This window comes from Georgenia satyanarayanai, from assembly GCF_009193135.1.
GTDB classification, from domain to species: Bacteria; Actinomycetota; Actinomycetes; order Actinomycetales; family Actinomycetaceae; genus Oceanitalea; species Oceanitalea satyanarayanai.
Genome location: NZ_VUKC01000010.1, coordinates 55,991 through 112,201, shown reverse-complemented (window position 1 = coordinate 112,201; position 56,211 = coordinate 55,991). Strand labels below are relative to the sequence as shown.

Sequence of the window (56,211 nt, the reverse complement as noted above, 5' to 3'; positions counted from 1 at the left end):
CCGCCCACACCCCCCCCGCGCCGACCGCCGACGTACCCACACCCCACCCTCCCCGCCGACAGCCGACTTACCCACACCCACCCCGCCGACAGCCGACTTACCCACCCCCCACCCCGCCGACAGCCGACTTACCGACGGCGACGCGGCGCCGGTAAGTCGGCTCTCGCCGATAAGTCGGCTCTCGCCGGTAAGTCGGCTCTCGCCGGTAAGTCGGCTCTCGGCGGTAAGTCGGCTGTCGGCGGGGAGGGTGGGGCCCAGGGGTCAGATGACTGGCGGGCCCTCCTCGAGGACCTCGGTGACGAGTGCGGCGATCGCCGAGCGCTCGGAGCGGGTGAGGGTGACGTGCGCGAACAGCGGGTTGCCCTTGAGCATCTCGACGACGGCCGCGACGCCGTCGTGCCGCCCCACCCGGAGGTTGTCACGCTGGGCGACGTCGTGGGTGAGGACCACCTTGGAGTTCTGCCCGATGCGGGAGAGCACCGTGAGGAGGACATTGCGCTCCAGGGACTGGGCCTCGTCGACGATGACGAAGGCGTCGTGCAGCGAGCGTCCGCGGATGTGGGTGAGCGGGAGCACCTCGAGCATCCCGCGGCCGAGCACCTCCTCGAGGACGTTGCGGTCCACCAGCGCGCCGAGGGTGTCGAACACGGCCTCGGCCCACGGCCCCATCTTCTCGGCCTCGGTGCCGGGCAGGTAGCCGAGCTCCTGCCCGCCGACCGCGTAGAGCGGGCGGAAGACGACGACCCTGCGGTGCTCGCGCCGCTCGAGCACCGCCTCGAGGCCGGCGCACAGGGCGAGGGCGGACTTGCCGGTGCCCGCGCGACCACCGAGGGAGACGATCCCGACGTCCGGGTCGGTGAGCAGGTCGATCGCGACACGCTGCTCGGCGCTGCGGCCGTGGACCCCGAAGACCTCCCGGTCCCCGCGGACGAGACGCAGGCGCCCGTCCGCCGTCACCCGGCCCAGCGCCGAGCCGCGGCCGGAGTGGAGGACGACGCCCGTGTGGCACAGCTCCTCGGTGAGCTGCCCCGCCATGGCGAGCCCGGAGGTGTCCAGCTGCTCCTCCCCCCACAGGGTGGCCATCTCCTCGTCGGTGAGGTCCGCCGTCGTCATCCCGGTCCACCCCGAGGCGGCGACCTGCTGGGCCCGGTACTCCTGGGCCGGGATTCCCAGCGCGGAGGCCTTCACCCGCATCGGCAGGTCCTTGGACACGACGGCGACCTCGTGCCCCTCGGCGGCGAGGCTGGCCGCGACCGACAGGATACGGGTGTCGTTGTCGCCCAGGCGCAGGCCCGAGGGCAGCACCTCGGGGTCGGAGTGGTTGAGCTCGACGCGCAGCGTGCCGCCGGAGGTGCCGACGGCGACGGGGACGTCGAGGCGGCCGTGGCGCACCCGCAGGTCGTCGAGGATGCGCAGCGCGGTGCGCGCGAAGTAGCCCAGCTCCGGGTGGTGCCGCTTGCCCTCGAGCTCGGTGACGACGACGACCGGGAGCACGACGTCGTGCTCGGCGAACCGCCCGATCGCGTGCGGGTCGGAGAGCAGGACGGAGGTGTCGAGCACGTAGGTGAGGCGCACGGCGGTGTCGGACAGCTGCGCCTGGGCGAGGTCGGCGAGCGGGTCCGGGTGGGTCAGGGTCATGACGGTTCCCTCCGGCGCACCGGCGGTGACCGTGCCGGGCGCGGTGAGTAGGGCGAGCGGCCTGCCGGCGGGGCCGGCGGCCCCTGCGAACGTCGCGTCCATCGGTGGCCTCCCGGAGGGCAGCGGGTGTGCCGCCCGTCACACCAGACGCTAGGCCCGCCGGCCCCCGAACGAGCGGCGACACACCCCAGAGCAGCAAGTGTTCACCCGAACGTCACCCACCCCATCCCCGCCCCGCCCCGTCCGCCACCGTCCGCCAACGTTCGCCAACGTCGCAATTGGTCACCTCGACGACGGCAGCAACCGTTTACCGCGTCACCCGACCGACCAATTGCGACGTTGGCGGACGGGGGTCAGCGGCCGAGGCGGCGTTCGCGCTGGGTGTAGTCGCGCAGGCCGCGCAGGAAGTCGACGCGGCGGAAGTCGGGCCAGTAGGCCTCGCAGAAGTAGTACTCGCTGTGCACGCTCTGCCACAGGAGGAAGCCGCCCAGCCGCTGCTCGCCGGAGGTCCGGATGACGAGCTCGGGGTCGGGCTGGCCCTTGGTGTACAGGTGCTCGGCGATGCCCTCGACGCTCAGCGCCTCGGCGGCCTCCTCGAGGCTGAGCCCCTGCTCGGCGTAGGAGTGGAGCAGCGAGCGCACGGCGGCGGTGATCTCGTACCGCCCCCCGTAGCCGACGGCGACGTTGACGTGCATCCCCGTGACGTGGGCGGTGCGGTCGACGGCGCGGGCCAGTCGCTCGGCGACGGCCTGGGGCAGCAGCTCGAGCGCCCCCACGACGCGCAGCCGCCAGCGGCCGGAGTCGGCGAGCGTGTCGACGGCGGAGGCGATGATCTCGAGCAGCTCGGCGACCTCGTCGGCGTCGCGCTGGAGGTTGTCCGTGGACAGCATCCACAGGGTGACGATCTGCACCCCGGCGTCCTCCGACCAGCCGAGCACCTCGGTGATCTTGTCGGCGCCCCTGCGGTGGCCGTGGGAGGCGGGGTTGCCCAGCGCGCGGGCCCAGCGGCGGTTGCCGTCGAGGATCACCCCGACGTGCCGCGGGGTGGCGGACCGGTCGAGGCGACGGGCGAGACGGCGCTCGTACAGTCCGTACAGCAGGCGGTGGGGCCGCATGTCCTGGGGCACTCCTGACGACGGGGTGGGACGACGGGGTCAGGCTACTCCGACGGCGGGTCCTGCACGGTGGTCCCGTCCATTACGCTGGCGTAAGTTACGGCAGCGTAGGTTGTCGCTCCGTCCCATCGGAAGGAGGTGCCGGTTGGCACCCGACACTCCCCCCGCCCGGCGCGCCGCCGAGGGCGTCGCGAACGCGGCCGAGTCGGTCGCCGAGGCCGTCAAGCCGCGGCTGCGTGGCTGGATCCACGCCGGCACGGCGCCGCTGGCCCTCGCGGCGAGCGTCCTCCTCGTCGCACTCGCACCCGCCGGCGCGGCCACCGTCTCGACGGCGGTGTTCGGCGTCTCCGCCGTCCTCCTCTTCGGCACGAGCGCGATCTACCACCGCGGCACCTGGTCCCCGCGCGCCGCCGCGCTGCTGCGGCGCCTGGACCACTCGAACATCTTCCTGCTCATCGCCGGCACCTACACCCCGCTGGCGGTCCTCCTGCTGCCGTCCACCACCGCGCGGGTACTCCTCACGGTCGTGTGGGTGGGCGCCGTCGCGGGCATCCTCATGAGGGTGCTGTGGCTCGGCGCCCCGCGCTGGCTGTACGTGCCGATCTACGTCGCCCTCGGCTGGGTGGCCGTGTGGTTCCTGCCCGACTTCTCCCGCGCGGGCAGCCCGACGATCATGTGGCTCGTCATCGCCGGCGGCGCCTGCTACACCCTCGGCGCCGTCGTCTACGGCACCAAGCGGCCCAACCCGAGCCCGCGCTGGTTCGGTTTCCACGAGATCTTCCACGTCGGCACGGTGGGCGGCTACTGGTGCCACTACGCCGCCGTCGCGCTCGCCGTCGCCGCGGTCGGCTGAGTCAGCGACCCGGGCCGGCCCCCGGCCCCTCGACGTCACTCTCCTCACGGCGCCGGCGCTCGTGCTCGACCTTGCGCACGTGCCTGGTGAGCGAGCGGAAGAGCAGCCACCCGATGAGGGCGAGCACGAAGAAGGCGATGAACCCGGCGATGCCCGGCGTGACGGTGTAGATCGTCATCTCCGGGTCGGGGGCGGGCGGCGTCGGGGTCTGCGCGCGGAGCGCGACGAGCGGCGCGAGGAGGGCGGGGGTCACGCGCTCAGCCTACGCAGCCCCGCGAAGAGGTCGTCCTCGGGAATGTCGACCGGCACACGGGACTCCGCCAGCTCGAACTGCTCCACCGGCCAGACCTCCCGCTCCACGTCCCGTGGCACCTCGAAGAAGAAGCCGTCCGGGTCGATCTGCGTCGCGTGCGCCCGCAGGGCCTCGTCGCGGCGGTCGAAGTACTCCTCGCAGCGCACCCGGGTGGTGACGGTGCGCTGGGGGCGGGTGGCCGCACGCTCGAGCCAGTCCTCGAACGGCGAGACGAGCCCGCGCTCGTGCATGGCCTCGGAGATCGCCTTGATCCGGTCGAGGGAGAAGCCGACGTCGTAGTAGAGCTTGGACACCTCCCACGCGGGGCCGGCGTCGGGGAACTGCTCGGGGTCGGCCGCCGCGCGGAAGGCCGCGACGGAGATCTCGTGGGTACGGATGTGGTCCGGGTGGGGGTAGCCCCCCTCCTCGTTGTACGTCGTCATGACGTGGGGGCGGAACGTGCGGATCTCCCGCACGAGCGCCGCGACCGGCACCTCCAGCGGCTCGAGCGCGAAGCAGCCCTCGGGCAGCGGCGGCAGCGGGTCGCCCTCGGGCAGCCCGGAGTCGACGAAGCCGAGCCACACGTGCTCGATCCCCAGCGCCTCGGCGGCCGCCGCCATCTCCCGACGGCGGTAGGCGGGCATGTCCGCGAGGATCGTCGAGTCGTGGGCGAGCTTGGGGTTGAGGATGTCGCCGCGCTCACCCCCGGTGCACGTCACCACCCGCACCCGGTGGCCCTCGGCCACGTACCGCGCCATCGTCGCGGCACCCTTGCTCGACTCGTCGTCGGGGTGCGCGTGCACCGCCATGAGCCGCAGCTGCTCGCTCACTGTGTTCCTCCTGATCGCAGGCCGGCATCGATTCTCGCCCGCCGCGGCACCCCGGGGCAACGCAGGTGACGTGCGCCATGGACGACAATGGGACCGTGAGCACCCCTGACGACGAGCAGCGCGCCGCCCTCGAGGAGCGGTACGGGACGGCGCCCGACGCCGTGACGCGCCGCCGCCGTCGGGTCCTGCTCGCGGTCGTCGGCGTCCTCGCGGTCGTCGCCTTCGTCGTCCTCGCCGTCGTCTCCACCGACGAGGCGGTGCGCACCGAGGAGGCCGCCTTCGCGGTCATCGACGACTCCGCCGTCGAGGTCACCTTCGTCGCCCACGCGGCTCCCGGCACGACGGCGGAGTGCACGGTCCTCGCCCTCAACGCGTCCTTCGCGCAGGTCGGGGTGGCACGCGTGCCGGTCGGCCCCTCGGAGGAGCGCACGACGATCGTCACCGCCCGCGTCGCCACGACCGAGCCGGCGACCGGCGCGCGTGTGTCCGGCTGCCGCGAGACGAGCCCCTGAGCCGCGAGATCGCGCACCTCCGGTGTCCATCTGGGGGTTTTGCTATCCTGGGGACATCGCCCCGCGCGGCGAGCAGCGCAGCGTCGCCCGTCGCGGCGTGCGCGCGCACCCGAAAGCCTCGGCCCGACCAGCGGCCGGGGCTCATGATTTTTTGTGTTGGATGAAGGAGGAGACGTGGCCGAGACAGCGACCACCTGGCTGACCGCCGAGGCGTACAACCGCCTCAAGGCAGAGCTCGAGCACCTCACGGGGCCCGGCCGCGCCGAGATCACCGAGCGCATCGAGGCGGCCCGCGCCGAGGGTGACCTCAAGGAGAACGGCGGGTACCACGCCGCTCGCGAGGAGCAGGGCAAGATGGAGGGCCGGATCGTCCAGCTCACCGAGCTGCTGCGCAACGCGCAGGTCGGGGAGGCCCCGGCCGACGACGGTGTCGTCGAGTCCGGCATGGTCGTGACCGCCAAGGTCGCCGGTGAGCAGGAGGTCTTCCTCCTCGGCTCCCGCGAGGCGGCCCAGGACGTCGACGTCGAGGTGCTCTCCGAGCACTCCCCGCTCGGGGCGGCGATCGTCGGCAAGAAGGCCGGCGACTCGGTCTCCTACACGGCGCCGAACGGCAAGTCGATCGCCGTCGAGATCGTCGAGGTCAAGCCCTTCACCGGCTGACCGACGCCAGGGAGCGGGGTGCGGGTGGCTGCGGCCACCGGCACCCCGCTCCCGCGTCTACTCGGCGGACCGGACCAGGACGCCGTAGCCCGCCTCTTGCAGGGCCGTGACGACCTCGTGGCAGTGCGCCGTGCCCTTCGTCTCGACCTCGACGCCGATCCGCACCTCGGCCACACCGAGGTCGGCGGCCGTGCGGTCGTGCCGGATGCTCACGACGTTGCTGCCCGTGGCGGCGAGGACCCCGAGGAGGCCGGCGAGGGAGCCGGGCTGGTCGGGGACGCGGACCTCCATCTGGAGGTACCGCCCGGCGGCCACGAGACCGTGCCGCAGGATGCGGTGGAGCACGAGGGTGTCGACGTTCCCGCCGGACAGGACGACGACCACGGGCCCCTCGAGGCCGGTGGGCCCGTCGAGCAGGGCGGCGACCCCCACCGCTCCGGACGGCTCGACGACGAGCTTGGCGCGCTCGCTGAGCAGGAGCAGCGCCCGCGAGATCGACTCCTCGCTCACGGTCCGCACGTCCGCGAGGTGACGGCGCACGATCCCCAGCGTGAGCTCGCTGGGGAGCGGGACGGCGATGCCGTCGGCGATCGTGCTCATCCGCTCGAGCGGCACCGGCCGGCCGGCGACGAGCGAGGCGGGGAACGCCGCGGCCTCGGCCGCCTGGACCCCGACGACCCGCACGTCCGCGCCGCGCGCGTGGACGGCGGCAACGATCCCGGCGAGCAGGCCCCCTCCCCCGGTCGGCACGAGAATCGTGCGGACGTCCGGCACCTGGTCGAGGACCTCCAGGCCGATCGTCGCCTGCCCCAGGACGACGTCGCGGTGGTCGAAGGGCGGGATGAAGACCCGCCCGGTCGCTGCCGCCTCCCGCTGGGCGGCGGCGAGCGCGCCGGTGATGTCGGCCCCCTCCTGGCGCACCTCGGCGCCGTAGCCGCGGGTGGCGGCGAGCTTGGGCAGGGCGGCGCCGCGCGGCATGTAGACGACGGCGGAGATGCCGAGCTCACGGGCGGCGAGCGCCACACCCTGCGCGTGGTTGCCGGCACTGGCGGCGACGACGCCGCGGGCCCGCTCCTCCGCCGTGAGCCGGGAGAGCCGGACGTAGGCGCCGCGCAGCTTGAACGAGCCCGTGCGCTGCAGGTTCTCGCACTTGAGGAGCACCGGCGTCCCGGCCAGGCCACTGAGCGCGCCGCTCCTCTCCACGGGGGTGCGGGTGGTGACGCCGCTGAGCAGCGCGGCGGCGTCCTCGACGTCGGCGAGGCTGATCTCGCTCACGGCGACGGCGGACCTGTCGGACGCTCGTCGTCGTCCTCGGGGTCCCCGACGTGGACGGAGGCGGTGGCGGTGGCCTCGTCGTCCTCCTCCTCGTCCTCCTCGGGGGCGAAGGAGTCGGCGATCGACCGGAACAGCGTCCCCGGCGGACCGCCGGGGCGGTGCCAGTCGGTGGCAGCCCTCGGGTGCTTGTCGTGGCCGTGGAAGTACAGGACGACGGTGTTGATGACGGCCGCGACCGGGACGGCGAGCAGGGCGCCGAGGATGCCGGCCACGCCGGTGCCCGCGGTGACGGCGAGCAGCACGGCCACGGGGTGGAGGGAGACGGCGTTGCCCATGAGCCAGGGCTGCAGGACGTTGCCCTCGATCTGCTGCACGAGCAGCACGATGGCCAGCATGATGACGGCGGTCTGGACGTCCTGGTCGACGAGGGCGACGAGCACCGCGACCGACCCGGTGACCAGGGCACCGACGATCGGGATGAAGGAGCCGAGGAAGACGAGGATCGCCAGCGGCAGGACGAGCGGCAGGCCGAGGATCGCGGCGCCGATGCCGATGCCGACGGCGTCGACGAGGGCGACGAGGATCTGGGTGCGGGCGTAGCCCCCCAGGGTGATCCATCCCCGGATCCCGGCCTCGTTGACCCGGTTGCGTGCGCGCGCCGGCGCGAGGCGGACGAACCACTGCCAGATGCGTCGCCCCTCCCTGAGGAAGAAGAAGAGGCAGAAGAGGGAGATGACCGCACCCGCCGCGACCTGGGTCACCGAGGTCGTCGCGGCCAGTGCCCCGGACACGAGCGCGCTCGAGTTGGACTCCAGCGCCGCCATCCCCTCGTCGAGCCAGGCCTGCAGCTGGGCCTCGTCGATGCCGAGCGGGCCGTCGGAGAGCCAGCTCACGAGCTCCCCGAAGCCCTGGGTCGCCTGGTCGGCGAGGTCGGCGAACCCGGCGATGACCGAGCGGCCGGCCAGGGTGAGCAGGCCGACGACGAGGACGAGCGTGCCGAGCAGGGTGACCATCGAGGCGAGCGTGCGCGGGAAGCGCAGCCGCTTGCGCAGCCACGCCGAGACCGGGTCGAGGAGCACCGCGAGCAGGATCGCGACGACGAACGCGACGACGACCGTCTTGAACACGATGACGAGATAGCCGAGGAGCGCGGTCGCGGCAGCGATCGCGAGGAGGCGCCAGGACCAGGCGGCGGCGGCGCGGACGGGCAGCGGGACGGCGAGCTCGGCGGAGTCGTCCTCACCGAGGCGCGACTCGTGGACGACGCGCGCGACGACCTGCTCACGAGGGTCGCTGCGCCGGGCGGGGATCAGGCGGGTGAGCCACCCGGGCGGCGTGTTCTCGGACATGTGCCCCGCAATCGACGTGGTGGACGAGCCGAGCACAGCCTAGAGGACCAGTAGCGGGCTCCCAGGGAATACCCAGGGTGCCGTGGTGTTGTAGATGGGCGCCGGCTGCCGTCCCCCCGCGGCAGTCGGCGTCCCTCACCGCTGGAGGTCACATGTTCTTCCGTCCCGAGCCCCGCATGGTCACCGCCGAGGAGGCGCTGCCCGGGCGTCAGGTCCCCGGCTACACGGTGCCCGAGCGCCACGGGGTCCTCGGCACGCCGCTGCGTGGCCCCTGGCCGGAGGGCACCGAGGTCCTCTACGTCGCCATGGGCTGCTTCTGGGGCGCCGAACGGATCTTCTGGAAGCTCGACGGTGTCGTGACGACGGCGGCCGGGTACATGGGCGGCTTCACGCCCTACCCGACCTACGAGGAGGTGTGCACGGGGCGCACCGGCCACACCGAGGCCGTGCTCGTCGCCTACGACCCGGCGCGCACCGACCCCGAGCTCCTCCTCAAGGCGTTCTGGGAGAACCACGACCCCACGACCCCGAACCGGCAGGGCAACGACGTCGGCACCCAGTACCGCTCGGCGATCTACTGGACGACGCCGGAGCAGCAGCGCGCCGCCGAGCTCACCACGGAGGCCTTCGGGCAGGTCCTGGCCGCCGCCGGCCACCGCCCCATCGCCACCGAGCTCGCGCCCGCCGGTACGTTCTACTACGCCGAGGACTACCACCAGCAGTACCTGCACAAGAACCCGGGCGGGTACTGCAACCACGGCCCCAACGGCTACAGCTGCCCCGTCGGCCTCGTGCGCCAGGACGAGGTGCCGGCCCAGCAGGACGTCCTGCCCCCGGCCTGATCCGGGCGCCCGGGCGCCCGGCCCGGCCCCAACGCACTGTGCGCCCGCTGGGGCACCGTGCTCCCGGTCTACCGGGCGCACGGTGCACCCAGCGGGCGCACAGTCGCGGGAACGAGCCGGGCGGCTACTCCACGCCGACGATGTCGACGACGAACACGAGGGTGTCCTCACCGCCGATGCCCGCCTGCGGGACGCCGCGCGAGCCGTAGCCGTGCTCCGGCGGGATCGACAGCAGGACGCGCGAGCCGATCGCCTTGCCGACGAGGCCGTCGTCCCAGCCGCCGATGACCATGCCCATCCCGATGGGGAAGGAGATGGTCGAGCCGCGGGAGAAGGAGCTGTCGAAGACCTTGCCGTCCCAGACCTGGCCGTGGTAGTTGACGACGATGGTGTCGCCCGCCTCGACGGCGGTGCCGTCACCGGCCTCGAGGACCGCGACCTGCAGGCCGTCGGGTGCCGGGGTGCCCGGGAAGCTGAGAGTGGGGTCGTCGCCGAAGGAGCCGGACGCGATGGGGAGGTTTGCGCTCATCGCACCAGCCTACGGGGCGAGCGGCGGCCCGGCCGCGCAGCCGTCCGGCAGGCACCCGCCATCGCGGGCCACCTTCGCCTCCACCGCCGCCCACATGGCTGACAGGCCACGGGCGAGGGCACGCAGGTCCTCCGGGTCCATGGTCTGGAGGATCTCCATCCCCACCCGCCACCCGGCGGCGTCGTGCTCGGCGATGAAGGCCTCGCCCGCCGGGCTCAGCGCGGTCAGCCGCACCCGTCGGTCGCGCGGGTCCGCCCGGCGCTCGACCATGCCCCGCTCGACGAGCCGGTCGACGAGGCCGGAGACCGTCGGCATCGAGACGTCGAGGTGGCGGGCCAGGTCGTGCCCCCCGAGGGGCCCGTGCGTGGCGAGCAGGGCCACGAGCTTGAGCTGCTGCATCGTCAGCGTCGAGCCGAGGATCGGGCCGAGCTGCTCGTGCACGAAGAACTTCGCGACCATCTCCCCGACCGTCCTCACCTCGTCGATGAGGCGGTCGTGCTCGCTCGGGCGGTGCTCGCTCACGCGTGTTACCTTACTTCGGGTTTGCCTAAGTATCTCGCCTGCCCGTCACTCTACTCCACGCCGTCAGACGGAGACCCCGTGTCGTCACTCGCCCGGTTCAGCCTCGCCAACCGCGCCCTCGTCGCCCTCGCCACGGTCCTCGCCGTCCTCGGTGGCCTGTGGGCGACGACGACGCTCAAGCAGGAGCTCATCCCGCCGCTCGACCTGCCGATCGTCGGTGCGGTCACCACCTACCCGGGCGCCTCGCCCGAGGTCGTCGAGCAGCAGGTGAGCGACGTCGTCGAGCAGGCCGCAGGCGTCGTCGCTGGCCTGGAGGGCACGACGTCGACGTCGAGCTCCGGCTCCTCCGTCGTCCTCCTCGAGCTCGCCTACGGCACGGACGTCACCAACGCCCAGCAGGAGCTGCAGGCGGCGATCACGCGGCTGGATCCCGTGCTGCCCGAGTCCGCCGACACCCAGGTCATCAGCGGCGGCATCGACGACCTGCCGGTCATCCAGCTCGCGGCCGCGACGAGCGGGGACCAGGAGCAGGCCGCCGAGGTGCTCCGCACCGTCGTCGTGCCCGAGCTCGAGCGGCTCGAGGGCGTGCGGGACGTCCAGCTCAGCGGCGTCCAGGACCGCCTTGTCCGCATCGACGTCGACCTCGCCGCCCTCGCCGAGGCGGGTGTGGACCCCACCGCGATCGCCGACACGCTGCGCGCCAACGGCGCCGTCGTGCCGGGCGGCACGATCACCGAGGAGGACCGGACGCTGTCGGTGGAGACCGGCACCCGGCTCACCTCCGCCCAGGACGTCGCCGCGCTGCCCGTCGCGACCGAGGCCGGACCGGTCGCCGTCGGCGACGTGGCCGAGGTCAGCGACGAGCGGGCCGAGGCGACCTCCTTCAACCGCACCGACGGCAATCCGAGCTTCGGCCTGGCGGTCACCAAGACGCCCGACGGGAACACGGTCGACGTCTCCCAGGAGGTCCAGGACCTCCTCCCCGAGTTCGAGACGGCCCTGGGCGACGGCGCCGAGATCACCGTCGTCTTCGACCAGGCGCCCTTCATCCAGGACTCGATCAAGGACCTCGCGACGGAGGGCCTGCTCGGTCTGGTCTTCGCCGTCGTCGTCATCCTGCTCTTCCTGCGCAAGTGGCGCCCCACCGGCGTGACCGCGCTGTCCATCCCGCTGTCCCTCATCGTCGCCCTCATCGGCCTGCGGACGGTGGGCTACACCCTCAACCTCTTCACGCTCGCCGCCCTCACGGTGTCGGTCGGGCGCGTCGTCGACGACTCCATCGTCGTCATCGAGAACATCAACCGGCACCTGTCCTACGGCAAGGACCGCCGGACCGCGATCCTCGACGCGGTGCGCGAGGTGGCCGGGGCCATCACGTCCGCGACCATCGCGACCGCGGCGGTCTTCGTGCCGATCGGTCTCGTGGGGGGCATGGTCGGTGAGCTCTTCCGGCCCTTCGCCTTCACCGCCGCGCTCGCGCTCCTCGCCTCGCTCTTCGTCGCGCTGACGATCGTGCCGGTGCTCGCGTACTGGTTCGTCCGCGGGCCCAGGCCCGGGGAGGACGCCGCCGCCGTCCGCGCGGCCGCCGAGGCCAAGGAGCGCTCCGGCGCCCTCCAGCGGACCTACGTCCGCACCCTGCGCAGCGCGCTCGCCCGGCCGTGGGCCGCGGTGCTCCTCGCCGTCGCCGTCCTCGGCGGCACGGTGGGCCTGGCCACGCAGCTGGAGACGCAGTTCATCGGCGACACCGGCCAGAACACGCTGTCGGTCACCCAGGCGCTCCCGCCGGGCACCTCGCTCGAGGCCGCCGACGCGGCCGCGCAGGACGTCGAGGCCGTCGTCACCGGGCTCGACGGCGTCGACACCTACCAGGTGACGGGCGGGTCCGGTGACTCGGCCATGGCCTTCTTCGGCTCGGGCGGGGAGACGACCTTCTCGATCACCCTCGACCTCGACGCCGACGCCGTGGCCGCCGAGGAGGAGCTGCGCTCCCGCCTCGCCGAGCTCGACACCGCCGGTCAGCTCACCGTCGCCACCGGCATGGCCGGCTTCTCCGGCAGCCTCGAGGTCGTCGTCAGCGGCGCCGACGGCGAGGACGTGGAGTCCGCCGCCGCCGACGTGCTCGCCGCGGTCCAGGACATCGACGGGACGGCCGACGTCGCCTCCAACCTCGCCGCCGAGCTGCCCACGCTGCTCGTCGAGGTGGACCGCGAGGCCGCCGCCGCGCTCGGGCTCAGCGAGGCCCAGGTCGGGCAGACGGTGTCGACCGCCCTCCAGGGCACCACGGTCGCGTCGATCAACACCGAGTACGGGCGCAGCGACGTCGTCATGGATGTCGGGGAGACGCCGAGCACCCGCGAGGAGCTCCAGACCCTGCCGCTCACCACGCCGCTCGGCCCGGTGCCGCTCTCGGAGGTGGCCGAGGTCCGCGAGGTCGAGCAGCCGGTCTCCATCACCCGCGCCGACGGGCTGCGCAGCGCGACGATCACCGCGACGTCCACCGCCTCCGACCTCGGGAGCGTGACGAGCGAGCTGCGGTCCGCCGTCGACTCCCTCGACCTGCCCGACGGCGTGGTCGCCGAGGTCGCCGGAGTGAGCGCCGAGCAGGAGGAGGCCTTCGCCAACCTCGGGCTCGCCCTGGCGCTGTCGATCGCCATCGTCTACCTCGTGATGGTCGCGACCTTCAACTCCCTCGTGCAGCCGCTCATCCTCCTCGTGTCGGTGCCCTTCGCGGCCACCGGCGCCGTCGGGATGCTCGTCGTCACCGGCAGCCAGCTCGACGTGCCGGGCCTCATCGGGGCGCTCATGCTCGTCGGTGTGGTCGTCACGAACGCGATCGTCCTCATCGACCTCACCAACCAGTACCGCAAGCAGGGCATGGGGCTCGTGGAGGGGATCGTCGAGGGTGGTCGTCACCGTCTCGCGCCGATCCTCATGACGGCGGCGGCGACGATCGCCGCGCTCGTCCCCATGGCGATCGGCATCACCGGCGGGAGCGCCTTCGTCTCCCAGCCGCTCGCGCTCGTCGTCATCGGCGGCCTCATCACCTCGACGGCGCTCACGCTCCTGCTCGTCCCGGTGCTCTACCTGCTCGTCGAGCGGCGCCTGGAGAAGCAGCGGGCGAGGCGGGCCGAGAAGCAGCCGGACCTCGTGGCGCCCGTGGGCGCCTGACCCCCGCGAGAGCCGGGCACCGCACAGGTGCCCGGCTCTCGCCGTCCTCAGCCGAGACGCTCGGCGAGCCAGCCGAGCTGACGCTCGCGCTGGAACTCGGTGCCGCCCTCGTGCTCGTTGAACGGGTAGACCTCGATGTCGACGTCCCCTCCCCACCGGTTCGCCGCGGCATAGACCGTGGACGGCGGGCAGACCGGGTCCATGAGGGCGACGGAGAAGAGAGCGGGGGCCTGGGCCCGCGTGGCGAAGTTGGCGCCGTCGACGTAGGACAGCGTGCCGAAGGCGTCCTCCACCCGGTCCCGGTGCGCCGACAGGTAGGTGCGCACCTCGGCGAAGGGACCGGCGGGTGCGGTCTCGACGCCGCGGCGGATGTGGGACAGCCACGGCACGTCGGGCATCGCGGCGGCGACGTCGATGAGGCCGGCGACGGCGGTGGTGATCGCCCCGCCCTGGCTCACCCCGGTGACGGCCACCCGGGCGGGGTCGACGCCGGGCAGCTCGCGCACTGCCTCGACGGCGCGCACGCCGTCGGTGTAGACGCGCCGGTAGTAGTGGTCGTGGGGGTCCTCGATGCCGCGGGTGAGCGTGCCGGGCGCGGCGACGCCGGCGCCCACCGGGTCGGGGGTGGCACCGAAGCCGTTCGTCGGCGCGGTGCCCTGCCCACGGGTGTCCATGACGACGTACGCGTAGCCGGCGGCGGCCCAGGTGAGGCGGGTGTGGGCGAAGCCGCGTCCGCCCCCGTAGCCGAGGTACTCGACGACGGCGGGCAGCTCCTCGTCGGCGCGTCCGGCGGGCCGCAGGTACCAGCCCTTGACGCGGTGGCCCGCGAAGCCGGAGAAGGTGAGGTCGTGGGCCTCGATCACGGTGAGGTGGGCGTCCACGGGCGTGACCTCGACGGCGAGGTCGTGGCCGCGGGTCTCGGCCAGGGTCCGGGCCCAGAAGGCGTCGAAGTCGGCCGGCTCGGCGACCTCCGGGCGGTAGTGGGGCAGCTCGGCGGCGTCGATGTCGAAGAGGGGCACGACCCGCAGCCTAGCCCCGCCCCCGGCACCCGCTCGCCAGCCCCCACCCCCTCGCACAGACGCCGAGAGCCGGATCCCTCGGGGAGGAATCCGGCTCTCGGCGGGTGGCAGGTGCTCAGTCGCCGCCGCGGAGGATCGCGAGCAGGCGGAGGAACTCGAGGTAGAGCCACACGAGCGTGACGAGGAGGCCGAAGGCGGCCGACCACGCGAAGCGCGAGGGGATCCCGCCCTCGACGCCCCGCTTGATGGCGTCGAAGTCCATGATGAGGCAGATGGCGGCCAGGCCGACGGCGAAGACGCCGACGATGACGCCCAGCGGGATGCCCATGATCTCGACGCTCGTGCGCAGACCGAAGGCGGCGTCACCGGAGCCGAACAGCATGATGCCGAGGTTGACCAGGGAGAACAGCGCGTAGCCGACCAGCGCGATGAGGACGAAGCGGGTGAGCTTCGGGGTCACGCGGACCGCGCCGCTCGAGAAGAGCAGGAGGGTCGCGACGAAGGTGGCGCCGGTCGCGAGGACCGCCTGGAGCACGATGCCCGGGTAGAGGGACTCGAAGACCATCGAGATGCCACCGAGGAACAGGCCCTCGGCGGCGGCGTAGCCGACGATGAGCGCCGGGCTGGGCTCCCGCTTGAACGCGTTGACCAGACCGAGGACGAGGCCGACGGCGAGGCCGCCGAACGTCGCCAGCGGGTGGCCGCCGAGGACGAACCAGTTGAGGGCGCCCATGGCCACGACGAGCGCGAGCAGGCCACCCGTCTTGATGATGACGTCGTCGTAGGTCATCCGGCCGGTCTGCGCCGGGCCGGCGGACGGCTGCTGGTAGGCCTGCTCGAGGTGCTGCACCTGGTCCACCGCCGGCGCCTGCTGGTAGGTGGTTCCCGCCTGCGGCGCGTAGCCAGGGTGGGAGGGGTAGCCGTTCGGGGTCGTCGCCCGCTGCTGCCGGCGCTCGCCGAAGTACGGGCTGTTCTCGAAGACTGGATTGCTCACTCAGTGCCTCCTGGTCGCAGCGCGGGCCGGGGCCGACGCCATGGTCTGTCGCGGCCCATCCTACGGGGGTGCCGTGGAACGGCCCGCACCTGCACAACGCGCCCCTGCCCCGCCGTGTTCCCGCCTCGTGCGCGGGGCGGAGGCCGCTCTCCCCCGCGAGCGGGAACCCCCGCGCCGCGCTTTCCGCCCTCGGGTCGTCGCGGCGGACCCCTGCCGGCCTCTACGGTGGGAGCCGACAAGGAGGCACACATGATCGAAGCCCACGAGCTCACCAAGCGGTACGGGGCCAAGACCGCCGTCGACCGGGTGACCTTCACCGTGCGGCCGGGCACCGTCACCGGCTTCCTCGGCCCCAACGGCGCCGGGAAGTCGACGACCATGCGCATGGTCGTCGGACTCGACCGCCCGACGTCGGGCACGGTGACCGTCAACGGTCGCCCCTACGCCGAGCACCGCACCCCGCTGCGAGAGGTCGGCGTGCTCCTGGACGCCAAGGCCGTCCACACCGGCCGTTCGGCCTACCAGCACCTGCGCGCCCTCGCCGCCACGCACGGCATCCCGACGGCCCGCGTGCACGAGGTCATCGAGATGACCGGCCTGCAGGCGGTCGCCCGCAAGCGGGTCGGCGGCTTCTCCCTCGGCATGGGGCAGCGCCTGGGGATCGCCGCCGCCATGCTCGGTGACCCGCGGACCCTCATCCTCGACGAGCCCGTCAACGGCCTGGACCCCGAGGGCGTCAAGTGGGTGCGCACGATGGTGCGTCAGCTCGCCGCCGAGGGCCGCACGGTCTTCCTCTCCTCCCACCTCATGAGCGAGATGGCCCAGACGGCCGACCAGCTCCTCGTCATCGGGCGCGGCCGCATCATCGCGGCCGGGCCGGTGCAGGAGATCATCGACGCCACCCGGGGTGTCACCGTCCGGGTCCGCTCGCCGCGTGCGGGCGAGCTCGGTGACCTCCTCACCCGCGCGGGCGCCTCCCTGCGGCCCGTCGAGCCGGGCCTCGTGGAGGTCAACGGCCGCACCGCCGAGGAGATCGGCGACCTCGCCGCGGCGTCCGGCATCCCCCTGCACGAGCTCACGCCGGTCCGTGCCTCCCTCGAGGACGCGTACATGACCCTCACCCAGGACGAGGTCGAGTACCGCTCCGAGCCCCAGCACGGCAACGGCACCTCCACCCGTACCGAAGGAGCCGCGCGATGAGCGCCACCACGTCCACCGCCGCGCCCACCGTCCCCGTCCGGCCGGTGGGCCTGGGCCGCGTCCTGCGCTCGGAGTGGGTCAAGCTCTGGTCGCTGCGCTCGACCTACTGGACCATCGCCCTGACGCTGCTCGCGATGCTCATGCTCGCGGTCCTCATGGCCTTCGCCGCCGGCGCCGTGGCGTCGGAGGGCTTCACCCCCGACGAGGTCGGCCTGGACGGGCTCACCGTGCTCGGGACGGCCTACGGGATGGCGCAGCTCGTCATCGCCGTCCTCGGCGTCCTCGTCGTCACCGGCGAGTACTCCACCGGGATGATCCGTTCCTCGCTCACCGCGGTGCCCACCCGGCTCCCGGTGCTCGTCGCCAAGGCGGTCCTCGTCGCGGTCGTGTCCTTCGTCGTCGGCGTCGTCGGGATCGCGCTCGCGTACGTCGCCACGATGCCCATGCTCGCCGACGCCGGCGGCCCTGCGGACCTCGGCGACCCCGACACCCTGCGGATGTTCTGGGGCACCGGGCTCTACCTCGCCGCCGTCGGGCTCTTCGGCCTGGCGATCGGGACGCTCGTGCGCCACTCGGCGGGAGCGATCGCCGTCGTCGTCGGCGTCCTGCTCATCCTGCCGACGGTCCTGCAGCTCGCGATGAACGGACTGGACTGGCTCCGCGACATCTACCCCTACCTGCCGACGACGGCCGGGGACCGGATCATCACCGCCGGCGGACCCGGCGAGGCCATGTCGGGGATGCCGGGCCTGCCGGAGCTGCTCGACCCGTGGGTCGGCTACGGCGTCTTCATGATCTACGTCGTCGTCGCCCTGCTGGCCGCGGCGGTGCTCCTGCGTCGCCGGGACGCCTGAGCACCGCGGCCGCCCGGCCGGCCACCTCGGCGGTCCTCGCTGCTGAAACGGAACTGCGCGCCTGATAGATCAGGCGCGCAGTTCCGTTTCAGCAGCGGGGTCCGAGGAGGGTCACTCCTTCGCCGCGGAGGGCGACGGCTGCTTCTTCTGGTTGCCCGTGGCCGCAGCGACGAAGGACGCGCGCGGGCTCTGCAGGGAGCCCAGCGCGACGAGCTCGCGGCGGAAGAAGAGCGCGGTGGTCCAGTCGAGGACGATGCGCACCTTGCGGTTGAAGGTCGGCATCGCCCACATGTGGTAGCTGCGGTGCATGAACCAGGCGATCGGGCCGCGGAGCTTGAGCCCGCCGACGTTCGCCACGCCCTTGCCCAGCCCGAGGGACGCGACGGTCCCGATGTTCTTGTGCTTGTAGTCCTCGAGCGGCTCCCCGCGCAGGGCCCGCACGAGGTTCTGCGCCAGGTGCTTGGCCTGGCGCACGGCGTGCTGAGCGGTGGGGCCGGTCGTGGCGCCGTGCTCGCCGGTGAGGTCAGGCACGGCGGCGCAGTCGCCCGCGACCCACGCACCCTCGACCACGCCGTCGTCGTCGACCACCTGGAGGGTGGGCAGCGCACGCACGCGGCCGCGCTCGTCGAGCGGGAGGTCGGAGCTGCCCAGGACGGGGTTGGCCTTGACGCCGGCGGTCCACACGACGGTGTCCGCCTCGAACTCCTCGCCTGTCGACAGGACGATGTTCCCGTCGACGCAGGAGTTGAGGAAGGTGTTGAGGTGGATCTCGATGCCGCGGGCCCGCAGCTGCTCGAGGGCGTAGCCGCCGAGCTCCTCGCCCACCTCGGGCAGGATGCGGCCGGCGCCCTCGACGAGGACGAAGCGCATGTCCTCGCGGCGGATGCCGTCGAAGTTCTTGGCGGCGGCGCGGGCCATGTCCTCGATCTCCCCCAGCGCCTCGACACCGGCGAAGCCGCCGCCGACGAAGACGAAGGTGAGCTTGCGGCGGCGCATCGCGGGATCCCAGGTGGACGAGGCGACGTCCATCTTGCCGAGCACCTGGTTGCGCAGCGCCGTGGCCTCCTCGACCCACTTGAACCCGACGGCGAAGTCCGCAAGGCCGGGGATCGGCAGGGTGCGGGCCACGGCGCCGAGACCGACGACGAGCTCGTCGTAGGACAGCTCGTAGGGCTCGCCCTCCTCGACCGGCTCGACGACGACGCGGCGCTCGGCGTGCCGGATCTCCGAGACGCTGCCCGTGACGAGCGTGCAGCCGCGCAGCACCCGGCGCAGCGGCGCGACGACGTGGCGCGGCTCGAGGGCACCGGCGGCGGCCTCCGGCAGGAACGGCTGGTAGGTCATGTAGGAGCGCGGGTCGACGATCGCGATCTCGACCTCGTCGCGGCTCATCCGCTTCCGCAGGCCGAGCGCGGTGTACAGGCCGATGTACCCGCCGCCGAGAATGAGGATCCGCTTGGTGCGGCGCGGGCGCGGCGTGCTGGCAGGGGCCGTTCCGGTCGAGGCAGTCATACGTCGATCGTAGGTCGCCGATGTCCGCTTCGCGCGATGCGGGCGCGTATTGTCCCGCATCTCACGCTCTCGGCTAGATGAACTCCTCGACGCCGTCGTCGTGGCGCCAGATGGTAGGACGGACGTCGTTGTCCGTGCCGTCCTGCTCCTCCTGCAGGGTGCCGTCGAGCACCGCTGTCACGTCCATCGTGCGCTCCGTTCCTCGAGCCGCCCGCCCGAGCTGGTGCACCCAGTCTCCGCCAGTCCCCCCGCACGGGCATCCGCCGCGAGAACGGCTCCGCGTGGACCAAAGGACGACTCCGTCCCGCCACCGGTGCCCCCAGCGGGACTCGAACCCGCACTGAGCCGATTTTAAGTCGGCTGCCTCTGCCGATTGGGCTATGGGGGCGACGCCCGAACATCCTAGGCGGGCGCCGGCCTCACGCCGTCGCGCGGCAACGGGCCAGGACGTCGTCGAGCATGGCCTCGGTCAGCCGGCCGGTGAAGGTGTTCTGCTGGGACACGTGGTAGGAGCCGACGAGCCGGACGGTCCGCCCCTCCGGGGAGGTCACGTCCGCCTCGGCGCCGTGCCCGAAGGCGGGCCGCGGCCGCGGGACCCGCCAGCCGAGCGCGACGAGCGCCGAGAGCGTGGCCTGCCAGGCGATGGCGCCCAGGGCGAGCACCGCCGTCGTCGTCGGCTCGAGGAGGGTGATCTCCCGGTGCAGCCAGCCGGCGCAGGCGGCCCGCTCGTCCGGGGTGGGGCGGTTGTCGGGCGGGGCGCAGCGCACGGCGGGGACGATGCGCGCGCCGGTGAGCTCCAGGCCGTCGTCGGCAGCGACGGAGGTGGCCTGGTTGGCGTAGCCGGCGCGGTGGAGCGCCGCGAAGATCCAGTCCCCGGAGCGGTCCCCGGTGAAGAGCCGGCCGGTGCGGTTGGCCCCGTGCGCGGCGGGTGCGAGCCCGACGACGAGCAGGTGCGCGGCCGGGTCCCCGAAGCCTGCCGCCGGCCGGCCCCAGTAGGTCTCCTCGGCGAAGGCCCGGCGCTTGACGTCGGCGACGTGCTCACGCCACTCGACCAGCCGCGGGCAGGCGCGGCAGACGGTGGAACGGGCGTCGAGGGTGAGGAGGTCCCGGCTGCCCGCGGCGAGCCGGCGCACCCCTGCTGCGGACCGCGCCACGGGCGTCTGCGGCGTGGCCCGGTCGCCGGGCCAGCCGCTTCCCGGTGGGACATGGCTCATGGCGTCATCATGGCCGATCCGGCGGGGCGGGGTCAGCGGAGGCTGAGCGCGATCCCGTCGAGGATGTCGTGCTCGCTCGTGCGGACCGTCGGCAGGTGGCCGGTGGCACGTTGGACCGCTCCGACGACCTCGGCCCAGATGAGCGCGCCGGCGCCGATGACGTCGACCCGCCCCGGGTGCATGAACCCCATCGCCGCCCGCTCCGCGCGGGTGGCCTGGAGGAGCGCCTCGCAGGAGGCCAGCACGGCGGGGGTCGGCAGCTCGGCGCCGTCGATGCGGGCGCGGTCGTACTCGGGCAGGCCCAGGGCGTGGGCGGTGACGGTCGTGACGGAGCCGGCGACGCCGACGACGGTGCGCACCTCACCGAGCGGGACCTCCGCGGCAGCCTCGGCGAGTGCGTCCCGGACGTCCTGGCGGGCCGCCTTCACCTGCTTGCCGGTGGGCGGGTCGGCGCGCAGGTGCCGCTCGGTGAGGCGGACGCTGCCCATGTCGAGGGAGATCCCGGCGCGGGGCACGTCGTCCCCGACGACGAGCTCGGTCGACCCGCCGCCGATGTCGACGACGAGGAGCGGGCGCGGCTGCTCGGCGCCGATGACGCTCGCGGCACCCGCGAAGGACAGCGCGGCCTCCTCCTGCCCGCTGACGACCTCGGGCTCGACGCCGAGGAGCGTGCGGACGCCGTCGACGAAGGTGTGGCGGTTGCCGGCGTCGCGCGTGGCGGACGTGGCGACGAAGCGGGTCGCCTCGACGCGGTGCTCGGCACAGATCTCGGCGTAGCGACGCACCGCGGTGAGGGTGCGCTCGAGCGCGGCGGGGTCGAGCATGCCGGTGCGGTCCACGCCCTGCCCGAGGCGCACGACCTCCATCCGTCGCGTCACCTCGACGAGCGGGCCGCGGCGCGAGACGTCGGCGATGAGGAGGCGGATGGAGTTCGTCCCGCAGTCGATGGCGGCGACGCGCGTCATCGCTCGCTCCCCTCGGTGCAGCTGCACCGGTCGGCCCGCCAGCGGGGACGGATGAGCTCCAGCGCCTCGTCCCCGAGCGGGTTGACGCCGGGTCCGGCGGCGAGGGCGTGACCGACGAGGACGTGCAGGCACTTGACCCGGGTGGGCATCCCACCGGCGGAGACGCCGGCGATCTCGGGGACCTCGCCCAGCTCGGCGCGGCGCGCGAGGTAGTCCTCGTGGGCCGCGGCGTAGGCGGCGGCGAGCTCCTCGTCCTGCGCCAGGCGCTCGGTCATCTCCCGCATGACACCCTCGGCCTCGAGGGTGCTCACGGCGCGCACGGCACCGGGGGCGGTGAGGTAGAAGGTCGTGGGGAAGGGCGTGCCGTCGTCCAGCCGCGGCGCGGTGCGCACGACGAGCGGGCGCCCGCACACGCACCTGGCGGCGATGTCGACGACGCCGCGGGGGAGCCGGCCGAGCTGCTCGGCGAGGACGTCGAGGTCCTCGGGCGTCACGGTCGGGGAGACGGGGTGCGCGTCGGTCACCGGGCGATTGTCCCCTACCGACCCGTGGGCGGCGAAACCCTCAGCCCTCCGGCGGCGGCTTCTCCCCGGGGACCGCCTGGCCCGCCATCGAGACCGACTCCCACAGCGCGAGGTACCACGGCGCGTCCGCCATCCCCGGCACGCCCGAGTCCTCGGGCTCGGCCTCGGCGTCCTCCCCGAGGACCGTCTCCGGGTCCACGACCCGGAAGGTCTGCTCCCCCGGCATGACGTAGCCCAGGCGGTCCCGGGCCTGCGCCTGGACGAAGGTCTCGTCCTGCCACTGCTCGAGCTCGAGCTCGAGGGCGGAGTTGCGCTTCTCGGCGGTGACGATGTCCGCGCTCAGCTGGCGCAGCTGCTCCTGCTGCTCCACCGCGTGCCGCAGGGTGGGGGCCAGGACGATGAACGCGACGAGCACGACGACGAAGAGCCCGAGGCCTCGCAGGGTGATGGTGGGGCTCGTCGCCTCCTCGCCCGGGTCCTGCTGGGCGGACCGCGCGGCAGGGGCGGCCGGGGAGGGCCTGCTGGAGCCCGTGGCGCGGCTGGGGCCGGTCGGGCGGCTGGGGGCAGCCGGGCGTGCGGGGTCCGCCGGCCCGCCGCGTCGCGCGCCCGAGGGCCGCACGGAGGAGGGCCGCGCGGCGCCACCGGTACCGCGACGACCGGTGGGGCGGCGCGCTGTCATGCCCTCATCGTCCCTCACGCTCGGCCCGACGCCCGGTAGCCCGCACACGTGAGTCGGCCGGCCCGGCCCCCGTGAGGGGACCGGGCCGGCCGGGGTGCGCGGGTGCTCAGGCGCGCGGGAAGGCGGAACGCCCGGCGTAGACGCCGGCCTCGTCGAGCTCCTCCTCGATGCGCAGGAGCTGGTTGTACTTGTTGATGCGCTCGCCGCGGGCGGGCGCACCGGTCTTGATCTGGCCGGCGTTGACGGCCACGGACAGGTCCGCGATCGTCGTGTCCTCGGTCTCACCGGAGCGGTGGGAGACCATGGCGGTGAAGCCGTTGCGCTGCGCGAGGGAGACGGCGTCCAGGGTCTCGGTCAGCGTGCCGATCTGGTTGAGCTTGACCAGCAGGGAGTTGGCCGAGCGGAGCTCGATGCCCTTGGCGAGGCGCTCGGGGTTGGTGACGAACAAGTCGTCCCCGACGATCTGGGTGCGGGTGCCGATGGAGGCGACGAGGTCGGACCAGGTGCCCCACTCGTCCTCGCTCAGCGGGTCCTCGATGGACACGAGCGGGTAGTCCGCGACGAGCTGGGTGTAGTACGCGACCATCTGCTCGGGCGTGGTGGCCGTGCCCTCGAACTGGTAGGCGCCGTCCTTGAAGAACTCGGTGGCGGCGACGTCCAGGGCCAGGGCGATGTCCTCGCCCGGGGTGAAGCCGGCCTTCTCGATGGCCTCGAGGATGAGGTCGAGGGCCGCGCGGTTGCTCTCGAGGTTGGGGGCGAAGCCACCCTCGTCACCCAGGCCGGTGGCCAGGCCGCGGCTCTTGAGCACGGACTTGAGGGAGTGGTAGGTCTCCGCTCCCCAGCGCAGCGCCTCCTTGAAGGTGGCGGCGCCGACCGGCGCGACCATGAACTCCTGGATGTCGACGTTGGAGTCCGCGTGGGAGCCGCCGTTGAGGATGTTCATCATCGGGACGGGCAGCACGTGGGCGTTGGGGCCGCCGACGTAGCGGAAGAGGGACAGGCCGGCGCTCTCGGCGGCGGCCCGTGCCACGGCGAGGGAGACGCCGAGGATGGCGTTGGCGCCGAGCTTGCCCTTGTTGGCGGTGCCGTCGAGCTCGATGAGCGTCTGGTCGATGATGCGCTGCTCGCTGGCCTCGAGTCCGAGGACCTCGGGGGCGATGTCGTCGACGACGGCGTTCACGGCGTCCTGGACGCCCTTGCCGAGGTAGCGACCCTTGTCGCCGTCACGGCGCTCGACGGCCTCGAACGCGCCGGTCGAGGCGCCGGAGGGCACCTCCGCGCGCGCGACGGTGCCGTCGTCCAGTGCGACCTCGACCTCCACGGTGGGGTTGCCACGCGAGTCGAGGATCTCGCGTGCTCCTACGGCCTCGATGCTGGCCACGGATGTCTCCTTACATAGTCGACGTCTGTCTTGTCGCGGTCCACGATAGTCGCGCTGCCGCGCAGGGCATCGGGACCTCCGTCAGATGGGACCCTGCCGGCGGGCGTCCTCGAGCCGGCGCAGGTGCGCACGCAGGGCGGCCTCGGCGTCGACGCCGGCGGCCTCGGCGCGCAGCACCAGGCCCATGAGCTCACGTCCCAGCGCGCCCTCCGCACCGTCGGCGGGAGGCGGACCGTCCTCGCCGAGCAGCGCGTCCTGCACCACACCCTCGCGGCGCAGGCGGCGGGCCACCTTCTGCGCTCGCGCCAGGGCGGGCAGCGCGAGGGGGATGCCCGCGAGGACGTCCTCGCCCGACCGCTCGCGCTTCTTGATCTCGTGCCAGGCGACCTCGACGTCGGCCGCGGACCGCACCCCGTCCGTCTCGGCGAAGACGTGCGGGTGGCGCCGGACGAGCTTGTCGAGCAGGACCTGGGCGACGTCCTCGAGGTCGAAGGGGTCGCTCGGGTGCTCCTCGGCGACGCGCGCGTGGAAGAGCACCTGGAGGAGGAGGTCGCCGAGCTCGCCGCGCAGCGCCGCACGGTCGTCGGACTCCGCCGCCTCGGCGAGCTCGAAGGCCTCCTCGACGGCGTAGGGCGCCAGCGAACGGTGGGTCTGCTCCGCGTCCCAGGGGCAGCCCCCGGGCGAGCGCAGCCGGTCCATCGCCGCGACGACGGCGGCCATGGCCTCCCCCTGACGGGTCACCCGACGGGGGTGGCCGGCGGGGTGGTCGTGGCGATCCAGGGCAGCGACTGCGGGACGATCTGCCCGCTCGGGTCGAACTCCCCGTAGCGGGGGCTGACCTCGACCTCGGCCTGGCTGATGCGCTCGGTGATGGCCTGCGCGGCGGCCGCACCCTCGGGGGCGGCCGCGAGGCGCTGGTTGACGAGGGTCATCTGCGCGACGTCGATGACCCCGCTGCCGTAGCCACCCTCCGGCGCGGTGAGCCCCGCGGCCTCGGCCTGCTGGTCGAGGAGGGCGACGGCCTCGTCCTCGGAGGCGCCGACCCCGTGCTCGGAGCCGACCTCGAGGAGGGCGGGAGCGACGACGAGGGTGCCGAGCATGGCGACCGGGTCGACCTGCTGGCCGGTGACGGCGGCGAAGTCGGAGACCGCGCGCGAGAGCTCGGCCTCGGTGATGCGCTCGCCGTCCACGACCGCGGCGGCGCCGGGGTGCGCGGAGCAGCCTCCGAGCGCGAGCGCGGTCAGCAGAGCAGCTGCGGCGGTGCCGCGGCTCAGCCTCGTCGATGTCACCGTGTTACCTCCCTCGTCCGGCCGGCGGCGCACCGGCCCCCACCATCGTACGGGAGCCGAGGAGCGCTCCTGCCCGGTCACGACGGGGCAGGAGCGGCTCGTCAGAGGAGGTCGTGGTCGGTGGAGCCGCAGCACTCGCAGAAGTAGTGGCGGGTGCGGGTGGCTCCGCGGGCCTCGGGGCAGTACACCTCGATGCCGTCACGGTCGATGTCCTCGGCCGTGTGCGTGCTGCGGGTGCGCTCTGCAGTGGCAGTGGTCATGTCCTCTCCTTCCGTCACTCCCACTGTCACACCGACCACTGACATCGCCCCGGCCGCCACGCCGTCGCCGCCCCTCACGCACCCCCGGCGCAAGGCGCGCCCCCGTGCGCCGGGTGGCGTGGGGTCAGGTCGTGGAGGTGGCGACCTGGGCGGCGGCCGCGACCGAGGGGGTGAGCACGGCCTCGATGAGCTCGCCCGCCCAGACGAGCAGGGCGGCGTCGTTCAGCGGCTTGCCCGCCACCTTCGCGGTCATCGGGAACGGGACGAGGATCGTGCGGACCGCCGGCTTGAGCACGGTGCCCGGGTAGAGGCGCTTGAGGCGCAGCTGGGCCGACTCCGGCAGCTCGACCGGTGCGAAGCGCACGTACTTGCCCTGTGCGGTGATGTCGCTCAGACCGACCGCACGGGCCCGCATGCGCAGGGCCGCGACCGCGAAGAGCCGCTCGACCTGCTCCGGGACAGGCCCGTAGCGGTCGGCGAGCTCGGTGCGCACGGCGTCGATCGCGGCGTCGTCGTCGGCGGCGGAGATCTTCGCGTAGGCCTCCAGGCGCAGCCGCTCGTGCTCGATGTACTCGTGGGGCACGTGCGCGTCGACCGGCAGCTCGATCCGGACGTCGGCCTTCTCCTGCTCCTTCTCCCCGCGGAACTCCGCGACGGCGTCGGCCACCATCCGGATGTACAGGTCGAAGCCGACCCCGGCGATGTGGCCCGACTGCTCACCGCCGAGCAGGTTGCCCGCCCCGCGGATCTCGAGGTCCTTCATCGCCACCTGGATACCGGCACCCAGCTCGGTGTGCGAGGCGATGGTCGCGAGGCGGTCGTGCGCCGTCTCGGTGAGCGGCTTCTCCGGCGGGTAGAGGAAGTAGGCGTAGGCACGGTCACGGCCGCGGCCCACCCGCCCGCGCAGCTGGTGGAGCTGGGACAGGCCGAAGGTGTCGGCGCGGTCGACGAGGAGGGTGTTGGCGTTGGAGATGTCCAGGCCGGTCTCGACGATCGTCGTGCAGACGAGGACGTCGAACTCCTTGTTCCAGAAGTCCTGGATGACCTTCTCCAGCTGGTGCTCGCCCATCTGCCCGTGGGCGACGGCCACCCGGGCCTCCGGCACGAGCTCGGAGATGCGCGAGGCGGCCCGCTGGATCGAGGAGACCCGGTTGTGGACGAAGAAGACCTGCCCCTCACGCAGCATCTCGCGCCGGATGGCGGCGGCCACCTGCTTCTCCTCGTAGGGCCCGACGTAGGTGAGGATCGGGTGCCGTTCCTCCGGCGGGGTCGCGAGCGTCGACATCTCCCGGATGCCGGTGATCGCCATCTCCAGGGTGCGCGGGATCGGCGTCGCGCTCATCGCGAGCACGTCGACGTCGGTGCGCAGCTGCTTGAGCGTCTCCTTGTGCTCGACGCCGAAGCGCTGCTCCTCGTCGATGACCACCAGGCCGAGGTCCTTGAAGCGGATCTCGCCGGTGAGGAGGCGGTGGGTGCCGATGACGACGTCGACCTTGCCCGAGCTCAGGCCCTCGCGGGTCTCGGCCGCCTCGGAGGCGGTCTGGAAGCGGGACAGGGCGCGCACCTCGACCGGGAAGCCGGCGTACCGCTCGGAGAAGGTGTCGAAGTGCTGCTGGACGAGCAGGGTCGTGGGGACGAGCACGGCCACCTGCTTGCCGTCCTGGACGGCCTTGAAGGCCGCGCGGACGGCGATCTCGGTCTTGCCGTAGCCGACGTCACCGGACAGGAGCCGGTCCATGGGCATCTGCCGCTCCATGTCCCTCTTCACCTCGTCGATGGTCACGAGCTGGTCGGGCGTCTCGACGTAGGGGAAGGCGTCCTCGAGCTCGCGCTGCCACGGGGTGTCGGGGCCGAAGGCGTGGCCCTTGGTCGAGGCGCGTGCGGCGTAGAGGCGGATGAGCTCGGCGGCGATCTCGCGGACGGCCTTGCGGGCACGGCTCTTGGTCTTCGCCCAGTCCCCGCCGCCCATCTTGTTGACGCTCGGGGCCTCCCCGCCGGAGTACTTCGTCACCTGGTCCAGGGAGTCGGTGGGCACGAAGAGCCGGTCCCCGGGCTGGCCGCGCTTGGAGGAGGCGTACTCGATGACGAGGTACTCGCGGGTGGTCGCGTCCTTGCCGCGGCCCACGGTGCGCTGGATGAGCTCGATGAACCGCCCGACACCGTGCTGCTCGTGGACGACGTAGTCGCCGGGCCGCAGAGCGAGGGGGTCGACGACGCCGCGCCGCCGCGAGGGCATCTTGCGCATGTCGCGGGTCGAGGTCCCCGCCCGGCCGGTGAGGTCGGACTCGGTGACGACCGCGAGCCGCAGCCCGGGAGCGACGAAACCGCGCGGGACGGCCGCCGTCGTCACGAGGACGACGGAGGCGGGCGGCTCCTCGACGACGTCCTCCACCTGCCGGGCCGGCACGTCGGCGTCGGCGAGCTGCTCGACCATGCGGCGCGCCGGGCCCGGGCCCTGGGTGGTGACGAGCAGTCGCCACCCGTCCTGGGTGAGGGCGCGCAGGTCCGCCAGGGCACGCGGGAGGTCGCCGCGGTAGGGCTCGACGTCGCGGGCGGCGACGGCGGCGGTGTCCTCCGCTGCGCCGTCGTCGTCGGGGGCGTCGGGCATCTCGGCGGAGAGGCTGGTGAGGTCCCACCAGCCCAGCCCGCGCCCGCGGGCGAGGTCGTGGGTGTCCTCGAGCGTCGCGAAGGAGGCGCTGCGCAGCTCGACCGGCGTCGTGCCGCCCGCCGCGGCGGAGGCCCAGGCGGCGGCGAGGAACTCCTCGGTGGTCGCGACGAGGTCGTGGGCGCGACGGCGGATGCGCTCGGGCTCGGACATGAGGACGAGCGCGTCGTCGGGCACGAGGTCGAGGACGGGCTGGAGACCGTCGACGAGGAGCGGGGCGAGGGACTCCATGCCCTCGACGGCGATGCCCTCGCTCAGCCGCTCGAGCATGTCCGCGGCGCCGGGCATCTCGGCGACGAGCGCCTTGGCGCGCGCGCGGACGGCGCCGGTGAGGAGCATCTCGCGGGCCGGGGGCGCCCACAGGCCGTGGTCGGCGACGTCGAGGCTGCGCTGGTCCCCGACGGAGAACCAGCGGATCTCCTCGACGGTGTCACCCCAGAACTCGACACGCATCGGGTGGTCCTCGGCGGGCGGGAAGACGTCGAGGATGCCGCCGCGGACGGCGAACTGGCCGCGCGACTCGACCATGTCGACGCGCGAGTAGGCGGCCGCGGACAGCCCGGCGGCCACCTCCTCGAGGGGGCGCTCGTCACCGACCTCGAGCTCGACCGGCTCGAGCTCGCCCAGGCCCGTGATGACCGGCTGGAGCAGCGCCCGCACCGGCATGACGAGGACGCGGATCGGACCCGTCCGCCCGGAGCCTGGGTGGGCCAGGCGGCGGAAGACCGCGATGCGTCGGGCGACGGTGTCGCTGCGCGGGGAGAGCCGCTCGTGCGGGAGCGTCTCCCACGAGGGCAGCACCGCGACGTCGTCGGCGGGAAGGAAGTTGCGGACGGCGGCCGCGGCGTCGTCGGCCTCACGGCCGGTGGCGGTGACGACGACGATCGGCCTGTCCGTCCGCCCCTCACGCTCGGTGATCGCGGAGACGAGGGCGGCACGCACGCCGAGCGGGATGCTCACGGTCCGCTGGCCACCCTGCGCGGCCGCGGCGACCGTCTGGGCGAAGGCGGGGTCGGCGAGGAGCGGAGGGATGAGTCCGGTGAGTCGCATGGGTCCTTCGCGGGTGGGCAGCACAGGCGCCCCGCGTCCTGGACAGGGGCGGGGGAACCCCCCGATCCTACGGCGACTCGCGGCTCATCTCCCGGCGAGGGCGTGCCGTCCCGCTGCCGCCCGCGGCGACCTTTGGCACACTGGGCCGATGGCGCGCTACGTCGAGCTCCACCCCCAGGACCCCCAGCCACGCCGCCTCGCGCAGGTCACCGAGGTGCTGCGGGACGGGGGTCTCATCGCCTACCCGACCGACTCCGGGTACGCGCTCGGCGCCCGGCTGGGCAGCAAGGAGGCCCTCGACCGGATCCGCACGATCCGGCGGCTGGACGACAAGCACCACTTCACGCTCATGTGCGCGACCCTCGCGCAGGCGGGCACGTTCGTCATCCTCGACAACGCGGGCTTCCGGCTGGTGAAGTCGCTGACGCCCGGGCCCTACACGTTCATCGTCAAGGCGACGAAGGAGGTGCCGCGGATGATGCTCCAGCCGAAGAAGCTCACCGTCGGGGTCCGTGTGCCCGACCACCGGGTGGCCCTCGCGATCCTGCACGAGCTCGGGGAGCCGATGCTCACGTCCTCGCTCATCATGCCGGGCAGCCAGGAGACGATGGCGGAGGGGTGGGTCGTCAACGACGAGCTCGGGCACCTCGTCGACGTCGTCGTCGACGCGCCGGTGACGTCGGTCGAGCCGACGACCGTCGTCGACCTCACGAGCGGCACTCCCGAGGTCGCGCGTGCCGGGGCGGGTGACACGTCCCGGTTCGAGTGAGCCTCAGGCCGTGTGGAGGCGCAGCTGCGCCTTCTCCAGCCCCTCGGTGACGACCTGCTCGACGGCGTCGGCCGCCTCCTCCAGGGTGACGAGCAGCTCGGGCCGCTCGGCCGGGGAGAAGTCGCGCAGGACGAAGTCCGCGGCGTCCATCCGGCCCGGCGGGCGCCCGATGCCCACACGCAGGCGCACGTAGTCCTTGGTGCCGGTCGAGGCGGAGATGGAGCGCAGTCCGTTGTGACCACCCTCGCCGCCGCCGCGCTTGAGGCGCAGGGTGCTCGGGGGCAGGTCGAGCTCGTCGTGGACGACGAGGAGCCGCTCCGGGGGGATGTCGTAGAAGCGCAGCAGAGCGCTGACCGGCTCGCCGGAGACGTTCATGTAGGTGCCGGGGATCGCGAGGACCACCCGCGGGCCGGGCGCGCCGCCGGGCAGCACGCCGAGGCGCGCGTCGGCGACGTGCGCGCGCGCCTTGTGGGTGGTGAGCGAGCTGCCGGCGCGGCGCGCGAGGACGTCGATGACCATCCGCCCGACGTTGTGCCGGTTGCCCGCGTACTTCGGGCCGGGGTTGCCGAGCCCGGCGACGAGCCAGGTGTCGTTCATGTCTCTCCCTGCACAGACGTGAGCCCACGTCACGCCCGGGGGCGTGACGTGGGCTCAGCGCATCAGTCCTCGGTGGAGTCCGCGCCGGCGGAGGCGCCGGCCTCGGCGGACGCCTCGTCGGCGGCGAGGTCGTCGGCCGACACCCGCGGCGTGGAGACGATGACGACCTCGTGCTCGGGGTCGACGTCGATCGTCGCGCCCTCGGGGCGCGGGATGTCGCTGACGCGGAGGATCGCACCGTCCTCGAGGCCCTCGATGGAGACCTCGACGACCTCGGGGATGCTCGTCGCGGGGACGGTCACCGTGAGGTGCTGCAGCTCGACCTGGTGGATCGTGCCCGGGGCCGACTCACCGACGACGTGGACCGGGACCTCGACGGTGACCTTCTCGCCCTTGCGGACGATGACGAGATCGACGTGGTCGATGGTGCGGCGGACCGGGTCGCGCTGGATGTCCTTGGCGAGGGCGGTCTGCTCCTTGCCGTCGATGACGAGGGTGAGCAGCGCGTTCGGGTTGTCCTTGAGCGCGAGGAAGGTCGCGTGGGACTCGAGCGCGAGGTGCTGGGGGGCCTCGCCGTGCCCGTAGAGGACGGCCGGGATGAGGTTCGCGCGGCGCGTGCGGCGGGCGGCGCCCTTGCCGAACTCGGTGCGGGTCGTTGCGGTGAGGGTCTGGTTGTCGGCCACGAGGGTCTCCATGTCTGGCGTCGGACGGCGGCAGCACCTGGGCGCGGGAGGACACGCGGCACCCGGAGGCGCCACCGCGTCGATCACGGAGCCGGTGTCCGAACTCCCTCGCCGAGGCAACCTGTGAATGATACCCGACGCACAACCACCCGATCGAGCGCAGGTGAACGTGACGACCGCTACCCGCACGGCCGGCGCGCTCGGCGGCTTCACCTGCGGTCGCTGCCCGGGACGAGGCCGACGCATGCCATCAGGCGCGCGAACGTCTCGAGGCGATAGGCCTCGTCCCAGGTCCAGCGCGCCATGTCGTTCCCCGCCCGGCGCAACCGGTCCTCGCGCTGCTTCTCCTTCCAGAGGGCTTCGCGCGCATCCTCGTCGGAGCCCAGAAGCTCGCGTCCGAACTTCACGAAGCCGTCGAACTCTCCGCAGAGGCCGAGCTCCGGCCACCAGAAGTCGGTCCGTCCGATGAAGCCGTTCTCGTCGAAGAACTCCTCCTGCAGCACCGGTAGGGGCACCGCCAAGGTGATCATCTGCGCGCGGCTCAGTGACTCACCGACGGACTCTGCGCGTCCGTCCGCGTGCTCGACGACAGCACGGGCACGCTGGATGCCCCGTGTCCCGGCGAGCCGCTCAACCTCGGCCTCAAGCTCCGCGGGCGTCACGAGGCCGTGCCTCACAGCGTGATCGGCGCTCGCCAGTCCGGAGGCGAAGCTCCGCACCCGTGCCAGGTCCACGACGGTGCGCGGTGCCGATGTCACGGCGATGCCGTCGACGAGGATGACCTCGGGCACGTACCGCGTCCCGTGGCGCGCCACGTGGGCGCTGCCACGACCTCCGGACCCCGCCTCCTCGACGACATGGGTGACCGTCGGCCACCCACCGACGATGGGAAGCCCGAGCAGGACCGCTGCAGACTCGCGGGCCAGGGGCGCCGAGACCTTCAGGGACTCGACAGTCGCCCGGACGTAGAGCTCGTACCGACGTTCCTTCCCGGCGGCTTCCCACTCCGTACGTGGCAGATAGGTCCCGTGCCGGACCTTGACGTACTGGGAGGCGTTCCTCCTGGGGTCGACACCTCGCGAGACAGCCTGGCGCGTTCGGATCAGAGTGGGAGGCGGCTGGTTCATCGAGCCAGAGTCGGGCACCTCCCACCCACCCGACGCGGAGGGGGCGCGGTCCTGTGGAGCCCTGGTCACTCTCCGTCGCTGTGGATCACCCCGGTCGGTCGTCGCCCCCGGCCAGCGACCGCAGGCCCTCCCCACCCGCGAGCGCAGGCGAAAGTGACGGCCGCGGGTGTCGCGAGACCCGCGGCCGTCACTTTCGCGTGCGCTCGATCGGAGGAGGACGGCAACCCTTCGACGGGCGGCGGTCTCTCGGAAATGGTCCGGGCGGGCTGGGGACGCCGGAAACCCTACGCGTTGCCGTCGAAGAGGCTGGTCACCGAGCCGTCGTCGAAGACGGCGCGGATGGCGCGCGCCAGGAGCGGGGCGATGGGCAGCACCGTGAGCTGGGGGAAGTGCTTGCTCGCGTCCAGCGGGAGGGTGTCGGTGATGATGACCTCCCGCGCGCCGCACTCGCTCAGCCGCTGCGCGGCCGGGTCGGAGAGCACGCCGTGGGTGGCGGCGACGATGACGTCCCGCGCCCCGGCCTGCTTGACCACCTTGACGGCCTCGGCGATCGTGCCGCCGGTGTCGATGAGGTCGTCGACGAGCACACAGGTGCGCCCCTCGACCTCGCCGACGACCCGGTTCGCCACCGACTGGTTGGGCCGGGTGATGTCCCGGGTCTTGTGGACGAAGGCGAGCGGTCCACCGCCGAGCTTCTCGGCCCACTTCTCGGCCACGCGGATGCGTCCGGCGTCCGGGGAGACGACGGTGACGTTGCTCGTGTCGACCCGCGAGCGCACGTAGTCGGTGAGGATGGGCATCGCCCACAGGTGGTCGACGGGCCCGTCGAAGAAGCCCTGCACCTGGGCCGCGTGGAGGTCCACCGACATGAGGCGGTCCGCGCCGGCGGTCCTGAACATGTCGGCGATGAAGCGCGCGGAGATCGGCTCGCGGCCCTTGTGCTTCTTGTCCTGCCGGGCGTACGGGTAGAACGGCGCGATGACCGTGATGCGCTTGGCCGAGGCGCGCTTGAGCGCGTCGACCATGAGCAGCTGCTCCATGAGCCACTGGTTGATCGGCGCCGTGTGCGACTGGAGCACGAAGGCGTCCGAGCCACGAACGCTCTCCTCGAAGCGGACGTAGATCTCACCGTTGGCGAAGTCGTAGGCGGTGGTGGGGACGAGCTCGGTACCGAGCTCGCGCGCCACCGCGTTCGCCAGGGCCGGGTGCGCCCGTCCGGACACAAGGACGAGTCGCTTCTCGCCGCGTGAGGTGATGCCTGTCATCGCTCGGTGCTGCTCCCGGTCGTGTCGGAGGGTGCGTGTCCGTCGCGAGGGACGGCCGCGCCGTGGTTGCCGCGGGCCAGCTCGGCCCGTGCCTGGGGGGACAGCTCCCGCTCCTCGTCGGCCCCGAGCGCCTTGCTCGCGGCCTCCGCGGAGGGCGTGCCGGGCCGGCGCCGCAGCACCCAGCCCTCGATGTTGCGCTGGGTCATGGAGTTGACGGCCAGTGCGCCGGGCGGGACGTCCTTGAGCAGGACGGTGCCGGCGCCGGTGTAGGCGCCGTCACCGACGGTCACCGGCGCGACGAACATGTTGTCGGAGCCGGTGCGCGCCCCGTTGCCGACCTTGGAGCGGTGCTTCTTGACGCCGTCGTAGTTGACGAAGACGGAAGCGGCGCCGATGTTCGTGCCCTCCCCGATCTCCGCATCCCCCACGTAGGACAGGTGCGGGACCTTGGAACCGGCGCCGATCTGCGCGTCCTTGGTCTCGACGAAGGTACCGATCTTGCCGCCCTCGCCCAGGACCGTGTCCTGGCGCAGGTAGGCGAAGGGCCCCACGGTGGCCCGCGGGCCGATGGTGGCGCTGAAGCCGTGGGTCCGCACGACCGTGGCCTCGGCACCGACGACGACGTCGCGCAGCGTGGTGTCGGGGCCGATCTCCGCACCGTCGTCGACGCTCGTGGCGCCGTGCAGCTGGGTGCCGGGGTGGATGGTGACGTCGCGGCCCAGGCGGACCTCGACGTCGATCCACGTGGTGGCGGGGTCGACGACGGTGACGCCGGCCCGCATCCACTCGCCGACGATGCGGCGGTTGAGCTCGGTGCCGATCGCCGCGAGCTGCGCGCGGTCGTTGACGCCGGAGACGAGCCACTCGTCCTCGACGACGAGCGCGCGCACCCGCTTGCCGTCGCCGTGGGCGAGGGCGACGACGTCGGTGAGGTAGACCTCGCCCTGGTCGTTGGCGTCGTCCACCCGGGTGAGCGCGTCGCGCAGCACCTCGGCGTCGAAGACGTAGACGGAGGCGTTGATCTCGTCGATCTCGCGCTGTGCGGCGGTGGCGTCGCGCTCCTCGACGATCGCGACGACGTCGCCGTTCTCGTCGCGCACGACCCGCCCGTACCCGTAGGGGTCCGGCAGGCGGGTGCTGAGGACGGTGACGGCGTTGCCGTCCGCCTCGTGCGCCGTGAGCATCTGCTGGAGCGTGGCGGAGTCGAGGAGGGGGACGTCCCCGGCGGTGACGACGACGGGGCCCTCGAGCCGTCCACCACCGGACGCGGTGTCACCCGACAGGAGCGCCGCACCGGCCTCCTCGAGACCGTCGAGGACGCCGAGCGCGCACTGGACGGCGCGGCCGGTCCCGGGCACGGCGTCCTGGTCGACGACGACGACACCGGGCAGCTGCTCCTCGGCGTGCGCGGCGACGGTCTCCCGCTCGTGGCGCACGACGACGGCGAGCCGCCGCGGGTCGAGCTCGGCACCGGCGCGGAGCGCGAAGCCGAGGAGGCTGCGGCCGGCGATGCGGTGCAGGACCTTCGGCGTCCGGGACTTCATTCTCGTGCCCTCACCTGCGGCAAGGACGATGACGGCGGCTGGCTGGGCACTCACGCGTGTCGGCTCCCTCGTCGGGTCCTGCTCGGGGTTGTCCCCGGGCTTCGTGCGCTCACCACTCTATCCCGGTGCACGGCGCGCGGATCCGCCGCCCCCCGTCCGCGCGGGGCGGCCGCGAGGCTCCGCCCCCAGGATTCGAACCCGGACCTCAAGGCACCAAAGGCCTGTGTGCTGCCGTTACACCAGGGCGGATCACGCCGCGCGCGGCGCAGCGCCTAGTGTGCCAGGCCCCGGTGGGCCGCCCGCCCCTGCGCGGGACCCGACGGGCATGATGGGTGGGTGACCAGTGACCGATCTCGCACGTCCCGCGCCCGGATGACCGCCGGCCAGCGCCGCGAGCAGCTGCTCGACGTCAGCCGCGAGCTCTTCGCCGAGAAGGGCTTCGAGGGCACGAGCGTGGAGGAGATCGCGTCCCGCGCGAAGGTCTCCAAGCCCGTCGTCTACGAGCACTTCGGCGGCAAGGAGGGCGTGTACGCCGTCATCGTCGACCGCGAGCTGCAGCAGCTGCTGGCCGCGCTGAGCGGCGCCCTCGAGACGGGCGGGCACCCCAAGCGGATCGTCGAGCGGACAGCGCTCGCGCTGCTCGAGTACATCGAGCTCAACACCGACGGCTTCCGGATCCTCGTGCGCGACTCACCCGTCGCGCAGGCCACCGGCACCTTCTCCTCGCTCATCGGGGACGTCGCCACCCAGGTGGAGCACCTGCTGGCCGAGCAGTTCCGCCGCCGGGGGCTGCCGACGAGCACGGCGCCGATCTACGCGCAGATGCTCGTCGGGATGATCGCGCTCACCGGGCAGTGGTGGCTCGAGGCGCGCCACCCCGACCGGCAGACGGTCGCCGCCCACCTCGTCAACCTCTCGTGGAACGGCCTGGCCGCCCTGGAGAAGAGCCCCCGGCTGACCGGGCTGCCCGACTCCGCCGCCGACTGACGGTCGATCCGGCCTGAGACCGGTCCCCTAGACTCTGGGCCGAACGCGCCCGGCGACCTACGGAAGAGGCCATGCCACAGCTCGAGTTCGACCACCTCAACAAGGCGTACGGGTCACTCCGCGCCCTCACCGATCTCACCTTCGACGTCGGGGCGGGGGAGATCTTCGGCTTCGTCGGGTCCAACGGCGCGGGCAAGACGACGGCGATGCGCATCGCCCTGGGCGTGCTCGCCGCCGACTCCGGCGAGGTGCGCTGGAAGGGCCGGCCCCTCGACCTCGACATGCGCCGCCGCGTCGGCTACATGCCCGAGGAGCGGGGTCTCTACCCGAAGATGAAGGTCGGTGAGCAGCTCGTCTACCTCGCCCGCCTGCACGGCATGGACGAGAAGCAGGCCACCGCCTCGATGGAGCAGTGGACCGAGCGCCTGGGCGTCGCGGCCCGCCGCGGCGACGACGTCGAGAAGCTCTCGCTGGGCAACCAGCAGCGGGTCCAGCTGGCCGCCGCGCTCGTCCACGACGCCGAGATCCTCGTCCTCGACGAGCCCTTCTCCGGCCTGGACCCCGTGGCCGTCGACGTGATGAGCGGTGTGCTCGCCGAGCGCGCCGCGGCCGGCGTCCCCGTCGTCTTCTCCTCCCACCAGCTCGACCTCGTCGAGCGGCTGTGCGACCGCGTGGGCATCGTCCGCGCCGGACAGATGGTCGCCGTCGGCACGAAGGAGGAGCTGCGGCGCACGCCCAACGCCCGCTGGCGGGCCGTCGTCGACGGCGGTCCGGCCGGGTGGGCCGGGGCGGTCCCGGGGGCCCGTGTGGTCTCCGACGACGGCCGCGAGGTCGTCGTCGAGCTCACCGGCCACGAGGCGGGTGTCGAGCAGCCGCTGCTCGCGGCCGCGACCAGCGCCGGGCAGCTCCGCGAGTTCGGGCCGGTCGTGCCCTCGCTCGCCGACCTGTTCCGTGGCGTCGTCAGCGAGACCGAGGAGAAGGACGCAGCATGAGCACGCAGGACGGCACCAGCCGCAACTCCACCCTCGCCAACGTCACCATGGTGGCGCGCCGCGAGGTCAAGGCACGCTTCTTCACGAAGTCCAACCTCATCTCGCTGGCCATCATGACCGTCGTCATCGTCGTCGGGATCTTCGTCCTCGACTACTTCGCCGGCCGTGAGGGCGACGGCGCCGCGGACTTCACCGTCGCCGTCGAGAGCGGCGTCGCCGAGCTCGAGCCGCAGCTCGTCGCGGCCGGGACCGCCCTCGGCACGACCGTCGACGTCGAGCAGCTCAGCCGCGACGACGCCGAGCCCCGCCTGGCCGAGGACCTCGACGCCTTCCTCGGCGGGGACCCCGCGAACCCGGAGATGCTCGTCGAGGGGCAGGCCGACCAGCAGCTCCTCGCAGTCGTCACCAGCGCCGTCCAGGCGCACGTCCTCGCCACCCAGGTGAGCGACCTCGGCGGGGACCCGCAGGCCTTCAACGAGGCCCTCGCGACCGCCGGCCCGCAGGTCGCCAGCGTCCAGACCGACGAGGACGCCGACCAGTTCGGCCCGCAGTACCTCGTCGCCGTGCTCGCGATCTCGCTGCTCCTCTTCGCGCTCATCGGCTCGGGCTCGCTCATCGCGATGGGCGTCGTCGAGGAGAAGACCTCCCGCGTGGTGGAGATCCTCCTCGCGACGATCCGGCCCTCCGAGCTCCTCGCGGGCAAGATCCTCGGCATCGGGATCGTCAGCCTCGTCCAGGTCGTGGTGCTCAGCGCTGCCGCGGCGATCCCCGCCTGGGCCACCGGGCTGCTCGAGGGCTTCGAGATCGACCTCGGCGGGACGATGCTCCTCGTCCTCCTGTGGTTCTTCCTCGGCTTCATCGTGTTCTCGCTGCTCTTCGGCGGCTTCGCGGCGCTCATCTCGCGCCAGGAGGAGATCGGCGCCGTCACCACGCCGCTCATGTTCCTCATGTTCGTCCCGTACTACCTGGCGATGTTCATGGTGACGAACGACCCGGACAGCACCGTGGTCCGCGTCCTGTCGCAGATCCCGTTCTTCTCCCCGTTCATGATGCCGGTGCGCGACGTGTTCGGCGGTGTCGAGACGTGGGAGCTGCTCCTGTCGATCGCCATCGCGCTCGTGACGATCCCGGTGCTCGTGTGGATCGCCGGGCGGGTCTACCGCCGCGGCGTCCTCCACACCGGCGGCCGCATGAAGCTCACTGAGGCGTTGCGCGGCTGACACCGCCCACCCCGCCGCCGAGAGCCGGATCCCTCCGTGGAGGAATCCGGCTCTCGGCGCATCCGCCCGCTCCCAGCGACCTCGGGGTCCGGCCGTTTATCTCGATGTCGAGTAATCTCGGGGCATGCTCCCGGGTCAGGACGAGGTCGACCGCATCGTTGCGGCGTGGGGCCGGGAGCGCCCCGACCTCGACCCGCGCCCGCTGCACGTGTTCTCCCGGGTCTCGCGTCTCTCCCGCCGCCTCGACCTCGCCCGCCGCCGGGTGTTCATCGACCACGCGCTCGAGGGGTGGGAGTTCGACGTCCTGTCCGCGCTGCGACGCGCCGGTGCGCCCTACGAGCTGACCGCGGGCCGGCTGCTCAACGAGACGCTCGTGTCCTCGGGGACGATGACCAACCGCATCGACCGGATGGTCGCCCACGGGTACGTCGTGCGCGCCGTCGGGACGACCGACCGCCGCGTCGTCCTCGTCCGGCTCACCCCGCGCGGCAAGGAGACGGTCGACGCCGCGATGGCCGACCTCCTCCTCTCCGAGCAGGAGCTGCTGTCCGAGCTCGAGCCCGCCGAGGCGGAGCTGCTCACCAGCCTGCTGCGCCGGCTCCTGCTGCCGCTGGACTCCTAGCCGGCCGGGCCCGCGGGGGCGGGCGTGACGTTGTGGTTGTAGCGGAAGACGTTGTCCGGGTCGTAGGTCCGCTTGACCTCCCGCAGCCGCTCGAGGACGACGCCGGGGTAGGCGGCGGCGACGTCGTCCGCGACATGAAGTTCACGTACCCCGCGCCGACCAGGCCGAGCGACCTCGCCGTGGCGTCGGCCCACGCCTGCGCGGTGGGGAGGGCGGTGACGTCGGGCGTGGGCGCCGCGACGGACGCCATGACGGCGCGCTGCCGGTGCGCGAACGCGGTCGCGTCGACCGGGACACGGGCGATCGCCCCGCCCATGGGCCGGAGGTTGAAGGCGGCGAAGGTCCTCGCCCCGGTCAGCGCGTCGAGGGCGGTGGCGGCCCACTGCTCGTCGAGGCGGTCGGTGAACCCGGTGCGCATCGCCGGGTGCAGCGGCTGGGGCGACGGGGGCGGGCCCTGGAGCATGTCGGTGTACGCGCGGGGACCGATGTCGTCGACGAGGGGCTCTCCGAGCGCCCGGAGGGGCGCGAGCGCCGCGGCCGCATCGGCCTCGGGGCCGGACCAGCACACGAGGACGAGCAGGATCGGCCTGCCGTGCAGCGACCCGGGCAGGAACGGCGCCGGCGGGGCGACGAGGACGTTGATCATCGCGCTGAGCCCGTCCGGGGCGTCGAGCACCGCCCGGGCGGCTGCCGCGAGCCGCTCCGGGGTCGGCTCGTGGACGACCATCCCGCCGGTGACGTCGGCCGTCGGCCGTAGGCGGAGGGTGAGGCCGGTGACGATGCCGAAGTTGCCGCCCCCGCCCCGGAGCGCCCAGAAGAGCTCCGGGTGGTGCTCGGCGTCCGCGGTGACGACGCTCCCGTCGGCGAGCACGACCTCGGCGGCGAGGACGTTGTCCACCGTGAGTCCGTCCCGGCGGCTGAGGAACCCGATGCCGCCGCCGAGGGCGATGCCCGCGACACCGACGGTCCCGGCGTCCCCGAACCCGGTGGCGAGCCCGTGCTCCCCTGCCGCGCGGCTGTAGGCGCCGGCCGTGGTCCCGCCCCCGGCGTGGCCGACGAGCGCGTTCGGGTCGATCGAGACGGAGTCGAGTCCGCGCACGTCGAGGACGAGGCCACCGGGGCCGGCGCGCTGTGGTGGGCGTAGCTGTGGCCGCCGCTGCGGACGGCCACGGAGAGGCCCGCGTCGCGGGCGCCGCGGACGGCGGCGACGACGTCCGCCGTCGTGCGCACCTGCGCGACGGCCGCGGGCGGGGCGTCGAGGGCGGCGAACTCCCTGGCGGTGAGCTCGGCGAAGCCGTCGGCGTCGGGGCGGTGGAACCGGCCGGCCAGGGCCTGCTCCAGGTGGGCGAGGGCTGTCATCGTGGCCTCACTTCCGGAATCGGTCCGAGGCCAGGAGGGTAGGACGACGCCCGCCGTCGTCCCAGCCCTTTTTCGTGCCGGCTACCCGGCCTGCTCGGAGAGCTCGAGCCAGCGCTCCTCCTGCTCGGCGACCTGCGCCTCGAGGGTCCGCAGCTCCTCCCCGAGCGCGGCGAGCCCGCCGTAGTCGCCCGGGTCGTGCGCGGCCATCTTCACGTGCAGCCGCTCGACCTGCGCGGAGAGCTTCTCGAGCCGCCGCTCGGCGGCCGCCATCTCCTTGCGGGCCGCCCGCAGCTCGGCGCTGCTCGGCTGGCCGGTCGGTGCGCTCGCGGCCGTGGCCCCGCTGGGGGCCGCGGCCGGCGCCTCCTGCTGCCGGCGGCGCAGCTCGAGGTACTCGTCCACGCCCCCGGGCACGTGGCGCATCCCGCCGTCCATGACGGCGTACTGCTGGTCGGTGACGCGCTCGAGGAGGTAGCGGTCGTGGGAGACGACGATGAGCGTGCCGGGCCAGGAGTCGAGGAGGTCCTCCATCGCGGCGAGCATGTCGGTGTCGACGTCGTTGGTCGGCTCGTCGAGGATGAGGACGTTGGGCTCGGCGAGGAGGATGAGGAGCAGCTGGAGCCGGCGCTTCTGCCCGCCGGACAGCTCCCCCACCCGGGCCGAGAGGTGCTCGCGGGCGAAGCCGAGCCGCTCGAGCAGCTGCGCCGGCGTCATCTCCTTGCCGTCGACGACGTAGCTCGTGCGGGTGCGCGCGAGCACCTCCCGGACCCGGTCGCCGGCGATCTCCTGCAGCTCGGTGAACTGCTGGTCGAGTATGGACAGCCGCACGGTCTTGCCGCGCTTGACCCGCCCGGAGGTGGGCTCGAGCGTGCCGGCGACGAGCGCGAGGAGGGTGGACTTCCCGGCGCCGTTGGCGCCGAGGATGCCGGTCCGCTCGCCGGGCGCGATGCGCCACTCGACGTCGCGCAGGATCTCCCGGCCGTCGAAGGACACCGAGACGTCGAGGAGGTCGACGACGTCCTTGCCCAGACGCGCGGTGGCGAGGCGGGACAGCTCGGTGCGGTCGCGCAGCGGCGGCACGTCGGAGATGAGCTGGTTGGCGGCGTCGATGCGGAACTTCGGCTTGGAGGTGCGGGCCGGCGCGCCGCGGCGCAACCAGGCGAGCTCCTTGCGCATGAGGTTCTGCCGCTTGCCCTCGATGACGGCGGCCTGGCGGTCGCGCTCCACGCGCTGGAGGACGTAGGCCGCGTAGCCGCCCTCGAAGGGCTCGACGACACGGTCGTGGACCTCCCAGGTCGTCGTCGCGACCTCGTCGAGGAACCACCGGTCGTGGGTGATGACGAGCAGCCCGCCGGCGCCCGCCGCCCAGCGCCGCTTGAGGTGGGCGGCGAGCCAGCTGATGCCCTCGACGTCGAGGTGGTTGGTGGGCTCGTCGAGCGCGATGACGTCCCACTCCCCCACGAGCAGGGTGGCCAGGGCGACGCGGCGCCGCTGCCCGCCGCTCAGCGTGCCGACGGTGGCGTCCCAGGAGAGGTCGGAGACGAGTCCGTCGATGACGTCGCGCACCCGGGCGTCCCCGGCCCACTCGTGCTCGGGGCGGTCACCGACGATCGTGTGGCCCACGGTGAGCGCGGGGTCGAGGGTGTCGCTCTGGTCGAGCACCCCCATCCGCACGCCGCCGCGGCGGGTGACGCGGCCGCCGTCGGGCTCGATCCGTCCGGAGAGCATGGCGAGGAGGCTCGACTTGCCGTCGCCGTTGCGGCCGACGATGCCGATCCGATCGCCCTCGTCGATGCCGAGGCTGACGGAGTCGAAGACGACGCGCGTCGGGTACTCCAGGTGCAGGGCCTCGGCCCCGAGAAGATGTGCCACCCGTCCAGGGTAGGTCGCGCGCCCCTCACCCCCCGACCACGCCGGCCTTCTCAGCCGCCGGAGACGTGCTCGAGGACGCGGGCGCCGGGGACGGGGCCGGTGACGACGAGCACCTCGCTCGCCACCTCGGCCTCCCGCACGACGGCGGCCACCGACCGGGCGTGCCGCTCGTCCAGGGCCAGCGCCGCGACCGTGGGGCCGGAGCCGGACAGGACGGCGGCCAGCGCACCGGCGCGGTCGGCCGCGGCGATGACGTCCCCGAGCTCGGGACGCAGGTCGAGGGCGACCTCCTCGAGGTCGTTGGCGAGGTGGCGGGCCAGCTCGAGCGGGTCCCCGCCGCGGAGCGCGGCGAGCAGCGCGTCGTCCAGGCGGGGCGCGGGCGCGTGGGTGCCGCCGTCGTCGTCGAAGGCCGCGAAGACCTCCGGGGTGGACAGCCCCGCGTCCTGGACGGCGAGGACCCAGTGGTAGCTGCCGCCGACCATGGCGGAGGTGAGGACGTCGCCGCGGCCGGAGCCGATCGCGGTGAGGCCGGTGAGCGCGAACGGCACGTCGGCCCCGAGGCGGCGAGCGAGCTGGACGAGCTGCTCGCGGTCGAGCCCGGCGTCCCACAGCTGGTCGCAGGCGAGGAGCGCGGCGGCGGCGTCGGCCGACCCACCGCCCATGCCGCCCGCCACGGGGACCTGCTTGACGATGTGCAGGTGCGCGCCGGCGGTGAGGCCGGTGTGCTCCTGGAGCAGGCGGGCGGCCCGGAGGGCGAGGTTGCTGTCGTCGGTGGGCACCCGCTCGGCGTCGCGGCCCTCGACGGTCAGGCTCAGCGCCTCGGCGGGTGAGGCGATGACGTCCTCGGGGAGGCTCACCGCCTGGAACACCGTGGCGAGAGGGTGGTAGCCGTCGTCGTCGGGGGCGCCGACGCGCAGGGCGAGGTTGATCTTGCCCGGGGCGCGGACGGCGACGGCGCCGGGAGGGTACGTCATGCGTCCGACCCGCGGTGCTCGGCGATGCGGGCGAAGTCGGTGATGCCGAGGCGCTCCCCGCGCAGGGACGGGTCCAGCCCGGCGGCGGTGACGGCGGCCGCGGCGCGCTCGGCGGAGCCGGCCCAGCCCGCGAGGGCCGAGCGCAGCGTCTTGCGGCGCTGGCTGAAGGCGGCGTCGACGACGGCGAAGACCTCCTCGCGGCTGGCCGTGCTCGACGGCGGGTCACGGCGTTCGATGCGGACGAGCGCGGAGTCGACGTTGGGCACCGGCCAGAAGACGGTGCGCCCGATCGTCGCCGATCGCTGCGCCCGGGCGTACCACGCGGCCTTGGCCGACGGGACGCCGTAGGTGCGCGAGCCGGGCGGTGCGGCGAGCCGGTCGGCGACCTCGGCCTGCACCATGACCAGACCCGTGCGCAGGCTCGGGAGCCGCTCGAGCAGGGTGAGCAGGACCGGCACGGCGACGTTGTAGGGCAGGTTCGCCACGAGGGCGCCCGGCCGAGCGGGGCCCTCGCCGGGGAAGGCGGGCAGCTCGGTGACGTCCATGGCGTCGGACCGCACGACGAGCAGGCGGTCCGCCGCCTCGGGCAGCCGCGCGGCGACGGTGGCGGGCAGGGCCTCGGCGAGGACCGGGTCGATCTCGATCGCGACGACGCGGGCACCCGTCTCGAGGAGGGCGAGGGTGAGGGAGCCGAGCCCGGGTCCGACCTCGACGACGACGTCACCGGCGGAGATCCCGGCGGTGCGCACGATCTTGCGCACGGTCCCGGGGTCGATGACGAAGTTCTGGCCCAGGGTCTTGGTGGGCCGGATCCCGAGCGCGGCGGACAGCGCGCGGACGTCGGCGGGCCCGAGCAGGGGGTCGGCCGGCGCGGGGGCGGGGTCGTGGCTCACGGCGTCGAGCCTATCGGGCGTCGGCCGGGTCGCCGCCGGACGTGGAACGACCTCGCGCCGGCAGCGGGGCTGCCGGCGCGAGGTCGTTCGTGCTCCGGGCTCAGCGCAGGCCGAGCTTGGCCGAGCACGCCGGCCACTGGCCCCAGCCCGAGCGGGCCTGGAGCATCTGGGCGCGCTTGGTCTGCTCGGCCGGGGAGGCCTGCGAGGGCAGCCCGGAGCCGCCGACGGACTGCCAGGTCCCGACCGAGAACTGGTACAGGCCGTGGTAGAGCCCGTTGCTGCTGACGATCGAGGGGTTGCCGCCGGACTCGCACTGGGCGAGCGAGGCCCACACACCGCTGGACGGGGCGCCGCCGGAGGAGGAGCCGGAGTCCTCCGAGCTGCTCGAACCGCCACCGCTGTTGGAGCTGCCGCTGCTGGAGCTGGAGCTGGAGCTGGAGCTGGAGCTCGAGCTGCCGCCGCTCGAGCCCCGGGAGGGCGCGGCGGGCGGCGGGGCGACGGGACGCTCCTTGGTGCCGACGGCGACGACCTCCGCGACGGGCTCGACCACGGTGACGTAGTTGCTCGCCTCGGAGACGCGCTCCTCACCGTTCACCTCGACGGCGAGGCTGGCGCGCACGCGGCGCCCCTCGGCGCCCTCCTGCACGATCCGGCGCTCACCGACGTAGAGCGAGTCGTCCTCGCGCTCGGTGGTCTCGAACGGCACGGGCTGCGCGTCGGTCTCGAGCGCGTGGGTGCCGCGGCTGACGGTGACCTGGACGACGCCGTCCTCACCGGTGCCGACGACGACGCCGTCGAGCTTGCCGACCGTCACGCCCGCGAGCTCGAGGACCTCGTCGAGGTGCGCCTCGCCCGCGGGACTCACGCGCAGGGTCTCGCCGTCGGCGACGACCTCGACCGGCGCGCCGTCGACGAGCGGCATGTCGAGGGCCTCGCGGCCCCCGTCACGGGAGCGGGAGGCGGCGACGGTGATCTGCCGGCCGGCCTCGCCGAAGGACTGGATCGCCTCGCCCGTGGTCTGGGCGGTCGTCCACATGGCGCGCTGCTCACCGTCGACGTCGACCCGGATCTGCCGGGCGCTGCGGACGACGACGAGCATGCCGTCGTCCAGCGACGCGTCGAGCTCGGGGCCGACGGCGTCGTGCGCACCGACGGTGACGTCGTGCTCGTCGAGGAGGCCCTCGACGGAGCCGGCGAAGGTCGAGACGGTCTGCTCGACGCCGTCGACGTCGAGCGCGACGGTCTTGTGGGCCGAGGCGACGGCCACGCCGCCACCGGTCACGAGGGCGGCGGCACCGACCGTGGCGAGCACGGCGCGGAGGCGACGGCGCCGGGGCGCGGCGTCGGTGGAGGGGGTCTGGTCGAGCGCGTCGTGAGAGAGCACGGACTTCCTAGGGGTTGCGCGTCCCGGCACAGACGAGGCCGGTCGCCCGGGGGCGGCCTGCCCGGCACGGCTCGAGCGCCGCGGGAGGGGTCTGATCCGGCTGTGTGCGTCACCTGGGGCGACACGGGACCCGTTGAGGCCCGCAGGTGACTGTAATTCAATCGTTACGTGGCGGTCTACGTGAGGTCACTCACCACGTGCTACGCCCCTGGCGGCTCAGTACCAGCCGTGGGAGTTGCTGTGGCCGAGGGCGCCGCACGGGGTGCCGTACCGGCCGCTGATGTAGCCCAGCCCCCAGGTGATCTGGGTGGCGGGGTTGGTGCGCCAGTCGGAGCCGGCCGAGGCCATCTTCGAGCCGGGCAGCGACTGGGGGATGCCGTAGGCGCCGGAGCTCGGGTTCTGGGCGGTGTGGTTCCAGTTCGACTCGCGCTCCCACAGCACCTCGAGGCAGCTGTACTGGTCGCTCCCCCAGCCGCGCGCGGCGACCATGTCGGCGGCGATCGCCTTCGGGCTGCCGCCGGTGGGTGCCGCCGCGGCGGGCACCGAGGCGGCGGAGGAGTCACCCGAGGAGGGCGCGGCCGGCTCGGGCTCGGGCGCGGGCTCGGGCTCGGCGGTGCCGACCCTGACGACCTCGTCGACGCGCTCGGAGACGACGGCGCGGGCGACGACCTCACGGCCGGTCTCCTCACCGCCGGTCATGGTGATCCGGTAGGTCGTCGCGGTGACGCCGTCGACGCCCTCGGTGACGACCTCGCGCTCACCGCGCGGGAGGGACTCGTCCTCCTCCTCCACCGTCTCGTGCTCGTCGGTGTCGGTGACGTGCTCGTCGACGACGTCGACGGTCGTCACCTCGACGGTCATGCCGGCGGTGAGGGGCGTGGACAGCGGTGCGGACACGACGTCGTCCTGGTCGACGAGGACGCCCGCACTGGTGAGGAGCTCGGCGACCGTCGCGGCCTGCGTGGTCAGCTGCTCGGCCGCACCGTCGATGACGAGCTCGACGGCCACCCCCTCGAGCGAGGTCCGGGCCTCGAAGCGGGAGGCGGCGAGGCCGGCGACGGCCCGGTCGATCGAGACGGCCTCGGCGGAGGCGCTCGCCGTGACGGCCGCGCCCGGCGCGGAGGCGTCCGGGGCGGTGGTGCCGGCGAAGGCGACGGTGCCACCGGCGATGACGGCGAGGACAGCGGCGTGCAGACCGCGCCGGGCGACGGTGCGGACGTGGTTCGCGGGCGCTGCCACCTCGCGGTGGCGCGCGCGCCTGACGGCATCTGACACAGCAGGGTCCTGTCTGGAGGGAGGGCACCCGGCTCGTCGTGACGCCGGGTGGTGACTGACCTGCGGTAGACCGTAACCGATTCGTGACCTGATGGGAAAGGCAACCGGATCCGCATGCTGGTGCAGAAAGATACCCCTGTGACTGGTGTGACTGGAGTGACGAAAGAGGTCGTCTACCAGGTGCCGTAGACCGCCTCGGTGTTCGCCGTGAGCCGGTGGCACAACCCGCTGAGCTCGGTGCCGGTCTCCTCGGCCAGGCGCCGCACCGTGAGCGGCAGGACGTACGGCGCGTTGGGGCGGCCCCGGTGGGGCGCCGGGGTGAGGTAGGGCGCGTCCGTCTCGACGAGCAGCAGCTCGAGGGGGACCTCACGCACGGCGGCGCGCAGCGTGTCGTTCGCCTTGAAGGTCACCGGCCCGGCGACCGACACGTACCAGCCGTGCTCGGCGCAGGCGCGGGCCAGCCCGACGTCCCCGGAGAAGCAGTGGAAGACCGTCCGCTCGGGTGCGCCGTCGGCGAGGAGGATCTCGACGACGTCCTCGTGCGCCTCGCGGTCGTGGATCTGCAGCGCCAGCCCGAGCTCCTTGGCGAGGGCGATGTGCGCACGGAAGGCGGCCCGCTGCACCTGCCGGGCCTGCTCACCGCCGCGGAAGAAGTCGAGGCCTGTCTCCCCGATCGCCCGGACCCGCTCGTGGCGGGCGAGCTCGGCGACCCGGGCGACGGCGTCGTCCAGCGACGTCTCGTGCCGTGGCGCGACGGCCGGGTCCAGCCCGTCCGCGGCCACCTCGCGCACGCCCGCGTGGAGCGGCGCCTCGTTGGGGTGGATGGCGAGCGCGGCGACGACCGGCGGGTGCTGCTCGGCGAGCGCGACGCTGCCGGCCAGGGTGTCGAGGTCACAGCCCACCTGGACCATCCGGGTGACGCCCACGGACGCCGCCCGCTCGAGCTGCTCCGGCAGGCTCAGCGGGTCCGCGCCGTCCCGCACGCCCGGGTCCTCGTCGGCCCCCACGGGGAGGTGGGTGTGGTTGTCGACGACGGCGGCGGGCAGCGCCTCGGGCAGCGACGGCCAGCCACGCTCGCGCGGGCTCACGAGGCGTCGACGCCGAGGCGGGCGAGCTCCTCCTCGACGACGGACTCGTCGAGCTTGGTGAAGACCGGGACCGGCTTGGCCACGGGCTCCCCCACGCGGACCGGGCGCCGGCCCCAGGACGGCACGCCGGTGTAGTCACCGGTGATGACGGGGTAGGCCGCTCCGCCGTCGAGGTCCTCGACCTCCTCCACCCGCGGGAGCGGGGCGACGTCGCCGGTGCCGCCGATGACGGCGTCGACGGTGTTGGCGCTGTGCGGGAGGAAGGGGCTGAGCATGACGTTGAGGTCGCTGACCGCCTGCGCGGCGACGTGGAGGATGGTGGCCCGGCGCTCGTGCTGGGACTCGTCCTTGAGCTTGTACGGCTCCATGTCGGTGATGTACTTGTTCGCCTCGCCGACCAGGCGCATGACCTCGGAGATCGCGGCACGCTGGCGGTGGCGCGAGATGAGGTCCCCGACGGTGGCGAAGCCGGCCTCGACCTGGTCGAGGAGGGTGCGGTCCGCGTCGGTGAGCTCACCGGCGGGCGGCACCTGGCCGATGTTCTTGTGGATCATCGAGGCCGTGCGGTTGACGAGGTTGCCCCAGCCGGCGACGAGCTCGCCGTTGGTGCGGCGCACGAACTCCGCCCAGGTGAAGTCGGAGTCCTGGTTCTCCGGGCCGGCGACGGAGATGAAGTAGCGCAGCGCGTCGGGCTGGTAGCGCTCGAGGACGTCGCGCACGAAGATGACGACGCCGCGCGAGGAGGAGAACTTCTTGCCCTCCATCGTGAGGAACTCGCTCGAGACGACCTCGGTGGGCAGGTTGAGGACGCCGTACTCGCCGGGCTTGCCCCCGCGCTCGCCCTCGCCGTTGTGCGCGAGGAGCTCGGCGGGCCAGATCTGGGAGTGGAAGACGATGTTGTCCTTGCCCATGAAGTAGTAGGACAGGGCCTCGGGGTCGTTCCACCAGCGGCGCCAGGCGTCGGGGTCGCCGGTGCGGCGGGCCCACTCGATCGAGGCGGACAGGTAGCCGATGACGGCGTCGAACCACACGTACAGCCGCTTGGTCGGCTGGTCGCGCCACCCGTCCAGCGGCACCGGGATGCCCCAGTCGATGTCACGGGTCATCGCGCGCGGGCGGATCTCGGCGAGGATGTTCTTGGAGAAGCGGATGACGTTGGGCCGCCACGTGCCCGAGGCCTCGCGCCCGTCGAGCCACTCGCCCAGCGCCTCGGCCAGCGCGGGCAGGTCGAGGAAGAAGTGCTGGGTCTGGACGAACTGCGGGGTCTCACCGTTGATCCGCGACCGCGGGTCGATGAGGTCGGTGGGGTCGAGCTGGTTGCCGCAGCTGTCGCACTGGTCCCCGCGCGCGCCGGTGTAGCCGCAGATCGGGCAGGTGCCCTCGATGTAGCGGTCGGGCAGGGTGCGGCCGGTGGACGGGGAGATGGCGCTCTGGGTGGTCTGCTCGACCATGTAGCCGTTCTCGTGGACGGCGCGGAACATCTCCTGGACGACGGCGTAGTGGTTGCGCGTCGTCGTGCGCGTGAACAGGTCGTAGGACAGGCCGAGCGCGACGAGGTCCTCGACGATGAGGCGGTTGTTGCGGTCGGCGAGCTCCCGGGCGGAGACGCCCGCGGCGTCGGCCGCGACGAGGATCGGGGTGCCGTGCTCGTCGGTGCCGGAGACCATGAGGACGTCGTGGCCCGCCATGCGCATGTAGCGGGAGAAGACGTCGGAAGGAACGCCGAAGCCGGCCACGTGCCCGATGTGGCGCGGGCCGGAGGCGTAGGGCCAGGCCACCGCCGAGAGGATGCTCGTCATGGGGCCAGCCTAGTTGCCCCTGAGACGCACCCACCCGACCCGACCCCACCTCCCGCCGACAGCCGACTTCCCGCCCACAGCCGACTTCCCGCCGACAGCCGACTTCCCGCCCACAGCCGACTTCCCGCCCACAGCCGACTTCCCGCCCACAGCCGACTTCTCGCCGACAGTGGACTTCCCGCCGACAGTCGACTTCCCGCCGACAGTCGACTTTCCGACCGGCATCTGGCTCGCGGTCGACAGCGCGGTGCACGACGATCGTCGCGTCAGGGCTGACGAGGGAGGTCACGGTGGGCCGGCGGGTGGAGTGGCGGGTGTGGAGCCCTGGACAACGCCGGGTGCAGCGGACCGGCCTGCTCGTCCTGCTGCCGCTCGTGGTGTGGACCCTGACGTTCGACGACGTCGACGGCGTCATGCGCGTCGCCCAGGCCCTCCTCGTCGCCGTCACCGTGGCCCAGGTCGTCAACGGGCGGGCGGGCACGGTCGCCGACGATGACGGCATCGAGGTGTGCGGTGGGGTGAGGACGAGGCGTGTCCCGTGGACGACCGTCGAGGAGGTCCGCGCAGTGTGGAGTCAGTGGGAGGACCCCAAGGTCGAGATCCGCCTGACCGACGGTTCCGTGCGGACGCTGCCCTGCGTGAGCACCGACGACGTGCCACAGCTCGAGGAGCTGCAGGCTCGCGCCCGGGAGTGACGGAGTGGTGGTCGGCTCAGCGGGAGGGCGTGATCTCCACGCCGGCCTCACGCATCTCGGCCCGGGCGAGCTCGCCCTGCTCGGGGGTCACAGGAGCGGTGAGGTCGCTGAGCACCCGCGCGGACATGCCCGCCCGCACGGCGTCCAGCGCCGTCTCCTTGACGCAGTGCGACTCGGCGAGCCCGACGACGTCGACCGCCGTGACGCCGTCGAGCAGCTGCGCGAGCGTGCGCCCCTCGCCGTCGGTGCCCTCGAAGCCGGAGTAGGCGGCCGCGTACTGCCCCTTCCTCACCGACGCGTCGGGGGCGAGGTCCGCGAGCGCAGGGTGCAGCTCGGCCTCCGCCGTCCCCGCCACGCCGTGCGGCGGCCACGTGTCCACGTAGTCCGGCTCCTCGGGCGGGGTGGCGAAGTGGCGGCCGGGGTCGATGTGCCAGTCCTGGGTGGTGACCACCAGCGCGTAGTGGTCGCGGTGGGCAGCGGCGTACTCGGCGATGGCCTGGGCGACGGCGTTGCCTCCCGCCACCGGCAGTGCGCCGCCCTCGCAGAAGGTGGGCTGGACGTCGACGACGAGCAGTGCACGACGCTCGGACATGGGGGCTCCTCACACGCGGCGGACGGTCCCATCGTTCCACGCGTCGATCCCCGTGTCCGCCGCGGCGAGCGGTCGTAGAGTTGGGTCATGGCCGACGACGACGCGCGCCACAGCTGGACCATGGCCGGCATCCACACCGCCGTGAAGCTCGACGGCGGGGTGCTCGTGGGTGACGACGGCTCGGCCTGCGCCGGGCAGGCACTGAAGTACGCGGCCGCCGAGGCGGCGCGTCGCGGCACCGACCTCCACGCGGTGCGCGCGTGGAGCATCCCGACGGCGGTGCGACCTCGTGATGCTCCCTTCGGGACGACGCCCTCGATCGTCGAGATGCAGGACGCGACGCTCGTCGAGACACGGCGCCGCGCGGAGGTCGCGGCCGCGGAGCACCCGGGCGTCACCGTGCACGCGCACACGGCGTTCGGGAGGGCCGGCCGAGTCCTGCTGTCGGCGGCGGCCGGCGCGGACGTCCTCGTCGTCGGCTCCAAGGGGCGCTCCAAGATCGCGGACATGCTGGTCGGCTCGACGGCCGCGGCGTGCATCCGCGAGGCGAAGATCCCCGTCGTCGTCGTGCGCTGACCGAGCGGCGACAACCCGACCCTCGGCGACAACTCCGCTCCTCGGCGACAACCCGACCCTCGGCGACAACTCGGCTCTCGGCGACAACTCGGCTGTCAGCGGGACTGGAGGGCGGCCTCGTAGAGGTCGCGCTTGCTCAGGCCCGTCTCGGCGGCGACGGCGGCGGCCGCGTCCTTGAGCCGCTCGCCCCCGGCAGCCCGGGCGACGACCTCGGCCACGTGGTCCTCCAGCCGCGCCTCCCGCGGGGCGGCGCCGGCGACGACGACCGTCACCTCACCGCGCACGCCGTCGGCCGCCCACTCGGCGAGCTCCGACAGCGTCCCGCGCCGCACCTCCTCGAAGGTCTTGGTCAGCTCGCGGCACACCGCGGCGCGGCGCTCGGCACCGAAGGCCCGCGCCATCGCCGCGAGCGTCTCCCCGACGCGGTGCGGGGAGTCGAAGAGCACCATCGTGCGCTGCTCGCCGGCGAGCGCCCCGAACACCCGGTCACGCTCCCCCGGGCGGCGCGGGGCGAAACCCTCGAAGCTGAAGCGGTCGGTCGCCAGCCCGGAGACCGCGAGCGCCGTGAGGACGGCACTGGGGCCGGGCAGCACGCTCACCGGCACCTCCGCCGCGACGGCGGCGTCGACCAGCCGGTAGCCCGGGTCGGACACCGAGGGCATGCCGGCGTCGGACACGACGAGCACCCGTCGCCCGGCACGCGCCTCCTCCACCAGGCGCGGGGCCCGCTCGCGCTCGTTGTGCTCGTGGAAGCTGAGCATCTCACCGGCCACCCACACGCCCAGGCGTCTGGCCAGGGCGAGCATGCGACGCGTGTCCTCGGCGGCCACGACGTCCGCCTCGCGCAGCGCCCGCACCAGCCGCGGCGGCGCGTCCCCGGCGTCACCGATCGGGGTCGCGGCGAGGACGATCTGCCCACCCTCCCCGCGCCACGGCGAGCCGCCGACGGCGGAGGTCGCGTCGTCGGCGTCCGTCACGGCGTCGTCGTTCTCGTGCCCCTCGACCGGCTCACTCATCCGTCCAGTGTGGCCCACCGGTGACGACCTACACTCACCACCGTGACAGCGCCGCAGGACGACACCGACCGCCCGGGCCCGGTCGCCACCGCGGAGGCGGCGCCCGAGCGGACGGACCACCGCAGCGCGGCGGAGATCGAGACCGACCTCGCCTCGCGGCTGCTGCGCCCCGGCCCCACCGACCGGCTGTGGGGCTGGCTGGGTCCCCTCCTCGTCACAGCGCTCGCCGCGGTCCTGCGCCTCGTCGACCTCAACCACCCGACCCGGCTCATGTTCGACGAGACGTACTACGTCAAGCAGGCCTACTCCCTGCTCACCCTCGGCTACGAGGGTGAGTGGGACGGGGAGAACGACGAGGTCAACGCGCGTTTCCGGGACGGGGACTTCTCCGACCTCACGGCGGACCCGGACTACGTCGTCCACCCCCAGATCGGCAAGTGGCTCATCGCGGTCGGGCTGCGCCTCTTCGGTGCGGACAACGGCGCGGGCTGGCGCTTCTCCGCCGCGATCGCCGGCGCCCTCACCGTGCTCGTCCTCGCGCGTCTCACCCGCCGCCTCACCGGCTCCACGCTCCTCGGCTGCGCCGCCGGCCTGCTCCTCGCCGTCGACGGGCTCCACCTCACCGGTTCGCGCATCGGGCTGCTCGACGTCTTCCTCGGCGTCTTCGTCGTCGCCGCGCTCGCCGCCGTCCTCCTCGACCGCGAGCAGTCGCGCCGGCGGCTGGCCCACGCCGCCGCCGCGGACCTCGCCGCGCGCGGTGACGGGCGCCTGTCCGACCCGTGGGGACCACGCACCGGCGTGCGCTGGTGGCTCGTCCTCGCCGGGGTGCTGCTCGGGCTCGGCGGCGGGGTCAAGTGGTCGGCGATCTACGCGCTCGCCGTCTTCGGGATCCTCGTCGTCGTGTGGGACCTGTGCGCCCGCCGCGCCGTGGGGGCACGGCTGTGGGTCGGCGCGGGGGTCTTCCGCGGCGGCGTGCCCGCCTTCCTCGCGCTCGTCCCGGTCGCCCTGCTCACCTACGTCGCCGGGTGGGCCTCGTGGTTCGCCAACCCGGGGGCCTACCTGCGCACCTGGGCGGCGGACCAGGTCGCCGAGACGGGGACCGTCGCGCGGTCGTGGCTGCCGGACGCGCTCAACTCCCTGTGGGAGTACCACCTGCGCGCCTGGGACTTCCACAACGGCCTCGACTCCGAGCACTCCTACGAGGCCCACCCCGCCGGCTGGCTCCTCCAGCTGCGGCCGACGTCCTTCTACTGGGAGAGCCCCGCGCCCGGCGACTGCGGCGCCGACCGCTGCGTCCAGGCGATCTCCTCGGTCGGCAACCCGGTCGTGTGGTGGCTCGGCCTCCTCGCGCTCGTCGCGATCCTGTGGATGGCCGTCGCACGCCGCGACTGGCGCGCCTGGGTGGTCCTCGCCGGCTACGCGGCCGTCTACCTGCCGTGGCTCGCCTACTCCCACCGCACGATCTTCACCTTCTACGCCATCGCGCTGGCGCCCTACGTCGCGCTCGCCGTCGTCGTCGCGGTCGCGTGGGTGGGCGGCCTGCTCCCGCCCCTGCACGGCCCCGCCCGCCGGCCCGGTGAGGTCCCCGACCAGGACGAGGACGACGACGGCGCCCCTGTGGCCGCGCCCCTCACCGACGACTCGTGGCTGTCCCGCCCCGCCACGGCGCCCGCGCCGGCGGCCACCGCGGGCACCGCCGTCGTCGACGACGACGCCCCCGAGCCCGCCGCCCGCGGCACCCGGCTGGGGCACGTGCTCCTCGGGGTCGTGTGCGTCGCGGCGGTCGCCGCCCTCGTGTGGTTCTGGCCGGTGTGGACCGGCCAGACCCTCCCGTACGACCTGTGGCGCGCCCGCATGTGGCTCGGTTCCTGGATCTGATCTCACGTTCCGTCCGTCCGCAGCGTCTACGGGGTGATGATGACCAACCCGCCCTTCGAGCAGGTCGTGGCCCGCCACGGCGCGACGGTGCTGCGCGTGTGCCGCGCCGTCGTCGGCCCCGACGACGCCGACGACGCGTGGTCCGAGACGTTCCTCGCCGCGCTGCGCGCCTACCCCGACCTGGGGGCGGGCGCGAACGTGGAGGCGTGGCTCGTGACGATCGCCCACCGCAAGGCCCTCGACCAGCTCCGCGCCCGGGCCCGGCGGCCCGTGCCCGTCCCCTCCCTGCCGGAGCGACCCGTGGCGGGCGGTGAGCCGGGCGAGGCGGCCGAGGTGTGGACCGCCGTCGCCGCACTGCCCGAGCGGCAGCGCCTGGCGGTGGCCTACCACCACCTCGCCGGCCTGCCCTACGCCGAGGTCGCCACGATCGTCGGCGGCACCACCGACGCCGCCCGGCGCGCCGCGGCCGACGGCATGAGCACCCTGCGCCGCCGCTACGGCGCCCCCACCCGAGGAGACCGCCGATGACCGCCCTGTTCCCGCCCGCCGAGCCCGCCGACCTCGAGCGGCTGCACGCCCGTCTGGCCGACGACGCCGCCCGCGAGGGGGTCCTCGACGTCGCCTACCGCACGGTCGACTCCCCCGTCGGTCCGCTGCTGCTCGCCGCCACCCCGCGCGGCCTGGTCCGCGTCGCCTTCGGTGTCGAGGACCACGACCAGGTCGTGGCCGACCTCGCCCAGCGGGTGGGCCCGCGCATCCTGCACGCCCCCGCACTCCTCGACGAGGCCGCCCGGCAGCTGGAGGAGTACTTCGCCCGCACCCGGACCCGGTTCGAGCTCGACGTCGACCTCGCGCTCTCCCGCGGCTTCCGCCGCGCGGTCCTCGAGCACCTCCGCACCATCGGCTACGGGCACACCGAGAGCTACACCGAGGTCGCCGGCCACGTCGGCAACCCGCGGGCGGTGCGCGCCGTCGGCTCGGCCTGCGCGACGAACCCGCTGCCGATCGTCGTGCCCTGCCACCGGGTGCTGCGCAGCGACGGCGGGGTGGGCGGCTACCTCGGCGGGCTGGCCGCCAAGGAGCTCCTCCTGGGGCTCGAGCGCGCGGCCTGACCACGCCGTGGGAGGCTCAGGCGTGGCCACGAACATCAACTGGGCAGGCAACCACGTCTACGCGGGCACCCTGGTGCGCCCCGGCTCCGTGGAGGAGGCGGCCGACGCCGTCGCGGGCGCCGTGCACGTGCGGGCGCTGGGCACCCGGCACACCTTCAACGACCTCGCCGACTCCGACGGGCTCCTCGTCAGCCTCGAGCGGCTCGCCTACCGCCACCCGCGGCTGCTCACCGAGGGCGAGAGCAGCGGGTCCGAGCCGGAGCTCGACCCGCTGACCGGCCGGGTGCGGGTCGCCGCTGCGACCCGGTACGCGGACCTCGCGCTCTTCCTCGAGGAGCGCGGGCGCACGCTGCGCAACTTCGCCTCCCTGCCGCACATCGGGGTGGCGGGTGCGGTGGCGACGGCGACGCACGGCTCGGGCGTGGACAACCAGGTGCTCGCGGCCGACGTGACCGGCCTCGAGCTCGTCGCGGCCGACGGCTCCCTGCGTACCCTGGACCGTGACGTCGACGGCGACACCTTCGACGCCGCGACCGTGTCCCTCGGGGCGCTCGGGCTGGTCCACGGGGTGACGCTGGAGACGGTCCCGGCCTTCGAGGTGGCCCAGACGGTCTACGGGCCGGTCCCCTTCGGCGGGCTCGCCGACGCCTTCGACGACGTGAGCGGCCTCGGCTACTCCGTCAGCTGCTTCACCACACTCCGGA

The 56,211-nt window shown here is 73.5% G+C and carries 53 protein-coding genes, 2 tRNA genes and 1 pseudogene (1 of these 56 running past the window's edge); 18 read left to right on the top strand and 38 right to left on the bottom strand.

All coding sequences use genetic code 11. The features are described 5' to 3' along the window. Positions 1-261: 261 nt before the first annotated feature. Together GD632_RS11885 and GD632_RS11880 are read right to left on the bottom strand one after the other, a co-directional pair. Positions 262-1,740 carry a PhoH family protein gene (locus GD632_RS11885; protein WP_405002538.1) on the bottom strand — a complete coding sequence of 493 codons (1,479 nt, stop codon included), beginning with the start codon at positions 1,738-1,740 and terminating at the stop codon, positions 262-264. A 251-nt stretch (positions 1,741-1,991) separates the two neighbouring features. Beyond that, positions 1,992-2,753 carry an isoprenyl transferase gene (locus tag GD632_RS11880; RefSeq protein WP_152192420.1) on the bottom strand — a complete coding sequence of 254 codons (762 nt, stop codon included), beginning with the start codon at positions 2,751-2,753 and terminating at the stop codon, positions 1,992-1,994. 145 nt (positions 2,754-2,898) lie between these two features. On the opposite strand from GD632_RS11880, the gene trhA reads away from it, so the two are divergent. Further along, positions 2,899-3,606 carry a PAQR family membrane homeostasis protein TrhA gene (gene trhA, locus GD632_RS11875; RefSeq protein ID WP_226924829.1) on the top strand — a complete coding sequence of 236 codons (708 nt, stop codon included), beginning with the start codon at positions 2,899-2,901 and terminating at the stop codon, positions 3,604-3,606. A 1-nt stretch (position 3,607) separates the two neighbouring features. Here the strand turns inward: trhA and GD632_RS11870 are convergent, their stop codons facing one another. Beyond that, complete coding sequence (locus GD632_RS11870; protein WP_152192418.1) at positions 3,608-3,859, bottom strand: hypothetical protein; 252 nt, start codon at positions 3,857-3,859, stop codon at positions 3,608-3,610. Further along, positions 3,856-4,728: a mycothiol conjugate amidase Mca gene (gene mca, locus GD632_RS11865; protein ID WP_226924828.1), complete on the bottom strand. Its 873-nt coding sequence runs from the start codon at positions 4,726-4,728 to the stop codon at positions 3,856-3,858. The genes GD632_RS11870 and mca overlap by 4 nt, the downstream gene beginning before the upstream one ends. A gap of 95 nt (positions 4,729-4,823) precedes the next feature. Here mca and GD632_RS11860 point away from each other — a divergent pair, with 95 nt between their 5' ends. Beyond that, positions 4,824-5,240, top strand: a complete 417-nt coding sequence (locus GD632_RS11860) for a DUF4307 domain-containing protein (protein WP_193311459.1) — start codon at positions 4,824-4,826, stop codon at positions 5,238-5,240. Positions 5,241-5,414: 174 nt separating this feature from the next. Continuing rightward, positions 5,415-5,900 (top strand): transcription elongation factor GreA, encoded by a 486-nt coding sequence (greA, locus tag GD632_RS11855; protein WP_152192416.1) that lies wholly within the window; start codon positions 5,415-5,417, stop codon positions 5,898-5,900. 57 nt (positions 5,901-5,957) lie between these two features. Here the strand turns inward: greA and ilvA are convergent, their stop codons facing one another. Next, positions 5,958-7,175: a threonine ammonia-lyase gene (gene ilvA / locus GD632_RS11850; RefSeq protein WP_152192415.1), complete on the bottom strand. Its 1,218-nt coding sequence runs from the start codon at positions 7,173-7,175 to the stop codon at positions 5,958-5,960. Beyond that, positions 7,172-8,524, bottom strand: a complete 1,353-nt coding sequence (locus GD632_RS11845; RefSeq protein WP_152192414.1) for an AI-2E family transporter — start codon at positions 8,522-8,524, stop codon at positions 7,172-7,174. Before GD632_RS11845 ends, ilvA begins: the two co-directional genes overlap by 4 nt. A 152-nt stretch (positions 8,525-8,676) precedes the next feature. On the opposite strand from GD632_RS11845, the gene msrA reads away from it, so the two are divergent. Continuing rightward, positions 8,677-9,366 (top strand): peptide-methionine (S)-S-oxide reductase MsrA, encoded by a 690-nt coding sequence (msrA, locus tag GD632_RS11840; RefSeq protein WP_152192412.1) that lies wholly within the window; start codon positions 8,677-8,679, stop codon positions 9,364-9,366. A gap of 124 nt (positions 9,367-9,490) precedes the next feature. Here the strand turns inward: msrA and GD632_RS11835 are convergent, their stop codons facing one another. Both GD632_RS11835 and GD632_RS11830 read right to left on the bottom strand, forming a co-directional pair. Beyond that, complete coding sequence (locus tag GD632_RS11835; protein ID WP_152192409.1) at positions 9,491-9,895, bottom strand: FKBP-type peptidyl-prolyl cis-trans isomerase; 405 nt, start codon at positions 9,893-9,895, stop codon at positions 9,491-9,493. Positions 9,896-9,904: 9 nt separating this feature from the next. Then, on the bottom strand, positions 9,905-10,417 hold the full coding sequence (locus tag GD632_RS11830) for a MarR family winged helix-turn-helix transcriptional regulator (protein ID WP_152192407.1): 513 nt from the start codon (positions 10,415-10,417) through the stop codon (positions 9,905-9,907). Positions 10,418-10,495: 78 nt separating this feature from the next. On the opposite strand from GD632_RS11830, the gene GD632_RS11825 reads away from it, so the two are divergent. Next, positions 10,496-13,585 (top strand): efflux RND transporter permease subunit, encoded by a 3,090-nt coding sequence (locus GD632_RS11825; RefSeq protein WP_152192405.1) that lies wholly within the window; start codon positions 10,496-10,498, stop codon positions 13,583-13,585. A 47-nt stretch (positions 13,586-13,632) separates the two neighbouring features. Here GD632_RS11825 and GD632_RS11820 read toward each other — a convergent pair whose 3' ends face one another. Then, on the bottom strand, positions 13,633-14,604 hold the full coding sequence (locus GD632_RS11820; protein WP_152192402.1) for an acetylxylan esterase: 972 nt from the start codon (positions 14,602-14,604) through the stop codon (positions 13,633-13,635). Positions 14,605-14,719: 115 nt separating this feature from the next. Continuing rightward, positions 14,720-15,598: a Bax inhibitor-1/YccA family protein gene (locus GD632_RS11815; RefSeq protein WP_152192400.1), complete on the bottom strand. Its 879-nt coding sequence runs from the start codon at positions 15,596-15,598 to the stop codon at positions 14,720-14,722. Positions 15,599-15,847: 249 nt separating this feature from the next. Here GD632_RS11815 and GD632_RS11810 point away from each other — a divergent pair, with 249 nt between their 5' ends. Both GD632_RS11810 and GD632_RS11805 read left to right on the top strand, forming a co-directional pair. Further along, complete coding sequence (locus tag GD632_RS11810) at positions 15,848-16,798, top strand: ABC transporter ATP-binding protein (RefSeq protein ID WP_152192398.1); 951 nt, start codon at positions 15,848-15,850, stop codon at positions 16,796-16,798. Then, a complete protein-coding gene (locus tag GD632_RS11805; protein ID WP_152192395.1) occupies positions 16,795-17,652 on the top strand; it encodes an ABC transporter permease in 858 nt (285 codons plus the stop codon). Before GD632_RS11810 ends, GD632_RS11805 begins: the two co-directional genes overlap by 4 nt. Before the next feature lie 111 nt (positions 17,653-17,763). On the opposite strand, the gene GD632_RS11800 is transcribed toward GD632_RS11805, so the two are convergent. The 11 genes from GD632_RS11800 to mfd all read right to left on the bottom strand — a co-directional run bounded on the left by GD632_RS11800 (position 17,764) and on the right by mfd (position 29,191). Continuing rightward, entirely contained in the window at positions 17,764-19,164 is a 1,401-nt protein-coding gene (locus tag GD632_RS11800) for an NAD(P)/FAD-dependent oxidoreductase (protein ID WP_226924827.1), read from the bottom strand. Positions 19,165-19,478: 314 nt separating this feature from the next. Next, positions 19,479-19,552: transfer RNA gene (locus tag GD632_RS11795), tRNA-Leu, on the bottom strand. 31 nt (positions 19,553-19,583) lie between these two features. Continuing rightward, positions 19,584-20,378, bottom strand: a complete 795-nt coding sequence (locus GD632_RS11790; RefSeq protein ID WP_152192391.1) for a uracil-DNA glycosylase — start codon at positions 20,376-20,378, stop codon at positions 19,584-19,586. 32 nt (positions 20,379-20,410) lie between these two features. Then, the gene (locus GD632_RS11785; RefSeq protein WP_152192389.1) at positions 20,411-21,343 is read right to left on the bottom strand and encodes a Ppx/GppA phosphatase family protein; all 933 of its coding nucleotides are present in this window, start codon (positions 21,341-21,343) and stop codon (positions 20,411-20,413) included. After that, on the bottom strand, positions 21,340-21,867 hold the full coding sequence (locus GD632_RS11780) for a DUF501 domain-containing protein (protein ID WP_152192387.1): 528 nt from the start codon (positions 21,865-21,867) through the stop codon (positions 21,340-21,342). The genes GD632_RS11785 and GD632_RS11780 overlap by 4 nt, the downstream gene beginning before the upstream one ends. Positions 21,868-21,907: 40 nt before the next feature. After that, positions 21,908-22,546, bottom strand: coding sequence for an FtsB family cell division protein (locus tag GD632_RS11775; RefSeq protein WP_152192384.1), 639 nt, complete (start codon positions 22,544-22,546; stop codon positions 21,908-21,910). Between the two features lie 106 nt (positions 22,547-22,652). Further along, the gene (gene eno, locus GD632_RS11770) at positions 22,653-23,927 is read right to left on the bottom strand and encodes a phosphopyruvate hydratase (protein ID WP_152192382.1); all 1,275 of its coding nucleotides are present in this window, start codon (positions 23,925-23,927) and stop codon (positions 22,653-22,655) included. A gap of 81 nt (positions 23,928-24,008) precedes the next feature. After that, the gene (locus GD632_RS11765) at positions 24,009-24,668 is read right to left on the bottom strand and encodes a MazG family protein (RefSeq protein ID WP_226924826.1); all 660 of its coding nucleotides are present in this window, start codon (positions 24,666-24,668) and stop codon (positions 24,009-24,011) included. Further along, complete coding sequence (locus GD632_RS11760; RefSeq protein ID WP_152192379.1) at positions 24,665-25,216, bottom strand: hypothetical protein; 552 nt, start codon at positions 25,214-25,216, stop codon at positions 24,665-24,667. Before GD632_RS11760 ends, GD632_RS11765 begins: the two co-directional genes overlap by 4 nt. A gap of 101 nt (positions 25,217-25,317) precedes the next feature. Then, positions 25,318-25,476, bottom strand: coding sequence for a hypothetical protein (locus GD632_RS16035; protein WP_193311458.1), 159 nt, complete (start codon positions 25,474-25,476; stop codon positions 25,318-25,320). Between the two features lie 124 nt (positions 25,477-25,600). Continuing rightward, positions 25,601-29,191 carry a transcription-repair coupling factor gene (mfd, locus tag GD632_RS11755; RefSeq protein WP_152192377.1) on the bottom strand — a complete coding sequence of 1,197 codons (3,591 nt, stop codon included), beginning with the start codon at positions 29,189-29,191 and terminating at the stop codon, positions 25,601-25,603. Positions 29,192-29,339: 148 nt separating this feature from the next. Between mfd and GD632_RS11750 the strand changes: the two genes are divergently transcribed. Next, positions 29,340-29,960, top strand: a complete 621-nt coding sequence (locus tag GD632_RS11750; protein ID WP_152192375.1) for an L-threonylcarbamoyladenylate synthase — start codon at positions 29,340-29,342, stop codon at positions 29,958-29,960. 3 nt (positions 29,961-29,963) lie between these two features. On the opposite strand, the gene pth is transcribed toward GD632_RS11750, so the two are convergent. The 6 genes from pth to GD632_RS11720 form a co-directional block, all read right to left on the bottom strand. After that, entirely contained in the window at positions 29,964-30,557 is a 594-nt protein-coding gene (pth, locus tag GD632_RS11745) for an aminoacyl-tRNA hydrolase (protein ID WP_152192373.1), read from the bottom strand. A 62-nt stretch (positions 30,558-30,619) separates the two neighbouring features. After that, positions 30,620-31,240 (bottom strand): 50S ribosomal protein L25/general stress protein Ctc, encoded by a 621-nt coding sequence (locus GD632_RS11740; RefSeq protein ID WP_226924825.1) that lies wholly within the window; start codon positions 31,238-31,240, stop codon positions 30,620-30,622. Between the two features lie 209 nt (positions 31,241-31,449). After that, positions 31,450-32,367, bottom strand: coding sequence for a hypothetical protein (locus tag GD632_RS11735; RefSeq protein WP_152192368.1), 918 nt, complete (start codon positions 32,365-32,367; stop codon positions 31,450-31,452). A gap of 284 nt (positions 32,368-32,651) precedes the next feature. Next, entirely contained in the window at positions 32,652-33,632 is a 981-nt protein-coding gene (locus tag GD632_RS11730; RefSeq protein ID WP_152192366.1) for a ribose-phosphate diphosphokinase, read from the bottom strand. Next, a complete protein-coding gene (glmU, locus tag GD632_RS11725) occupies positions 33,629-35,176 on the bottom strand; it encodes a bifunctional UDP-N-acetylglucosamine diphosphorylase/glucosamine-1-phosphate N-acetyltransferase GlmU (protein WP_264371890.1) in 1,548 nt (515 codons plus the stop codon). The genes GD632_RS11730 and glmU overlap by 4 nt, the downstream gene beginning before the upstream one ends. A 177-nt stretch (positions 35,177-35,353) precedes the next feature. After that, positions 35,354-35,425, bottom strand: a tRNA-Gln gene (locus tag GD632_RS11720). 123 nt (positions 35,426-35,548) lie between these two features. On the opposite strand from GD632_RS11720, the gene GD632_RS11715 reads away from it, so the two are divergent. The 4 genes from GD632_RS11715 to GD632_RS11700 all read left to right on the top strand — a co-directional run bounded on the left by GD632_RS11715 (position 35,549) and on the right by GD632_RS11700 (position 38,997). Further along, a complete protein-coding gene (locus tag GD632_RS11715; RefSeq protein ID WP_152192427.1) occupies positions 35,549-36,163 on the top strand; it encodes a TetR/AcrR family transcriptional regulator in 615 nt (204 codons plus the stop codon). Between the two features lie 71 nt (positions 36,164-36,234). Continuing rightward, a complete protein-coding gene (locus GD632_RS11710; RefSeq protein WP_152192360.1) occupies positions 36,235-37,155 on the top strand; it encodes an ABC transporter ATP-binding protein in 921 nt (306 codons plus the stop codon). Then, positions 37,152-38,375: an ABC transporter permease gene (locus GD632_RS11705; protein ID WP_152192358.1), complete on the top strand. Its 1,224-nt coding sequence runs from the start codon at positions 37,152-37,154 to the stop codon at positions 38,373-38,375. Before GD632_RS11710 ends, GD632_RS11705 begins: the two co-directional genes overlap by 4 nt. Positions 38,376-38,499: 124 nt before the next feature. After that, on the top strand, positions 38,500-38,997 hold the full coding sequence (locus tag GD632_RS11700; protein ID WP_152192355.1) for a MarR family winged helix-turn-helix transcriptional regulator: 498 nt from the start codon (positions 38,500-38,502) through the stop codon (positions 38,995-38,997). Here the strand turns inward: GD632_RS11700 and GD632_RS16495 are convergent. The 9 genes and pseudogenes from GD632_RS16495 to metG all read right to left on the bottom strand — a co-directional run bounded on the left by GD632_RS16495 (position 38,994) and on the right by metG (position 49,638). After that, the gene (locus tag GD632_RS16495; RefSeq protein WP_226924830.1) at positions 38,994-39,191 is read right to left on the bottom strand and encodes a BBE domain-containing protein; all 198 of its coding nucleotides are present in this window, start codon (positions 39,189-39,191) and stop codon (positions 38,994-38,996) included. The two genes, GD632_RS11700 and GD632_RS16495, sit on opposite strands and share 4 nt — an antisense overlap. Before the next feature lie 659 nt (positions 39,192-39,850). Then, a pseudogene (locus GD632_RS16490) lies at positions 39,851-40,105 on the bottom strand (FAD-binding protein); the annotation flags it as partial. Between the two features lie 332 nt (positions 40,106-40,437). Next, on the bottom strand, positions 40,438-42,225 hold the full coding sequence (locus GD632_RS11685; protein WP_152192351.1) for an ABC-F family ATP-binding cassette domain-containing protein: 1,788 nt from the start codon (positions 42,223-42,225) through the stop codon (positions 40,438-40,440). Positions 42,226-42,275: 50 nt separating this feature from the next. Further along, positions 42,276-43,199 (bottom strand): 4-(cytidine 5'-diphospho)-2-C-methyl-D-erythritol kinase, encoded by a 924-nt coding sequence (locus GD632_RS11680; RefSeq protein ID WP_152192348.1) that lies wholly within the window; start codon positions 43,197-43,199, stop codon positions 42,276-42,278. After that, complete coding sequence (rsmA, locus tag GD632_RS11675; RefSeq protein WP_152192346.1) at positions 43,196-44,092, bottom strand: 16S rRNA (adenine(1518)-N(6)/adenine(1519)-N(6))-dimethyltransferase RsmA; 897 nt, start codon at positions 44,090-44,092, stop codon at positions 43,196-43,198. Before rsmA ends, GD632_RS11680 begins: the two co-directional genes overlap by 4 nt. A 100-nt stretch (positions 44,093-44,192) precedes the next feature. Next, complete coding sequence (locus GD632_RS11670) at positions 44,193-45,476, bottom strand: resuscitation-promoting factor (RefSeq protein WP_152192344.1); 1,284 nt, start codon at positions 45,474-45,476, stop codon at positions 44,193-44,195. Positions 45,477-45,692: 216 nt separating this feature from the next. After that, the gene (locus GD632_RS11665) at positions 45,693-46,751 is read right to left on the bottom strand and encodes an aggregation-promoting factor C-terminal-like domain-containing protein (protein ID WP_152192342.1); all 1,059 of its coding nucleotides are present in this window, start codon (positions 46,749-46,751) and stop codon (positions 45,693-45,695) included. Positions 46,752-46,924: 173 nt separating this feature from the next. Then, positions 46,925-47,839: a TatD family hydrolase gene (locus tag GD632_RS11660; protein ID WP_152192340.1), complete on the bottom strand. Its 915-nt coding sequence runs from the start codon at positions 47,837-47,839 to the stop codon at positions 46,925-46,927. Next, positions 47,836-49,638, bottom strand: a complete 1,803-nt coding sequence (metG, locus tag GD632_RS11655; protein WP_152192338.1) for a methionine--tRNA ligase — start codon at positions 49,636-49,638, stop codon at positions 47,836-47,838. The genes GD632_RS11660 and metG overlap by 4 nt, the downstream gene beginning before the upstream one ends. Positions 49,639-49,976: 338 nt before the next feature. Between metG and GD632_RS11650 the strand changes: the two genes are divergently transcribed. Continuing rightward, positions 49,977-50,333, top strand: a complete 357-nt coding sequence (locus GD632_RS11650; RefSeq protein ID WP_193311457.1) for a PH domain-containing protein — start codon at positions 49,977-49,979, stop codon at positions 50,331-50,333. A gap of 16 nt (positions 50,334-50,349) precedes the next feature. On the opposite strand, the gene GD632_RS11645 is transcribed toward GD632_RS11650, so the two are convergent. Beyond that, on the bottom strand, positions 50,350-50,925 hold the full coding sequence (locus tag GD632_RS11645; protein WP_152192334.1) for an isochorismatase family protein: 576 nt from the start codon (positions 50,923-50,925) through the stop codon (positions 50,350-50,352). An 87-nt stretch (positions 50,926-51,012) separates the two neighbouring features. Between GD632_RS11645 and GD632_RS11640 the strand changes: the two genes are divergently transcribed. After that, positions 51,013-51,501, top strand: coding sequence for a universal stress protein (locus tag GD632_RS11640; protein WP_152192332.1), 489 nt, complete (start codon positions 51,013-51,015; stop codon positions 51,499-51,501). A 95-nt stretch (positions 51,502-51,596) separates the two neighbouring features. Here the strand turns inward: GD632_RS11640 and rsmI are convergent, their stop codons facing one another. After that, positions 51,597-52,517, bottom strand: a complete 921-nt coding sequence (gene rsmI, locus GD632_RS11635) for a 16S rRNA (cytidine(1402)-2'-O)-methyltransferase (RefSeq protein WP_152192330.1) — start codon at positions 52,515-52,517, stop codon at positions 51,597-51,599. Between the two features lie 42 nt (positions 52,518-52,559). Here rsmI and GD632_RS11630 point away from each other — a divergent pair, with 42 nt between their 5' ends. The 4 genes in view from GD632_RS11630 to GD632_RS11615 are tightly spaced (at most 39 nt apart) and all read left to right on the top strand, a layout consistent with a single transcriptional unit that may run on beyond the window. After that, the gene (locus GD632_RS11630) at positions 52,560-54,395 is read left to right on the top strand and encodes a dolichyl-phosphate-mannose--protein mannosyltransferase (protein ID WP_152192328.1); all 1,836 of its coding nucleotides are present in this window, start codon (positions 52,560-52,562) and stop codon (positions 54,393-54,395) included. Positions 54,396-54,434: 39 nt separating this feature from the next. Next, positions 54,435-54,923 (top strand): RNA polymerase sigma factor, encoded by a 489-nt coding sequence (locus GD632_RS11625; protein WP_152192325.1) that lies wholly within the window; start codon positions 54,435-54,437, stop codon positions 54,921-54,923. Then, the gene (locus tag GD632_RS11620) at positions 54,920-55,507 is read left to right on the top strand and encodes a methylated-DNA--[protein]-cysteine S-methyltransferase (RefSeq protein ID WP_152192323.1); all 588 of its coding nucleotides are present in this window, start codon (positions 54,920-54,922) and stop codon (positions 55,505-55,507) included. Before GD632_RS11625 ends, GD632_RS11620 begins: the two co-directional genes overlap by 4 nt. A 22-nt stretch (positions 55,508-55,529) precedes the next feature. Further along, a protein-coding gene (locus tag GD632_RS11615; RefSeq protein WP_152192321.1) for a D-arabinono-1,4-lactone oxidase crosses the window boundary here: on the top strand, positions 55,530-56,211 show its 5' portion. 608 nt of this gene lie beyond the right edge of the window; 682 of the gene's 1,290 nt are visible here — the first part of the coding sequence; it begins with the start codon at positions 55,530-55,532; its stop codon lies beyond the right edge, outside the window.

Bases quoted from the DNA above. Each gene is read 5' to 3' on its own strand.
- GD632_RS11885 (WP_405002538.1), bottom strand. From the start codon at position 1,740: ATGGACGCGACGTTCGCAGGGGCCGCCGGCCCCGCCGGCAGGCCGCTC.
- GD632_RS11880 (WP_152192420.1), bottom strand. From the start codon at position 2,753: ATGCGGCCCCACCGCCTGCTGTACGGACTGTACGAGCGCCGTCTCGCC.
- GD632_RS11845 (WP_152192414.1), bottom strand. From the start codon at position 8,524: ATGTCCGAGAACACGCCGCCCGGGTGGCTCACCCGCCTGATCCCCGCC.
- msrA (WP_152192412.1), top strand. From the start codon at position 8,677: ATGTTCTTCCGTCCCGAGCCCCGCATGGTCACCGCCGAGGAGGCGCTG.
- GD632_RS11835 (WP_152192409.1), bottom strand. From the start codon at position 9,895: ATGAGCGCAAACCTCCCCATCGCGTCCGGCTCCTTCGGCGACGACCCC.
- GD632_RS11810 (WP_152192398.1), top strand. From the start codon at position 15,848: ATGATCGAAGCCCACGAGCTCACCAAGCGGTACGGGGCCAAGACCGCC.
- GD632_RS11805 (WP_152192395.1), top strand. From the start codon at position 16,795: ATGAGCGCCACCACGTCCACCGCCGCGCCCACCGTCCCCGTCCGGCCG.
- GD632_RS11800 (WP_226924827.1), bottom strand. From the start codon at position 19,164: ATGACTGCCTCGACCGGAACGGCCCCTGCCAGCACGCCGCGCCCGCGC.
- GD632_RS11790 (WP_152192391.1), bottom strand. From the start codon at position 20,378: ATGAGCCATGTCCCACCGGGAAGCGGCTGGCCCGGCGACCGGGCCACG.
- GD632_RS11785 (WP_152192389.1), bottom strand. From the start codon at position 21,343: ATGACGCGCGTCGCCGCCATCGACTGCGGGACGAACTCCATCCGCCTC.
- GD632_RS11775 (WP_152192384.1), bottom strand. From the start codon at position 22,546: ATGACAGCGCGCCGCCCCACCGGTCGTCGCGGTACCGGTGGCGCCGCG.
- GD632_RS16035 (WP_193311458.1), bottom strand. From the start codon at position 25,476: ATGACCACTGCCACTGCAGAGCGCACCCGCAGCACGCACACGGCCGAG.
- mfd (WP_152192377.1), bottom strand. From the start codon at position 29,191: ATGCGACTCACCGGACTCATCCCTCCGCTCCTCGCCGACCCCGCCTTC.
- GD632_RS11750 (WP_152192375.1), top strand. From the start codon at position 29,340: ATGGCGCGCTACGTCGAGCTCCACCCCCAGGACCCCCAGCCACGCCGC.
- pth (WP_152192373.1), bottom strand. From the start codon at position 30,557: ATGAACGACACCTGGCTCGTCGCCGGGCTCGGCAACCCCGGCCCGAAG.
- GD632_RS11735 (WP_152192368.1), bottom strand. From the start codon at position 32,367: ATGAACCAGCCGCCTCCCACTCTGATCCGAACGCGCCAGGCTGTCTCG.
- GD632_RS11730 (WP_152192366.1), bottom strand. From the start codon at position 33,632: ATGACAGGCATCACCTCACGCGGCGAGAAGCGACTCGTCCTTGTGTCC.
- glmU (WP_264371890.1), bottom strand. From the start codon at position 35,176: ATGAAGTCCCGGACGCCGAAGGTCCTGCACCGCATCGCCGGCCGCAGC.
- GD632_RS11715 (WP_152192427.1), top strand. From the start codon at position 35,549: ATGACCGCCGGCCAGCGCCGCGAGCAGCTGCTCGACGTCAGCCGCGAG.
- GD632_RS11710 (WP_152192360.1), top strand. From the start codon at position 36,235: ATGCCACAGCTCGAGTTCGACCACCTCAACAAGGCGTACGGGTCACTC.
- GD632_RS11705 (WP_152192358.1), top strand. From the start codon at position 37,152: ATGAGCACGCAGGACGGCACCAGCCGCAACTCCACCCTCGCCAACGTC.
- GD632_RS11700 (WP_152192355.1), top strand. From the start codon at position 38,500: ATGCTCCCGGGTCAGGACGAGGTCGACCGCATCGTTGCGGCGTGGGGC.
- GD632_RS11680 (WP_152192348.1), bottom strand. From the start codon at position 43,199: ATGACGTACCCTCCCGGCGCCGTCGCCGTCCGCGCCCCGGGCAAGATC.
- metG (WP_152192338.1), bottom strand. From the start codon at position 49,638: ATGACGAGCATCCTCTCGGCGGTGGCCTGGCCCTACGCCTCCGGCCCG.
- GD632_RS11645 (WP_152192334.1), bottom strand. From the start codon at position 50,925: ATGTCCGAGCGTCGTGCACTGCTCGTCGTCGACGTCCAGCCCACCTTC.
- GD632_RS11640 (WP_152192332.1), top strand. From the start codon at position 51,013: ATGGCCGACGACGACGCGCGCCACAGCTGGACCATGGCCGGCATCCAC.
- rsmI (WP_152192330.1), bottom strand. From the start codon at position 52,517: ATGAGTGAGCCGGTCGAGGGGCACGAGAACGACGACGCCGTGACGGAC.
- GD632_RS11625 (WP_152192325.1), top strand. From the start codon at position 54,435: ATGACCAACCCGCCCTTCGAGCAGGTCGTGGCCCGCCACGGCGCGACG.
- GD632_RS11620 (WP_152192323.1), top strand. From the start codon at position 54,920: ATGACCGCCCTGTTCCCGCCCGCCGAGCCCGCCGACCTCGAGCGGCTG.